Origin of the sequence: Chryseobacterium sp. Mn2064, assembly GCF_049319685.1 — a bacterium.
In the GTDB taxonomy this organism is placed as follows: domain Bacteria; phylum Bacteroidota; class Bacteroidia; order Flavobacteriales; family Weeksellaceae; genus Chryseobacterium.
The window spans coordinates 288,358-346,028 of the sequence record NZ_JBMOUE010000001.1 but is presented as its reverse complement, the minus strand read 5'-3'; the positions used below and the strand labels follow the sequence as shown (position 1 = coordinate 346,028).

Sequence of the window (57,671 nt, the reverse complement as noted above, 5' to 3'; positions counted from 1 at the left end):
CAACCTTGCCTCAAAGTCTGTGGACTGACAAAACCTGAGCAGATTCAAGAGCTTATTGCCCTGAAAGTTGATTTTCTGGGATTCATTTTCTATGAGAAATCTCCCAGGTATGTATTGAATCATCTGACTTTAGAAGATATTTCAGAAATCAAGCATCATGGTAAAACAGGCGTTTTTGTAAATGAAAAAGCAGATAAAATTGCAGAAATTGCTCATCAGGCAAAACTGAACTTTATTCAGCTTCATGGTGATGAAACAAACGATTTTATTTTTGAAGTAAAAGAAAAACTACAGCCTGACATTAAAATCATCAAAGTAATTAGAATCGGAGACAATACTTTTGAGAACCGGAATAAAATTGCAGAGATTTTCAATATAAAAAACAGCGATATTCCCCAACCTGCAAGCTATTATTTATTTGATACAGACAGCAAAGCCTTTGGCGGGACAGGAAAACAGTTCGATTGGACATTGCTGAACGAATTTGACATTCCACTTCCCTACTTTCTGAGCGGTGGAATTTCGGAAGAAAATATTGAAAACATAACCTTGCTGAAACAAAAGCCTTTCGCTTTAGATATCAATTCAAAATTTGAAATAGAGCCTGGAAATAAAAATATTAGCAGAATAGAGCAATTTAAAACTTTATACCAGCAGAATATATAACCTACAAAAACACACAATGATGAATATACATTTGCTAAAAAAGACATTTTACAAAACATTATTTCCACCCAAATTTGGAAATGAAAAAATTCAGACGCTCTATCACTTTGTTTCACAAAATGACAGCAATATAGGACACTGGGAAATCGGAGGACTGTTATCTGATTTTATTGCTATTATTAAAGATTTCAAAGAAGCGGACATTCAGTATTTTTTTGAAAGAATCAGATTGTGGAATAGCTATTATCTTGTTATTATTTCAGATAAATTTTTGGAGCCTCATGTCAAAGCAAATGTAAAATATGATTTAGGTTTAATTTATACAAAAATATTTCTGCTCTATGAAGACACAGATCCTTATTATCTGATTGATAATCTGGAAATTGCCATCACCATGTATCACTCCAAAATAGACAAGGCAACCTTAATTGATTTGACCCATAAAATTGAGCTCATGCATTATAAAAAGCTCATTACCAAACAACAATATGATCACCATCTCACTTTTATTAATAGTTTAAACCAATGAAGCATCAGATAAAACAGACAAAAGCTCTCACAAAAAATGAAATTGAACAGATTCTTCAACTTTGGGAAATTCCAGCCTGGAAGAACATGAACGCTCACGATTTTCATCACTTCTTCAAAGACTCTGAGTTTCACTTTCTGACGGATACCCATGAACATCTATTGGCCGTTATTCGTCTAAATTTTGATTTTACACTGGAGATCATGGGCAAAAAACTGGCATTTGCAGAAGCTGTTGGACTTGTTGCCGCCCAAAAGAAAAAAGGATACGGAAACCGATTGGTTCAGCATTTTACGGAATATGTTATTAAAAGAAATATAGAAACCATAGGATTCTGCCACCACGAGCTCCGCCCGTTTTATGAGAAATGTGAAATTGAAATATTATATGACAAAGCCAAAGCAATCAAAGAAAATGTAGATTCAGAATGGATCAACGCTGAAGATGATGATATTTTAATCTTCAATGTTTCCGAAGAAAGAAAAAAACTGCTCAATCAGTTGAGTGCTCAGAATAATGCTTATTTAATGACTAAAGAATAAAGAAATGAATTATAAAAACCCCGATGAAAACGGATACTATGGCGAATTTGGCGGTGCTTTTGTGCCGGAAATGCTCTATCCTAATGTAGAAGAACTGCAAAAAAACTATCTTGAAATCATAGCATCTGAAGATTTTCAGAGCGAATATCAGGATCTCCTTACAAATTATGTAGGCCGCGCAACACCTTTATATTTTGCTAAAAATCTAAGTCAGAAATATGGCACACAAATTTATTTAAAAAGAGAAGATCTTAATCATACCGGAGCCCATAAAATCAATAACGCTTTGGGACAGGTTCTTTTAGCCAAACGTCTTGGAAAAACCAGAATCATTGCAGAAACCGGAGCCGGACAGCACGGAGTAGCCACAGCTACAGCCTGTGCATTACTTGGGTTGGAATGTATTGTCTATATGGGCGAAATTGATATCCAGAGACAGGCTCCCAATGTTGCCCGAATGAAAATGCTTGGTGCAGAAGTTGTAGCCGCTACTTCAGGTTCAAAAACGTTAAAAGATGCTGTAAATGAAGCTTTAAGAGACTGGATCAATAACCCCATTACCACTCATTACGTGATTGGAAGTGTAGTGGGCCCTCATCCCTTCCCGGATCTTGTGGCAAGATTTCAAAGCATTATTTCAAAAGAGATCAAAGAGCAGCTTCAGGAAAAAATCGGAAGACCAAATCCTGACTACGTAATTGCCTGCGTAGGTGGTGGAAGTAACGCTGCAGGAACATTCTATCATTTTGTAGAAGAACCTGAAGTGAAAATTATCGCTGCTGAAGCCGGAGGTTTGGGAGTAGATTCGGGGAAAACGGCAGCCACTACTTTCTTAGGAACCCTTGGAGTACTTCATGGTAGCAAAAGTCTTGTTATGCAGACAGCGGATGGACAGGTTATTGAACCCCACTCTATTTCTGCAGGGTTGGATTATCCGGGAATCGGACCTTTTCACGCTCATCTTTTTAAAGAAAAAAGAGCAGAATTTTTCAGTATTAATGATGATGAAGCTTTGAAATGTGCTTTTGAACTTACCAAACTGGAAGGAATCATTCCTGCATTGGAAAGCTCTCATGCACTGGCGGTATTAGATAAAAAGAAATTCCAGGAAGATGATATTGTGGTGATCTGCCTGAGCGGACGTGGAGATAAGGATATGGAAACGTATTTGAAAAACCTGTAAAAAGTCGGATATAAAATGTACAATGTATTTCAAACCTTATACTCTCTACATTTTCCTTTAATACAATAAAAAATGAAAAAACTAAATATATATTTCACAGCAGGAGTTCCACAACTGGAAGATACTGCGGATATTATACAACTGATTCAGGATTCCGGGGCGGATATGATAGAAATCGGGATGCCTTATTCAGACCCGGTGGCAGACGGACCTGTTATTCAAAAAGCTCACGAACAGGCGCTACAGAACGGAATGACTATTGAAAAACTTTTTTCACAGTTAAAGACCATCAAAGATACAATCAGAATTCCTGTTATTTTAATGGGGTATATCAATCCGGTCTTAAGCTTTGGATTCGAAAGATTCTGCCAGGAATGCTCAGAAAGTGGCGTTTCGGGATTAATCCTTCCTGATCTTCCGCCTATTGAGTTTGAGAAAAATTATCAGCAGATCTTACAAAAATACCATCTTAATTTTACCTTTTTGGTCACTCCGGAAACTTCCGATGAACGAATCGTATACCTTGATTCTTTAAGCTCTGGTTTTCTATATGCTGTAAGTTCCTCATCTACAACAGGAAATGACAATGCTGTTCTGAAAAACGAAAACTATCTCAACAGATTAGCCACCCTTCCTCTTAAAAATCCGGTAATGATTGGTTTTGGAATCAAATCTAAAAATGATTTTGAAAATGTAACGGAAAAAGCGGACGGAGGAATTATTGGAACTGCTTTTGTAAATATTCTACTGCAGGATAAAGACTGGAGGAAAAGTGCTATAGATTTTATCCATTCCATAAAAGCGTAAAAATCACTAAATTTGTATATCAAAAATTGAAATGAATACAAATCAGAATAAAGCAGTAGAATTTGAAGATTTAGGAATCAAAGAATATCAGCCCGCCTGGGAATATCAGGAAAAACTGATGAAAGATATCATTGATACCAAAATAAAAAACCGCGATCTGCCTGCCGAAGAGCATATCACAACTCCCAACCATTTCCTTTTGGTGGAACATCCACACGTGTACACCTTAGGAAAAAGCGGACATGAAGAAAATATGCTTGCCGGAATCGACAAACTGAAAGAACTGGAAGCAACCTATGTAAAAACCAACCGTGGCGGAGATATTACCTATCACGGATATGGTCAGATTGTAGGATATCCTGTTCTGGATCTTGAAAACTTCTTTACAGATATTCATCTTTATATGAGAAACCTGGAAGAGGTGATCATCCGAACCATTGCTGAGTACGGCCTTAAAGGAGAGCGCTCTCAGGGAGAAACCGGGGTTTGGCTGGATGTAGGCAAACCTTATGCAAGAAAAATATGCGCAATGGGAGTAAAAGCTTCACGATGGGTAACTTTGCATGGCTTTGCTTTGAATGTGAATACCGATATGAGGTATTTCGAGTATATTATTCCTTGCGGGATTAAAGATAAGCAGGTAACCTCTTTAAAGAGAGAGCTTGAAAGAGATCTGACACCAGAGGAAATGGAAGACATTAAAACAAAGATCAGAAAACATTTTGCTGACGTTTTCCAGGCCGAATTGATCTACAAATAATATTTATATACATTCCCTATACATGAAAACAGATTGTATAGGGAAATTTTTATCTATTCGCCCTATTTTCAACTTTTTTACGGCTCATAGAAATAGAGTAATAACAGTAAACTCTTTTCCCTATTCCTTTGTGATATCAAAAACAAATAGGATATATCTTGATAAGCTTTTGTAAAAAAAACACAAGAAAGCAGAATACAAAAAATACTGATTTCAAATGTTGGAATTGGTCTTTTTTTTGAAAATTCCTTTTAAATATTGATTCCAACATCTCTGCTGATTATCAGTTCTGCAAGAATATCAAATTTTTATAAAAAAATATTTGCACATATTTCAAATTTTCATACTTTTATTATCACAAAATAGTGAACTATTATTCATGGTTCATTAAAAAACACCACAACCAACAAACTATGAGAATTATGAAAAAATTCATCTTATCCATGATGGTATCAATGACGATACTTTCATTCAATTCCTGCGCAGATTCAAATGCCAACCAGGATCAAAATCTAACCTCTAATGAGTCTTCACAAATTGTGATGAAAGATTTCGGAAGAACTGTTCCGGTAGGAATAGACAAAGAAAATGGAAAGTACAGAGTTTCATTTATGGTTTCGGCCCAGCCTTATGAAATTAAGGATACCGAAGAAAATGCAACCTATATTTCTATGATCAGACAGGCCGTGAAAGAAGAATCTCCGGTTCACATTTTCCTTAAAGGTAATACTCCTGAAATTGCAAAAGTTGAAAAAGCAACGGAAGAAGATACCCGCTATTTCAGATCTATATTTAATAAAGAAGAAAAAGGAGATGCTGCAAAACTTACGAGTGTTATTCCTAATCTGGCTACCTTAAACAGTCTATTTGCACAGATCAAAAGCCAGGCATGTGGAACTTCTACCGCTTCTTCTCCTTGTATTACCTTCAGATATCCTGTGGACGGATGCTATGCAAGAGCTCACAAAATGAGACAAATTCTTCTGAATGCCGGATACGATTGTGAAAAGCAGTTCGTGTACGGAAATCTTAGAGCTTCTACCGGAACATGCTGCGTATCATGGGTATACCATGTTGCTATATTGGTAAGTTTCAAAAACGCTTCCGGAATTGTTGAAAAAAGGATTATAGATCCTTCATTATTCTCAAGCGGACCGGTAACAGATGCCGCATGGAGAGCTGCTTGTACCAATACATCTTGTGGTTCAGCTTCTGTTTCTTCATTTGCCAATACTGCTGGAAATGTATATTACAGAAGCCCGTCAGGTTCTCTATTATATGATAACAACTATGTGAACACCAATTGTGTACTGACTACATTCTCAGGACTTTCAGGATGTTCACCTTCTCCTGCACCAAGTGTAGGACACTGTGGATTTTAATTCTTTTTCATATAGCACCTGCAGTTTCAAAGCATTGCAGGTGCTTTTTTAACAAACTCTTGATCTTATGAAAGCCTGGTCTTATTTTTTATTACTGTTTTTTATGATTGTATCCTGCTCCGGCAACTCCAATTCTCAAAACCTTACCTGGTATAATAATTCTGTTATTTCCAATATTGAAAAGGATGCCGAAAAACCTGAAGAGTTTGAACGTGTGTCTATTGGAATCAGTGCACAGGTTTTTTATATTTCAAAAAAATCCTCGGATTATACCACCATTCTGGAAAAAGCCCGTCAGAGTCTTCAAAAAAATAAAGCCTTTAATATTGGTATTGAGAAAAACACCAATATTATCAGGCAGATCAATGAAATCAAATGATTTGCTGAATACTTTTCTTATTATCTGATGACAGAAATTCCGGCATCTACCTTTATTTCTGCTCCATGAATATAAGAGGCCTCATCTGAAGCAAGGAATAACACTGCATTCGCAATCTCTGATGGCTCTCCCTGTCTTTTTAACGGTATGGTAGAAATGATGTCCTGAACTGCGTGTTCAATCTGTTCAGCAGACAGACCGGTATTATTAAAAATATTGGTTTTAATATGTCCAGGACTTATTCCATTCACCCGAATTCCCTTTTCTGTAAGTTCTAAAGCAAAAGTTTTGATGAAAGACTGCACTGCGGATTTCGCTGCTGAGTATACTGAAAAACTGTGCATGGCAATATCGGTAGCTATTGAAGTATTGAAAATAACAGAACTGCCTGTTTTCATAAGGGGCACTATTTGCTGAACAGTAAAGTAAGGTCCTTTTGCCAACAGATTGAAAAGTTCGTCGAAATGGTTTTCGTCTACATGTTCAATAGGAGCAAATCTTCCATAACCGGCATTTACAAAAAGAACATCAATTTGTTCTGCATGCTTTTTTACTTCTTCCTGTAAACGCATCAGATCTTTCATATTTCCTGCGTCTGATACAATTCCAGAGGCATTTTCTCCTAAATTACTCAAAGCATTTTTTACCGTAGTTTCACTTCTCCCTGTAATGATTACTTTTCCTCCTTCCTGTATAAATTGCTGTGCAGTGGCAAAGCCCATTCCGTTGGTTCCTCCGGTAATCAGAGCTATTTTGTTTTTAAATCTTTGCATTGTTTTAAGTTTAAATTTCGTTAGCAAAGATTGGAAATTCAACATTCCGAAAAAATCCGAATCTTGTGGAGTTTTCTATTGCTTTCCTAGCTTTACTACTTTACCCAAATTCATCAGAGAAGGAGTGCAGAAAGATATAATTCCTATGATAAAAATGGTGAAACCTAAAATGACAAAGACAGAACCTATCCCGATTAAATCTGCAATAAAGCCTGTACATACCAATCCAAGCATCGTAGGTAATACTTCTATACTGAAATACATGGCAAAAACACGCCCCAACATCCCGGAATGAACTTCTTCCTGTACGGTAGCGGTAAACCCTGAACTGTAAAATGAAGCTGCAATTCCTCCAACACCTGTTAGTATCACGAAAAACACAAATTTGTCTGAAGATAGTAATCCTGAACATAAAAAGGCAAGACCAATTAAAAGATGCGAAATATTGACAATAATAACCTTGCGTACCGAGGGCTTCCAAATTCCCAAGACAGCGCCTCCAAGCAATGCTCCAATTCCCCAGGTGCTTTCTATAACGCTCATCTCAAATTTTCCTCCGTGAAAGTTCTCTATGGTCATCAATGGAAATAGCACTGAAATCGGCATAATGCAAAATCCAGCAATAATAGAATATAGAAAAAGAAAGCTTAATCCTTTATTTCTGATGACTTCCATGAATCCAATTTTCATATCCTCTCCTATCATTTTAATGCTAGATGGACTCTTCTTTTCCGGCCGTGGTGAAGGAATATAAATAAAAAATAAAGAAAAGATAGCCAAGATTGCTCCTGCAATATCCAACAATAACACGTTTCCAATTGACAAAATACCGATCGCCAAAGCCCCAAGCGCAGGACCAGCAATATTTGATACGGATTTTATAATCTGGCTGATCCCTGCAATACGCAACAATTCGTCCTTTGGAACCAGTAACGGTATTGTAGCCTGCATTGCCGGCATATGAAACGCTGAACCTGCAGAACGCAATCCCAGTATGATATACACCAACTCAATATTTTCATATCCCATGTAAAAACTTACAGACATTACTAATGTACAAACCGCTACAAAACCATCTGCCAAAATCATTGTTTTTTTACGATCCCAACGATCCACATATACTCCGGCAAAAGGGCCTATCAAAGCCTGAGGTAACAAACCGGCAATAGCTGCAAAGACTAGAATCTCGGCTGAACCTGTCTTTAAACTCAACCAGATAATGATGGCAAAACCCACTGCCGAACTGCTTATCAAGGAAAAGAACTGGCCAATCCATAAGATCGTTATTCTTTTCTTCCATGAACTCATCATACTCATTTATTTGTTGCAAAGGTAAATCAAAAAACAATAAAACAACTAAAAAGTTGTTTAAATAATCAAAAGCTCGCAATAATATTTTTTAAAATTAAATTGCACACAATTTAAAAAGTTGTATATTTGCATTGTTATTATGACCATTAAAAATTTAAGATGGGTTTTTAATAATCACTAAGTAGTTTAATTTAAAAACAACAATAAAATGTCATTAATAGAAAATCTAAACTGGAGACATGCTGTAAAAGCTTATGATCCCACCAAAAAAATTTCACAAGAAGATCTGAATACAATTTTAGAGTCAGCAAGACTTGCCCCTACTTCATCCGGGCTTCAGCCTTTCCGTATTATTGTAGTGGAAAATCAGGAATTGAAAGAAAAAATGGTGGCAGGAGCTTTAAACCCTGAGGTGATGAGAGATTCTTCCCACGTACTTGTTTTTGCAGCATGGGACAGCTATTCTAATGAAAAAATTGACAAAGTTTACGATTATCATACCGATGTAAGAGAGCTTCCAAGAGGTCGTTTTGATAGTTATACGGATAAAATCAAAGAAATGTACGGAGCACAAACTCCTGAAGAACATTTTGCACATACTGCACGCCAGACTTATATTGCTTTGGGAATTGCCCTAGCACAAGCTGCGGAGCTTAAAATTGACAGTACTCCTGCGGAAGGATTCAGTAATCAGATTGTAGATGAAGTACTGGGATTAAAAGAATTAGGATTAAAAAGCGTAAGCCTTTTATACCTTGGATATCGTGATGAAGCCAATGACTGGCTATCTTCTATGAAAAAAGTCCGAGTTCCAATGGATGAATTTATCATAAAAAAGTAATACCTTCATCGAATCTTTCGTACCCAAACTTATGGAAAATCCAAAAACACCCAAATTAGAAAACCAGATCTGCTTTCCTTTATATGTGATTGCTAAAGAGATTACAGGGCTTTACCGTCCTTTTCTTGATGAGCTTGATCTTACCTACCCTCAGTATCTCGTCATGATGGTTCTTTGGGAAGGTGATGGACTTGCCGTAACGCATATTGGTGAAAAACTGTTTCTGGACAGCGGAACTTTAACCCCTCTTCTTAAAAGACTGGAGGCAAAAGGGCTGATCATAAGAAAAAGAAAAAAGGAAGACGAAAGAGTGGTTGAAGTATTTTTAGATGAAGCTGGTCAGCAGTTGCGTCAAAAGGCTTGTGAAATTCCTGGAAAAATTCACCAGAAAATTGATATACAGCCGGAAGAATTGTTGCAGCTTAAAGAAACAGTATTAAAAATCTTAAACAAAATAGAAAAATAAATGAAAACATTATATACAACTCAGGTTACTGCCCAAGGAGGTAGAAATGGTCATGTAAAAAGTGAAAACGGAGTTTTGGACCTTGAAGTAAGAATGCCAAAAGGATTAGGGGGCGCCAATGATGATTTTGCTAATCCTGAAATGCTTTTCGCAGCGGGATATTCTGCTTGTTTTGACAGTGCTTTGAACCGAGTAATCAGTTTATCTAAAGTAAAAACGGGAGAAACAACCGTTACGGCTCAGGTAAGCATTGGGCAACTTGAGAATGGAGGTTTTGGTTTGGCTGCGGAACTGGATGTCAATATTCCGGGAGTTTCTCTTGAAGAAGCACAGGCTTTAACTGAAAAAGCTCACCAGATCTGTCCTTACTCTAATGCGACCAGAAATAATATTGAGGTGAAACTTTCAGTAACCAATAACGATTAATCCAATTTTTTTAAGCATAGTTATAGCGAAGGGAGCTGTTTTTTTGGAAACAGCTCCTTTTTATTTCCTAACTACAGATGACACGGATGGACACAGATGATTGAGGATATTTTAAAAAGTTAATTTTTATATTTGTTCCCATCCCAATTAAAAGCAATCTAACCTTACATAATTACAATTTATAATGGAGATAATTACAGATATCATTTGCCAGGTTTATGCAGGACAGAAATCAAAAAGAGTTATCGATTTAGTCTTGGATACATTTATTCCCGGTTATGAAAAATTAGATCCAGATTACACCTATCCAGAGGGCAACAAGGATTATATTTTTAAAACAGAGTATGAAATGATCAATTATTTCATAGAAACACCTTCCATCAACCAAACATTTTACTGGAATAAGTATTATGATAATCCAAACAAAATAATGGTAGGGGCAAACATCACTGATGATGATCAACTTATTATCAGCCTAACCGTTAATGGAAATCTAGAAACTGAAAAAAAGTATTTCAGTTTGCTCAAAGAAGTTTTACAATCTGATATTGGAGTTGTTTCTTATATTAATCCTGCAGACTATAATGGAAAGGATTTTATTCTAAAATATAAATAGAATGTTTTTACCTTATCTTTTTGTCGAATCGCTTTTCTGGTAAGCATCTACTTTTCTGTAAGAATTATTTTTCTCTTTTCCTTTTTTATCGGAAATCAGGATACCGAAAAGATGATCAATTTCATGCTGAAAAATAACGGCTGTAAATCCTTCAACTATTTCTGAATATTTCTGGCCTTTCAGATCTACATATTCCAACTGAATGACTTTGCTTCTGTAGAACTGATCTCTGAAATCCGGGATAGAAAGATCGCCTTCCGGACCAAGATTCTGCAAATCTGATCTCCAAACAATGACCGGATTAATAAAATATTCCAAGGGAAGCCCTTCTTTGTCAAAACGCTGTACCCAGATAATTTTTCGGTTGATTCCTACCTGAGGAGCTGCGATTCCTACTCCACCATCTGTTGATAGAAGTGATTCTTTCATCCTTTTCACCAAAATGGCAGTATTGGAATCAAGTGGATCTATTTCTGAAGAAAGACTCAACAATGTCTTATGCTGATGAGCGTCTGTCGTCTGATAAATTGGCAATGCTGTATTGATATTTCCCTGATTGATAATACCAACCTCATTGGATGTCAGTTTCTGAGCATTGAGAAATGTAGCAAAAAGAATAATCAAAACGGATAATTTCTTCATATTGAATAGATATGATGCAAAGGTAAAGATTATGATATCAAATTCATTAATGACAGTAAGTTATTCTGCTTTGAAAAATGGTAGAACTTACTATATTAAAATAGGCTCGGGCCGGGCTAAAGCCCGGCCCGAGCCTGTTTTATACTTCATCTTTATAAATATCTGATGATCAAAACATTCAAATTAAAAAGTCTTCGTCATATCTGCTGGAATAATCAGATTAAAATCGGTTGGAATATAGTCTTTTGCCGGAATTTTTAATTCTAAATCTTCTGCTTCAAATACAGAGATTACAGCCATTTTCAGATTCGGATTTTTCTGTTTGATGTACCAGTAAATTCCTCCAAATTCTTTACTATGATAGTTTCCATTGTAATGAATGAAAGTTCTTCCTTGTTTAAAATTTTTAAGAATCGACTCCGCCATTGTTGCATCTTTTGTTGCCTGTGCAGAAATAAAGTTCATCACTTTTGTTCCTTCAGCGTGATCGCCCATCATTTTTTTCATCTCCGGATAGCCTGGTGTATCCAGAGTTACTTTAATGGGCAATTGAGCAATATATGTTTTTTCTTTATCGCTAAGTTTATTCAAAGATTCCAATCCTTCTTTTGAGGTCTGAGAAGCATATCTTCTCGGAATATTGGTTGCTACAAAACTCAGTTTTTTATCTTTCGCAAAATCTACGAGCGGCTTATAATCTGTTGGATAATTGTTCCATAAACGGGCAGAGTCTTTAAATGTTTTGGCATCAAATTTTCCGTTCAGATATTGATCCAACTGAGGCTGATTATCTCTTTCGAACATTTCTGCTCCTAAAATAAGCTGACCATTTTTCTTTTGATACAAAGCTTCGGTAATTTTAAGCTGCAGCCAATGATTAATAGAACTGTTATGGTTTTCACCAAAAAAGACAACATCATATTCAGCCAGTTCTTTCACCAGTTTATCGGTCTTAACTTCCTTTCCTTTTTTATCATAAAACTGGTATGCTTTAAAATCCTGTGCACTTAATGAACAGAAACCTGCCAGCAAAATCGCTATGAATATATTTTTCATTTTAATTATTTAGACACAAATTACATAAATATTTTGGCACTATTATCATTGCAACAGCCAATTCAAAATCTTTGATATCATCCTGTTACAATAAAAAAGACCGCTTTGAATTTTATAAACAAAACGGTCTTATTCAAATCATCTAATTATTATTGCTCTAATGCAGCAACAAGATCTTTCCACTCCTGAAGTTCAGGAATTCCCGGTTTTCTTTTCCCGAAGAACTGAACAATAAAGTCACCTTCTTTATTGAATACTTCAATAGCTGTAACTTCTCCGTCTTCAGTTGGTTTTTTAACGATCCATGCTTCTGCGATTTTCGTTACATCTAAATGCAGGTTAAAATCTGGGTCCATTACATTAAACCACTGTTGGTGCCAAAGCGTTTTTTTCACATTTCCTGTGTGAATCTGAATCATCCCTCTGTTTCCTACAAAAACCATGATGGGTGTATTTTTTTCAGAAGCATCTTCAAGGATGTTTACCACTTTTGCGTTATCGATTTTCTTAGTAAAGCCTTCCGGAGCCAGTCTTAATGCCTGTGTTCTGCTTACTCCGAATTTTCTTGTCATCATAAAGAAATCGTGGGTATCTTTTAGCTCAGTCCAAGCTTTTTTGAATCCTTCAACGTCAATTTCAGCATCTGCTTTTTCAGCCTGCTTTGGAGCTACAGCTTCAAAAGTAAGTACCTGGTTCTGGTCATCTGCTTTGAATTTTTCAACAATAGCATTGAAAGCTTCATTGTTGCTGTCTTTAGTCAGGTAAATTTTATGTAGAGCCAATCCATCTTTTCCGAAGAACTGCAGGCTTTTTTTGTCTCCTTCTACTACCGCAAAAGCAAATTTCCAGTGGTTAAGGAAAATTCTCAAGTCAATATCTTCTCCTACGAAAAGTTGTGCGTGAGGGCTGCTGAAGTCTCCATTCAGATATGTTCCTTTTCTTTCATGAACACATTCATCATTACGGGTAAGCGCCATTACTTTGCCTAATGTCTCAGCTTCAGTAAGGATACCTTGGAAATCCGGGTTCAGAACAGTTACTTCTTCACCTATGTTTGTTGCCAGCAATTCTGCTTCACTTACGCCTAATTGTTCTGCAGCATTTCTTATTCTTATATGTGGATTTTCTGCTTTCAGAGCTTCCCATTTTTCCTTTAAATCATTAACTAGTGTGCTCATTATTTTACTTTTTTATGGTTAAAACTGTATAAATTCTATGTATTGTTTCGTTTCCTGTTTTGCTTTTGATATTTTCCTCTTTTTCAGAAATTTTCATTCTTTTGAAATGAGTTTGGGAGATAAGCTCTTCCATTTCACTGTTATTATAGAGTGTAAAATCGTACTCCGTGAAAGGAAGTTTTTCCATGAAATCTCTTTGTCCGAAAGTGAGAACGAAAGTACCGTCATCTTTTAAAACTCTGTAAATTTCATTTAAAAATTCAACTGGTTTTTCCCAGAAATAGACGGTATTGACTGTAAATATTTTGTCGAATGTCTCGTCTTCAAAAGGAATTTCTGTACCATTATACAGAATAAAATCTGCCTGATTTTTGAATTCTTCATTCAGTTTTCTGGCTTCATTGTACATGGTTTCTGAAATGTCAATTCCTGTATATTTCAGGTTTTTAGCAAGGCTTATTATATTTTTAAGGTGTCCTGCATTGCCGTGTCCTATTTCAAGGATGCTTTCTTCATCTTCTATCAGTAAGGTTCTGATACTTTCCAGCGTCATCCCGATGTTGGTGGCATTCATCATTTCACCGATTTCAATGCCTTTTTCCCCCTGAGGATTGGCAAGGTTTTGAGCAAGGATTTTTAATTCTTCTTTTTCCATGGTTATCCAAAAATGATCATTGGGTTATTAGTAATAGGGTGTCCACAGATGGTGCAGGGAAAGTTATAGGCTTCGCTTATATTGTCTGCTGTAAAGACTTCCTGCGGGGTTCCATACGCGGAAACTCTACCGGATTTCATTAATAAAATTTTGTCTGCAAACTGTGCAGCAAGATTCAGATCGTGTAAAACGACAATTGCACTATTGGCTTTTTGGATAAATTTTCTGATAATTTCCAACGCTTTGTACTGGTGCTTGATATCCAGATTGTTCAAAGGTTCATCCAGAAAAACCAGCTTATGAGCAACATCATTTTCAAGCTGTGCCATTACTCTTGAAAGGTGTACACGTTGTTTTTCACCTCCTGAAAGGGTGTTGTATTCTCTTTCTTTAAGATGAAAAATATCTGTTTCGTACATCATATTATTCATGGCCTCAAGGTCTTCTTTTCCCGGCTGGGCATCGAAATAGGGATATCTTCCCATCATGACCACATCTTTTACTTCAAGTGGAATATCGTTGCTGTTGTGCTGAGAAAATTTGGCTTTATGCTTTGAGAGTTCTTTTACATCCCAGTCCTGAATGGGCTTATCTTTAAATAAAACATTCTGTTTTCCCGTCTTTACTTCATTGGCCAGAACACTCAAAAGGCTTGACTTTCCTGCACCGTTGGGACCTACAATCGCTAAAAATTCACCATATTCTAAAGAGACATCTACTCCATCCAGAATACGGAATTCTTTATGTTTATAATTAATCTGATGTGCTTTGATCATTACAGTGACTTTTTAAATTTAACCAGAATAGCAATAAAAATAGGGCCACCCATTAAAGCGGTCAGAATTCCGATCGGTAATTCTGAAGGTTCTACAATACTTCTACTGAATGTATCTGCCGTTAATAGCAAAATACTTCCACATACGGCTGATAAAGGCAGAATAAAGGTATAATTGGATTTGAATAAAAGTCTTAAAATATAAGGTACAATAAGACCTACAAAACCAATAGTTCCTGAAAATGCCACACAGCTTCCCACCATCAATGCTACAATGATAATGATCTGCTTCTTCAGTCTTTCTACATTAATTCCTAAATGCTGAGCATCTTTTTCACCCAACATCATGGCATTCAGAGCTTTTCCTTTTGGAAGCAGAATGATATAAGCAATCGCTAAAACAATGGCTAGAATGATATTCTTCGTCCATGTAGCGGCAGCAAGGCTTCCTAGGTTCCAGAAAGTTAAATCTCTAAGCTGTTCGTCTTTTGAAATATAGATCAGAAAACCTGTAATAGAGAAACCGATGGCGGTAATGGCAACTCCCGTAAGCAGCATCATTACAACGTTGGTTTTTCCTCCGGCAGTAGAAATTCTGTATACCAGCATCATTGATAGAAAGGATCCTATAAAAGCAGAAATTCCTACCAGTGAAAATTGTACCGCTTCAGGAAGATATTCTTTGAAATGTCCTCCTAAAACAATCGCAATTGCAGCTAATAGTGTTGCTCCTGATGTAAGTCCTATTAAATCTCCTGTTGCCAAAGGGTTCTTGAAAAGTCCCTGAAGACTTGTTCCTGAAACGGCCAACATACTTCCTATTAAGATAGCCATGATAATTCTGGCTGCCCGTACATCCCAAACTACATATTTATCACTTAATGATAATCCGGAATCTCCCTGTATTACTTTTCCTAAAACTTCAAATGCAGATTTACCACCGAAATCGTAAACACCTGTATTAATAGACCATACTGCTATAAAGGCAAGCAGTATGGTACTTATTGTCATGTAAAAGTATAATTTACTTTGTGCTTTCAACTAATAATTTGTTTAATCCTACTGCTGCTTCTCCTAGTCTTGGTCCGAAACCTGATATTAAACCTCCGTCCATTGCGATGATTTTCTTATTCTTACCTGCATTGGTCTGGGAAACTCCCGGCATTTTAAGAGCGCCTTCGTTTCCACCAGCTCCCTGCAGACCAGATTCGAAGAAGAATAATACATCTGGGTTAGCTTTTACTACAGCTTCAGGGGTTAATGGTTTGAAATCTTCAAAATCATTTACTGCATTTTCTCCCCCTGCAAGGTTGATCAATGCTGCCATTGGCGTATTTTTACCAGAAACCATCAGCATATTTCCTCTGGCGTAGATGAATAATACTTTAGGTTTTTTAGCAATGGGCTGAATTTGCTTAAGATCAGCATCGATCTTATCATTCAGTTTTTGATAGTCTGTATTTCCGATCGCTTTTGCGACTTGTTCAATAAGCTTTTTGGTACCGTCTACAGTATATTCCTGCTTGAAAACATCTACTTTAATTCCTGAAGATTTAATTTTTCCCAATAGTTCAGGATTCAGATCTTTATCTGAAGCTAACACTAAAGTTGGGCTTACTGCCATGATAGGTTCTATTGTAATTGATCTTACATGTCCTAAGTTTTTGGCTGTAGATTTTAATGATTCAGGGTATGTGCTGGTAACATCTGTTCCTACGATTTCTTTTTCGTGGCCTAGAGCGCTTACAATTTCTGTAATACCTCCGTTTAATGTTACAATTTTATTGTTGCTTTTCGGAGCTTCAGAAGTTGCTTCCGTTGTATTTTCTTTCGTTGTTCCCTCTGTTTTTTTGCATGAGTATACTGCAATAAGAACAGAAGCTGCAAGGATGAATTTTTTCATGATATACTATTATTGATTTCTTAAATTGATATTAAAATAGAGGTTTATATTCAAACTGTGGGAATCCACGTTCACCTTTCTCACTCGTAAGTCGTGTAAATCTCAGTTTAAAGTAATATCCTTCCGGATCCTTAATCACATAGAAAACATTTCCTTTCACCTGATATCCATCCGGTCCAACTTCTCTCCAGTTTCCACCAATTACTCGCTGATCATTGTAAACAAACTTCGTTTTATCAACATCGGAAAGCTTAAAGTTAGTAAATGCTTCTGCTCCTGTTGTTGTTCCTGTTGCTTTCACTTCATAAGCTCCAGCTCCACCAAGGTTATTAACCATTGTAAAGTCTGCATAGATATAACTTCCTGCTCCTGCAATTGAATTAACAAATACTGAGAAACAAATATCCCAATTTTTCTTCTCCGGCTGTACAGTAACTGCTGTATTATTTTTCAAGCTATAGAAACTATAATTGTAAGCTGCATTTTTATTGATAACCACCTCTTTATGATTGGTAGCATTAAGTTCTGCATATTTTACTTTATAAGCATCTCCCTGTCTTACCACCTGTACTTTCATCCAACCTCTGGCATCACCTCCTGTAGTAACTGTACCTAAAGGAACTGATCCTGTAAAAATACCTTTACCCATATTGACCAAATAAATAGGATTATCAGCTTCATTTGCTTTAATTCCGTCTATTGCGGTGTAACCAGATGGAAAGTTTCCGGTAACATCATCTATATAAATGGTATTAGCCGGATTAAAGTTAGCTACCTGTACCTGATTCATTAAGGCAGTAACGTCTGATTCCTTCACCAAGTCTATGTTGGTTGCATTGGTAATTTTCCCCGCGCCCATTGCAATGGATGGATTCAGAATTACTTTAAATTCACTTCCTGAATAAAAACCAAGGTCCCAATCTGTTCTTTTCGTAACCATCTGAGTATTGGTTCCCAGATCGAACCACACCTGATTAGGCTGACTAGGTCCTCCTACAGCAGGATCAACTACATTACCATCTGTTTTAGGTATTGCTATGGGATCTTCATTATCATTGATGCAAGACTGAGCTATAAATGATACACCTATTAAAAGATAAATCAGTATTTTTTTCATTTTTTTAATTTTAGAAGTTATAACTTACTCTGGCAAAATAACTTCTGCCATAGAACAAATTAGAATTTGGATCTCCGGCACCGTGAGCCGTACCAGGTATTGTGGTATCATTCACCGATGATACATCAAAGATATTTTTAACCCCCGCGCTCACTTCAAGATGTCTGTTGAAGAAAGGCTGTGACACCACAAAATCCATCATATTAAAGTCTCCTCTTTTACCTACTTCATAATAAGGATTGGCAAGATCCGGAACGAGAACATAAACCTGTTGCGCTCCTACATATCTGTAGAATAATGAGAAGTTTGTATTGATTTTCGGCAAAGTATAGCTCCCTGCAATTTTTCCTTCAAAGGTGTAGAAGAAATCAGTAGGTGAAGTTATTGTTCCTGAAGATAATTCTTTTGAAATTCCATAATAAGAAGCATTGGCAGCTAAAGTAAACTGGTCTTTCTGAGCATTGAAATTGGCTTCCAATATATAGGATTTGAACTTATCTGTGTTGATATATTGATATTTTAAAGGCTGTAAATTAATAATTGATTCTTCAATTCTGTTTTTCACCTTCATATAAGTAAAGCTTGTTCCTACTTTTAGATTCCATCCTGAAGAGGTATTGATTTTTCTGTCTGCGTTTAATGAAGCGGTAAATCCTTCTTCCGGTTTTAAGTTTTCATTTCCACGGATATCATGATTGCTGTCTACAAAATAAGTATACAATTCGTCAAAATTGGGAAATCTATTGGCACTTCCTACCACCAAACGGATATTAGTGGATTCATTCGCTTTTCCTCTTACCGTTAAGGAATAGTTATGCTGTGTATCAAATTTATCACTTACTGCAAGACGGTATCCCGGACGAACGGATAACCATTTCGTAGCATTCCATTCTGCAGAAATGAAATTGGCATAGTTAAATATTTTTCTTTTAACATTGTTTCCGGCAAAGCTTCCTGCAATAGATCCTGCATAGCCCGATGTATGATCTAACTCATATCCTAACTGGAAATCAATTTTATCATTATTCAGGAAATTACTGAAAACGCCTCTTGAATAGATAACATCTGCTTTATTATACGACTGGTACTCGTTTTTATCACCTCTTACCTGACGGTTGGGAATATCATACGTGAAATCTCTGTATTTTCTATCCTGGGTCTGGTAGGAAAAATCTCCGGTATAGTTGATAGATCCCAGTTTTGTCTGTATATTAAGCTGGTTCAAATATCTTCTGGTAAGATAATCACGGTCTGTGGAAACATACGTTCTATTTCCCTCTCCTAAATACAATTCCCCAACAATAGGGCTGTATAAATTAAGTTTTTCATCTACAAAACCAAACTTATAGAAAATAGACGTTTTATTTTTGGAGTATCTTACAATACCATCCACATTCAAAACATCTTTAGGCTGCCATAGATATCCTCTTTTTTTGTCCTGTCCAAAATATTTATATCCTTCCTGAGTTCCTTTGAATCCCTGAAAGTCGTTATGGTTAATATTAGCTCCTACATACCAGTGCTCATCAATATTATACCCTATGTTTAATGTTTGTATGTGCCTTCCTTCTCCTTTTTTATATAAATTATACTCTTTTCCTACGGTTTCTTCCTGTACAGAAGCATTCAGAGTCAGTTTTTTATTACTGTTTTTCTTTGTTATAATATTAATAACCCCTGCTACCGCGTTGCTACCATAATCTACTCCCATAGATCCTCTTACGATTTCAATACGGTCAACATTATTGATATTAAGTTTGGTAAGGTCTATATTATTTCCTAAACCAATATCTCCAACTACTGGAATATTATCGATAAGAATTTTAGTATACTCTCCACCAAGCCCCAAAAGACTTGCTGTTGAATTTCCCGAATTACGGTCTGAAGTGATAAGAACATTTAAACTTTGATTCAGAACGTCGGCTACATTGGTAGCAGCCATCCTTTTAATTTGTTCTGCATCAATAACTTCAACTTTATAGATCGATTTATTTATAGATTGTTGAGTATATTGTCCGGTTACGACAACTTCTTCTATTTTCTTCTGATTAAGAGAATCTTTTTCTTGTGCATTCATCCAAAAGGCAATGGATAATGATAGAACGGAAAGCACCTTCTTCTTCATAGAGTAAAAATTTTGGCAAATATAATGCTTTATTTAGAATAGTTAAAAATTAATACTTATTTTTGTGGAATAATTCTAAATAAAAATAACGTCATGAGATTAAAACTACTTTTAGGAACATTAATGTTTACGGCTTTCACAGCAAATGCACAAGTATCGTCTATAAACGAAAATTTTAATTCATTTACTACAGGAACAGGTTCATTGCCTCAAAATGGATGGAGTACAGTAATTCCGGCCTCATCCAATCCAAGCAACCCGAGCTGGGTACCGATGCTTACTGTTGAGCCGGCAGCTGGAAATAATTTCGTTCAAGCTTACTCGTTCTTTGCAGGAAGTAAAGCTTTTTATCTGATCACTCCACAAATTGTTGCTCCAACCGGAACTCAGACTTTATCATTCAGTTCAGCACTTATCGGAGGAACTCCAGGAGGAACTGGGACTCTTGAAGTAGGTCTTGTAGCGAGCCCTACCGATATGTCTACCTTCACTCCTATTGGAACGGTTGTTAATCTTACTTCAAGTACAGATGCAACGACAACATTTAACGTACAACAATCTACCTATCAGTATATTGCATTCAAGTTTACAGCATCTACTGTTCACGTAGCATTGCGTCTGGATGATGTGGTATTAACTTCTGCTTCTACATTAGGGGTAACAGATAACGCTAAAAAGAAAGATAACGTTCAGTTTGCTGTTAATTCAGAAAATTCTGCATTAGAGTTTGTTTCAGCGAAGGCTCCAAAAAGCATTCAGATCTACTCTACTACAGGACAAAAAGCTACTGAAGGAAAAGTTAACGGACAAAGATTTGATATCAGTACGCTTCAAACAGGAGTATATTATGTTCTTATTGAAACAGCTGAAGGATCTGTTATACAATCTAAGTTTATTAAAAAGTAAAATTTATTAGACTATTATATGCCTTTATAGATCCGGCTGGAAAATTCCAGCCGGATCTTTTTATAGGGTAAATATAAAACTATTAAGGCTTGGATTTAAAGTATATATAAATCTTCATAGCTTAAAAAAGCTCTTTGTTTTCAGGCATACATCCATGTAGAAACTCAATCTTCTCTAAGAAACCAGATAAAAATCATGTTTTTATTTAGAATCATTAAAAATAATTATATACTTTTGTAGAATAATTCTAAATAAGGATTTAAAAAATAAAATATGAAAACAAAACTATTTTTGGCTTCGATGTTTGCTCTTACAGCTCAACAGACTGTTATAGCGCAAACTGATGCATTAGGGTATACACAAGTAAATATGACTATGGGAAGCGGATACCAAAACCGTGTATTTGTTAATCTGGCAGATGGTAACATGGTATCTCAGCCGGCCAATAGCTGGGATGTGGCTTTTTATAGAAATTCAAACTATGCTTTTGGATCAAGAATCAACGATGCAAAGGAGATTAAAGTGTATACAGCTTCATCCAATATTTCAGACTGGGATAATATCAGTATAAGTAATGAATCTTCGTGGGGAGCTCCTCTTTATAACCCAGATCAGACCACTGACTGGAGCCAGGGAGCCTTCGAACAGGGACCAATCACAGACCCTTTCCTACCTTCTACAGGATGGGGAGTGTACAATACTACCAGTCACCATATTGATGGAAAAGCTATTTTTGTTTTAAAATATCCTTCAGGAACGTATATTAAATTTGCTATTCAGGATGCCTTTGGAGGGTATACTTTCAAGTATTCAAAATGGAACGGAAGTTCATGGAGCGCTACTGAAACCCGCACTATTGCGAATGGAACAGACGATGCTTATTTCAACTATTTTTCTTTCGACACTGGAGCAAAAGTTCCTAATATGGAACCATCCAAAACAACATGGGATCTGATGTTTACAAAATACTTCACGTTCTATATGGGAATACAGATGTATCCACTTTCGGGAGCCATCCAAAGTCCTAATATCAAAGTGGCAAAAGTACAGCCTGAAACAAAAGAAACGGCAACTTATTCTGTTCCTGCCGACGCAAACTTTTCATCTGCTATCACTACGGTAGGACACTCATGGAAAGGTATCGGAAATGTGTATAGTGATGTTGTTTACTATATTAAAAAAGGCAATGATTATTACAGATTATATTTCACAACCAACGGAGGTGCGACTACAGGAGATATGTATTTCAAGTATAAAAAAATCACTGAAACCCTAGGCATTACCGAGGTTGGTAAAAAAGCATCTTTCGGAATTTACCCTAACCCTACCACAGCAGATAAAAAAGTAACTATTCTATTTGATGCTAAAGAAAAAGCAAGCAACAAAGGGAGTGTAGAAGTGTATGATCTTACCGGAAAACAAGTATACACTGCAGAATTATCGAATCAGGCAGGGTTCTACAAGCAGGATTTAAACCTGTCTCACCTTACCTCAGGGAATTACCTTGTAAAAATCACTTACGGAGGCAACTCGGAAACGAAAAAGCTCATCGTGAAATAAATATTTTTTTTAATACTTTCTATTTTTTCTAATAAAAAGGCGGTTTCAGATTATTGAAACCGCCTTTTATATATTCAGAATAATAAAGATTCACAATAACCGTTTCGAATCCTTATCCTATCATTTAAGATTATCCTAGTATATTTTAAATCCTTTATAAACTTCAATGGAACTTTCCATCATTTTGGAAGAATCTTTTCGGAAGTCCAAAAGGTGATCCTGACCGTTATGGAGGTTATGATGATCCACACTTTCCCACAACTCGATAAGGAAAAAAGTGCCTTTGTTATCTTTATCTTCAATAAGATCATACTGTAGGCAACCTTCTTCTTTTCTTGTTTCTTTCACCAGTTTCTGAAAAAGCTCTACTGCTTCCATCAGATAATTTTCATTAAACTTAAAAAGTGCAATGATATGTAAATTCATGTTCTAATATTTAGTAGTGTAAAAGTAAAATATTTTCAAAACCAAATATCTTTTTCATGCCTTTATTTTTTAATACTTGATGTATTTTTCAGTTAAAAACTGATTTATAAATAGTTATAGAACTCATCACAATAACCAATGTCCCAATAATCACAAACATCTTCTTCACCGGAAGTTTAGCAGTAAGCATTGCAGAAAAGGGAGCGGTAATGATTCCTCCAATCAAAAGTCCTAAAATAATATTCCAATGTTGAATTCCCAGGGTAAAGAAGAAGGTAACCGCAGCAGTAATAGTCAGGATAAACTTAGCGATAGTAGAACTTCCGACAGCAAATCTTGGCGTAAATGCATTTTTAATTAAAGTTCCGGTTACCAACGGTCCCCAGCCTCCTCCAGCAAATGAATCTATAAAACCTCCAATGACACCAAGTCGCGTAAGGTTGGTTTTCCTTTTCAATGCTTTACTCTGTTTTCCCTTAAAAGCATTGGAAAGTATCTGTATTCCAAGATACAGGGTGTAAAATGCAATTAAAGTTTTTGTGATTTTGGCATAATATTCTCCAAAATACGTAAGGGAAACAGCTCCGATTATAGCTCCAATTACTCCGGGAATTGCCAGTTTCTTTACTAAACTCTTACTTACATTTTTAAGTTTAATATGACTTATACTTCCGGCTGCTGTAGTAAAACTTTCTGCAGAATGAATACTTGCACTCACAATATGCGGAGGAATATTAAGCAGCATCAGCGTAGTAGTACAGATTACTCCGTATCCCATTCCCATAGATCCGGCCACAATTTCTGCAAATACCCCAACCAAAAGCATCCAGTAGAAAATATAATGATCCTTTGCCAGGATATTCAGAAGCTCATCAAGATACCCTAATTCATACATAGAGAAAACAGCAATCCCTAAAATTGCAGCAGTAATAAAAAGTACATTAAGCCTTACCTGAATCTTTCTTGAAATTACCATAAATAATCTATCGTTTCGGTGTATTTTTCTTCAGCTAAAATCAAACGACTTACCTCTGAAGCATTGCAAATATCTGATAAAATAATTATCCTACCAAAAAGATAGACTATTAATTCAAAAAAAAGGATCGGGTCAGTCGACCAGATCCATTAAAGTTTTTTTCTCTAAAATATTCAAAGAAGCGTCCCGGACTTCAATTAAAACATCATGCAGTCCACAGTGATCTTCATTACAATCTTCACATTTTTCATAAAAATTGAGACTTACGCAGGGAAGCATGGCTATAGGACCGTTTACAAGACGAATAATCTTAGCAAGTTTTACATTTTCAGGATTTTCTTTAAAAAAATATCCTCCTCCTTTCCCTTTTTTACTGTCAAGGATTTCCGCTTTTTTAAGTTCAAGCAGAATGTTTTCCAAAAACTTTAAAGGAATCTTTTTGTGTTCCGCAATTTCGGAAATAAGAACAGGCCCTTCATTTCTCTTTTCTACAAGATATGAAAGTGCCTTAAACGCATATTGAGATTTTTTTGAAAGCATTACAGCAAAAATAAGAAAATTGTTTAATATTTGAAAAAAGGAGTATTTGTTGGGAAATAAGGGTTCTAAAAATAGCTTTTTCAGTCTTCTTAGTTACTTAACGATTCCTCTATTTTGCCTTTTTCCTATTAAATCATTAAGTTTGTGCTATGTTCAGTAAACAAGAAGCACAACAGCTAAAAAAAGACTTTTGGACAGCTTTTGGGAAATCTTTTCCAAGGAAATGGATTCTCTATGATACCAAAGTCAAAGATATGGCATTCAAATTTTCGGTAGATAATAAAAAAGCAGAAGTTTCATTAGATATCGAAATGAAAGATGAAATCTTCAGAAATGCTTATTACGAAAAGATCTGGTCACTGGAAGATATTCTCAAAGATTTCATCGGAGAATTTCACAAAGAAGAGCATTTCAGTCTGGATAATGGCAAAGTAATTAGCAGAATATGGATAGAAAAACCTGGAGTTTCTGTATTTAATAAAAATACATGGCAGGAAATTTTTGAATTCTTCTATGATAAAATGAATGGCTTTGAAATGTTTTATTATGAATATGAAGATTTTATAAAAGACATTTAATATTCAGAAATGTACATTCAATTAAAAGATTTCAAAATTCTATTTACTCTAGATCCTGAATTGAAAATACTTCAGATCACAAAATTGAATAATACCTGCGTAAAGCAGAATCTCCATAAGTTCTACAACGGTAAACAAAGCTAACTTACAAAAAACAATACTACTCTGCCCTAAGCGGAGTAGTATTGATAAAAATCAAATATTTAAACAACTTATTTTCAAAACATTTCAACGCAAAACCCAATACTATTTTTGAATTGGGTTTTTCCCTCTTTGGCAAAAATGTATTTCTCTCTGTGATAAACGTTTCACTTTGTGATTATATAAACGACATCCCTATTGAACAAACCGCAGTAATCTTTCATTTTGCAAAACCGAAGAATGATTTGGATGTAAATTCTAATATTTCAGAACTATCCATTTGTGAATTTCTACATCCGACGGAATACTGAGTTTCTTTCGGAGTCTGTACTTTCTATGCTGAACGGCGCTTATGGTAACAAAATTATATTCCGCAATATCTTTGGTTGTAAAACCTAGAAAAATCATCACACACAGCTTGATTTCTGTAGTCAATAACTTAGGTTCCAAATGCTCTAATTTTCCATAATAATCCGGATAGACTTCTTTGAAACGGATTAACAGTTGAGGGCTGTTGCTCCTTGCAAGCGCAATAATTTCATCAAAAGAATCATTAACTTTTTGCTGAAGTTTCTGATTTTCTTCCTCTTTTATAGATATGATACCTTCCCTTTCTTCTATCATTTCTAAAGCTTTTTTTCTTTCTTTTCTATATGTTTTTAACGCAAAAAAGACAATAGTGATTAATACCAGAACAAAGAAAGCTATAAGTACTTTTTGAGTAGAAGAAAATTTTTGTCGGGTTATTTTTTCATTCTTAGCTATAATATCTTTGATAGCCATTTCGGAATTTTTAGATTGTAACAGTCTTATACTATCTTTAAATATGTTCCTCTTTTCAGAATAGAGAACTGCTTTTTCTAAATTTCCCATTTCCTTATAACAATGAAAAAGTCCTACTAAGGCCTCTTCCTGCAAAGGGGCTTCTTTTGTTTTACGTGCTAAAATTTCATTTTTCACATAAAAATCAATAGCTTTCCTAAATTCTTTTTTCTCTTCATAATATTTTGCCCATTGATTATAGAGAGCAGCTTTTGCAAAATCCGTATCCGCTTTCTTTTCAGATTTTTCCAAATAAAATCTTGCAGAATCGAGATTTTTAGAATATACATTATGATATCTGGCAAGCTCTGTCAGTATATAAGAAGTAGGCTTCACAGATAAAGCTTTCCGCAAATAAAAAATTTGTTTTCCCTTATTATTCAGATGCGAATACAAACCATATAAATTACTATAAATGAGATGTCTGTAAAAAATTCTCTCATCATTATTTTCTATTTTTCCAGCAAAAATTAAAGCTTTATCATATTGAAGGCAAGCATTATGATAGGACGATCCGAATTCTGAATAACATAAACCTGTTCCTAAATGGATACTTGTTCTGATCATATTATCCTGAAAATTGGAATTCTCGACTAATTTATCAGCGTAATTGAGAGATCTTAATGCTTCCTGATAGTCCCTAACATTGTATTGCATATTTCCCAATCTTGTATAGCCATAAATTTCACCTTTCAGATAATTTATTTCTTTTGAATCTTGAATAACCTGCCTGCTTACTATAATGATTTCTTCAAATTTCCGCTGTTCTCTCAACCGATAATACTCTTTGGTCATCAGAGAATCAATTTCTTTTGAAGAATATTGGGCAAACAGAAAACTTGGAAGAAATAAAAAGATAAAGATTTTCTGCATATTTATTTAAATAAAAACAAAATAGCCCAAATTAATCTTGTACTTCAAAACAATCAGATTGTTTTGAAGTACAAGATATTTACTCTTTAAAAAAACATTTAACATGTGGATGTACTATCTGTAGAAAATACAGATTTAGCAATCATAAAGTTTTTTTATCTTAATAATATTTTTATGTTTACAAATACTTACTATAGCCCTCCTAAGAACTCAAATACATAAGACATAGATAGCTGTGAAGAAATTCTTAGTTCTCCATTGGTTGGGTTTAAATTTAAAGCAACATTTCCTTGTATACCTCCGGGTATGGTAATGTTTGTATCAGTCATTGTTACAGTTTTCACAGCTCCGTCTGCTCCTCTGATCTCGTTTCTGACAAATTTTATTGGGTTTGCCGATCCTAGTCCTACGATATCAATATCACCATAGTGATAATCAGTTGCATCACTATTATTCAACTCATTACTCCCATCAATATGGCACACGAAGGATACTCTAACTATCGTATTGTTTAGAGGCAGAGTGGTCACCAAAGTATTAGTTCCCCCTGGTCTGAATCCTCCTGATACAGAAGGTACTCCCTTGGGCGCAATGATCACTTTGCCGGTAGCACGGTCAATCATTAATGGGGTCACAGTTGTTCCTGTATTAGCAGGAATATTAGCGGTTACACTTTGAGACAATCTCATAGTTCCTTCAATATCCAAAGTGGTGGAAGGCGAATTTGTTCCAATCCCAAATTTTCCATCACCTGTTATTCTTGCTTTTTCTGTGCCTAATGCATTACTTCCTGCGCTTGTAACAAATCTTATAGGGGTGGCAGTGGCAGTAGCATGCGTACCAATAACAAGACTGGTTGAGCCTCCTACAGTAAATATCTGAGCGTCGGCTCCAGAAAATTGCTGAACACTTAATTGAGCGCTATTTCCCCCATTTAATAATAGACTTGCAGAGCCAGAAGTTGCCAAATTTGTCTGACTCAACGCTCCACTGGAATTCCAGGTTGTTCTCTGGTCACTTCCAACAAAATTCATATTCTTGCTATTAAGATTGAGTGTTCGGGTTGTTCCTGCTCCGGTTAGAGAACCATCTGAATTGTAAATATTAACAGGCGCATCGATCAATTTTTGCCATAAAGCACCGTCAAAATAATAATATCCAATAGAGGTGATGTTTGCTCTCTGGGAGGCAGCAGTACCTGTAGAAACGTCTGTAATATAAACCAATGCACCTTTTTGGTCTACACCATATAAAGTATTCCCTTTGTTAGTAAGTTCTAATCTGGTAAGACGCGGGGCCTGCAATCCTGTAATATCGGTAGTTAAAAGAACTCCACCTGCATCTTTTTTACCGTTCACATCCAATGTGGATTTTGGTGTTGAAGTATTAATACCTACACTACCTTGCTGAGCGTGTGATATTGTGAATGATCCTAATAAAAGGACTCCTGTAATTATATTATTTTTCATTTTCGTCATATTTAAAAGTAAAGTAATTGAAACCTGCATTCTGAAATGAGGCTTGTAAGATTGTGTTTCTGAAAATTTAAATAAAAACAGGAGGAGCCCTTCCTAAAATAGAATCTAAAAGTAATATTTGGCTGTCGCCTGGATAAAAGTAATTGAATTTTGTTTTTGCTTCAATATATTGCTGTGCCACCTCATATAAAGGAATGTTTGAGATAGAATGTTTAGACTGAAAATTCTGAAAAGAAATAACAGCACCATTAGCCCCTTGATATATTACAAGAAAAACATCAGGAACGGAAGGATCTTCTATTAATATATTATTATACTTATTACCTTCATCACTTCTTTTTGAAGTACCCGTTTCCTTCTTTTCTGTTTTTTTAGCAACCGATTGTTCAATTTTTTTATGAGAAGGTTCAGTAAGACGGATAATTCTATCATTTTCTAGTTCCGCTATACTCGTAATAGTTGTATTGGAGGCAATATAGATTTCTGCCTGGTAAATCCCTTCTGAAATCTGTTTATGTTCAGATTGATAAACATGGGCATCCTCACAAATATAAATTGAAGCATCATTGTTAAAATAAATTTGCGAAGAAAAAAAAGAAAAGTAAAAGCAAAATAAAATAACATAAAGTCTCCTAACCGAAAACCTTTGATAAGATTTATTTTTTTTTACGCTACTAATCATTTGTTATTTTAAAGCACAAACGTAAAAAAAAGGTATTAAATTGTAAAAAAAAGCAGGTACTAAAGAGATACTACTTTCACGTAAAACACTGATTACATGCAGATTAAATTACACGATATATAAATAATGTACTGCCTTCATACATTAAGCATAAATCCATGTCAATGTTCTAATGCTAATTAGTTCTCTCCATCCAACCTGTTTAATTTTGTAATAACGAGTCATAATAATTGAAGAATTAGCACCTTATTTTTGGCATTTTGAAGTATTGATTTCTGTATTTATCCATGTTCACAAATAATATATTTATAATTTTCTCATTTACATTAATCATAACTTATTTTATCATAATCAACGTAACCATTATTCAAAAATTTAATTCATTTTCGAAAATATGCAGTATTTTCTTCTTATTGTGCTTTTAATTTTAAGAATACCTAATTACTGTTAGGATTAAGATAAAAAAGAAACTTATCTTTGCTATACCACTTAAACTAATAAATGAAACTAACTAACGTGATTAAAAATGAGAAAAGTGTACAAAAACATTTTTGGAGAAGTTATCTCCAAAAGCAATGCTGTGAAGCTAAACGAGTATCATCTGTATTATTATGACGAAAATACAGAGGTATTAAAAGAAATTGAATTCATCAGTGAAGACAATATATACAACATCAATTATTTTCTAAATGATAATGATGATGAGGAACAAATACTGGATTATCTAAAAGAAAAATCCGACTTTTTTGACATTGAAAAAAGAGAAACAGGTGAAGGATACATTATTTCTACCAATAAACTCTACTCTTTGTCTGTAGATGACCATCCTTTGATTTCCAAAACCGTTTTTACCCTAGATGATCCTGAAAATTTCATCTGTTCTCAGGTCATCGATAACGAAACAGAAGAGCCACAATTTGAGAAAACCGTAAAATGCTGGTATACCACAGATGAAAACGGAGAAAAATACGCAGCCATAGAATGCAGCTATCAGGAAGACGGAAAACTGGAACTTGCCATTGATAAAACTTCGGATCCTGAAAATGAACAAAACTGGGACCATTATGATGATGAAACCTTCCAGGAACTACAGGATAAATTCGTTACAGATATCAGCTATTATAAAACTGCAGCACTGCTGCCCAAGGAAGCTTATCAGCAATAAATAAACTCCTTTTAATCACTCAATCACAATCTATTACTATGGAAGAAAATCCTATTTTCTTTGCGGACGGGAACGATCCGGAAATGATAAAAGCCTATCAAAAAGCACAGGAAACCTTTAAATATTTCTGGCGTGAACAGTCATGGGAATACAGAAGAATTATCCCAGGGCTGAATGTTGCCTGTGTGAAAACACTTTTTGAAGAACATAATGAAGAAACCGGTGAAAATCTCGCTGAACATATGTGGATCAACGAAGTTTCTTTTGATGGTGATTATATAAAAGGATATCTCATCAACGAGCCTAATAGCCTTAAAAATATAAAGGTAGGTGATTACGTAGAGATTCCTTTGAAACATCTTACAGATTGGCTTTTCGCCATCACTCCAAGTACACCCAAACCTAAAGGACTAGCCAAGCTGTTTTCTTCTTCATCCTCTGCACTTCCAAAAGCTTATGGAGGATTTACGATTCAGAAGATGCGCGCAGATATGTCTGCAGCAGAAAGAAAAAACCATGATAATGCATGGCAGCTTGATTTTGGAGATTACAATGATATTCATGTGGTTCATAAACAGAAAGAAAGTCCGGAAAACCTCATCGAACATCCTATGAGCAGAAATATGAAAGATGAATTTGTCAAATTCTTACAGCAATATCCTGAAGAAATCATCAATATCGACGAAAATGGATTAACGCTTCTACACCGAGAAACCATCGCGGGAAACCTTACCACTGTACAGGCTGCCTTGAATGCCGGAGCAGATAAAAACATCCGATCTGTAAAAGGTAAAACAGCTTTAGATTATGCGAAAGCATTCAAATGGGAACATATCATCCCGGTTTTAGAAGATTAAAAGATAATTAATCAATAAAAAAAGAGAAACGTGAGGTTTCTCTTTTTTATTTTTAATGGTTTGATTGAATAATATTTTCCACCAATCCATTTTCAATAGGGTTTCCTCCGCCATTATTATAGAAGTCGAGAGGAATAATTCCCAAACGTTTTTGTCCCGAATAATTGGTGTATTGCTTCAACCATGGATTCATCGCAGGATCTACCCCTATTCCACCCCAGGCATATTGATAAGGGGTATGATGAAACGCTCCAAAAGCAATACTATTAAAACTTAGATACAAAATAGACTCATTTTCGGAGCCTTTTTTCATTGCTTTTTCAAGATTTTCCTGTACGAATTTCACTTTTTTGTGCGTGTCATAACTTTGATAATTATCTTCTATATAGAACTTCTGCCCCAATGCATTTTTAGTTTCAAAGCTTTTATCATCTTCCCACGGCCCAAATCTCACCCCAACTTTATTCTTATCTATTCCTGAATTTCCCGTATTCAGATCAAACCTGTAAAAAAATACAATTTTACCTCTTACCTGCCCCAGTTCAGGAATCGAATTCCCCTGATAATAAAGGCCGTTATACTTTTTAAGATAATAAATAAAGTTTTCAGAAATATCCTGACCGCTTTTTTCATTGTTCACACCCATCAAAATGGTTTCGGAAGGATGATCTCTCAGAAATTGCTGACTGGCATTCAACACTTCCCCAAAGGTAACATCACACGAAATAATTCCATGATACAGACTCAAAGGATCTGAGGAATTGGAAGCATTCACCAATCGGATATCCAGAAAACGAATTCCATCTTCAAGCTGCTGGTGAATATCATAATTCTGACAACGGGCTCCAAAAGCGGCTGAGGAAATTTTATAAGTCCCGGAATCATGCGTTCCCGGAATACTCAATGCCCTCAGTGAAGTACTTTGGTTTACTTTAGCCATCCATTCTGATGCATTAAAATTCATATAAAACTCGGTGACTCCCGAAACAGAAATATTACATTTGAAAGTGACATTCTGATCCGTTTCTAAGATATAGATTCCTGAAACTTTTTTCAGATTCTTGCTTCCAATCCACCAATTATTCTCCAATTTTGAATTATGTCCCTGCCCGATTTGGATGTCGCGCAATTCACAATGTCTGTTATGATAATCAAAAGACAAGGTACAAGTAAAAGCAAAATTTAATTTCCCCGGCATTGCATCATTAGAACTGCAGCCAATGGCATTACCGCCTGAAATCTTACTTTTAAACCAGTTGGCAACAGAATCACTGCCATGTCTTCCTGCCTGAACATCAATCTCCCAGGTATTTCCCGATTTCTGAATGATATCCGCTGTATTTTCCCAAGGTTCTCCTGAAGAAATACTATGATCGGTTATAACGATCCGTACATTACTGACTCCTTCCATCATATGAAGGAGAAACCTGTTGTGTTGTTTTGTTGGCATAATCGTATGATTTTGTGATATTTATTTACACTTACTCTTACAAAACTATAGAGAAACCCGATGTAGAACTAGCGTAGAAATACGGATTTTAGAGAATAGGTATTTATAAATAATACACAAGAAATCAAAGAATTCAGTGGGTTCCGATGGTGATTCTATTTAAGAGCAAATTCATGTACCCTCTCTATTTATTATATTTAGCATTACTGAAGCAGTGATCAAACTGCGATAAGATAATATATGCTTATCTAGAATTTAATGTATCTTGTAACAAAATAAGACAACAAAGTGTCTTATTATTAAAAACATATGAGAAAATCAATACTATTATTCCTTGTTTTCTGGGTGATGATCTCATGCCGTTCCATCCATCCGTCAAATCATGCTCATTCTTCAATTCATGATTCATTGGATGTTGCGATAGATGCAATTTACCGTCAGGGAATATTCAATGGATTTGCGGTTTCTATTGTTGATGAAAAAGGGACTTTATATCAAAAAGGATTTGGATTTTCAAATGTAAAAGAAAAGAAACCTTATATGGAGCAGACCATTCAAAATATAGCCTCCATTTCCAAAACACTGGTAGGAATTGCCCTTTTAAAAGCCCAGGAACTCGGCAAGCTGAATCTTGATGATCCGGTTCAACAATATCTTCCTTTTAAAATACACCATCCTAATTTTCCTCAAACTCCTATTACAATCCGACAGCTGGCTACTCATACTTCGTCTATTCTTGATAATGAATTTTATTTAACAAAGAACTATTTCCTGAAACCTGACCAAAATCTGCAAGGGGTAAAGCTTAATTTTGATGATGAACAGATTTTCAACCCTTCTGATTCTCTTATTTCTATGGCTGAATATTTAGAGAATGTACTTTCCGAAAACGGCAAATGGAATAAAGGAAGTTTTTCTACTTATCAACCCGGAACCTTATATGAATACTCCAATACAGGAACTGCCTTGGCTGCTTTTGTGATTGAAAAAGCAACGGGTAAATCTTTTGATGATTTTACCAAAGAATATATTCTGAACCCTTTACAGATGAAGGATTCGGGATGGTCATTTAAAGATGTTAACTTTTCAAAGTTCTCCCAACTGTATGAGAATCCAGATACCCCTCTTCCCTACTATCAATCGGCAACCTATCCTGATGGTAGCTTTATCACTAATATTAATGATTTAAGCAAATATTTGGCTGAGCTTATTAAAGGATACAATGGAAAAGGAACCCTACTTTCTCCCAAAAGCTATAAAGAGTATTTTACTCCTCAGCTTAAGGCTTCCAATTTTACAGAAAGAAATGACAAAAATCCTTACAGTGAATCTTATAACGTAAGTATATTCATGGGCTTTGGTTATACGGGATATATTGGCCATACGGGAGGAGACCCCGGCGTAATGTCTATTCTTTTCTTTGATCCTAAAAATAATCTGGGAAGAATTATGATTTTCAACACCAACTTTTCGGATAAAAAGGGAAATGATGCTTTCTATGGAATCTGGAATGTATTGGAGACTTATCAGTCCAACTTAAAAAAATTACGATAATTAAAATGGCACTTCCTAAAAAGACTTCACGAACAATAACAGCTCATCAAATTGAATATACCTGGATGGCATCGGGTAATGATGATATTATTTATCTTATTATTGCTTTAAAAAAGAATTCCGGACAAAAATTAATAGCCCTTTTTGATTATGTGACGATAGTTGAAGGTAAAAAAACCGAAATACAAATCACTCCAATTATAGTGCGAAAAATAATTGAATATGGAATTATGAAAGGATGGAAAGCAGATCAGAAAGGCAAAGATGTAAAGCTTGGCGTAATGAATGATCAACTCCTTTAACAAGGAAACAAAAAAGAGAAGCAAAGGCTTCTCTTTTTATTTATCCAAATTTTTTCTTTCTCAACCAGAAGAACAATCCTCCAATCAAACCGATAATCACCAGTGGTAGCAATAAATTCAGCCACTGCCAGTTGGTTTTCTCTTCGGTAATTCTGTGTCTGTCGAGAAGTCTTTCTTCAATGTTTCGGTTTCTCAACTCCATCAGGTTGCTGTCATCCAAAAGATAATCTAAAGCATTTCTAAGGAACTGTTCGTTTCCAAACTGCTCGTTAGTCAATAGATCTACGCCTAACGGAAGTGGTTTTCCTTTGATCACTTTGTTTCTTCCCACGTCTCCGTCGGCAATAACGATCATTTTATTTTCCGGACTTGATGTTTTGAATCCAGGATAAGATTTTCTTTCAATTCTTGAGGCATAAGCAGAATTAAACTTTCCTTCCAACGCTACTGCAAAGATTTTTGGAGTACTTGGTTTTTCCATTTGTCCAAGACTGTCTACGCTGGCAATTTCTTTCAGATCTACATAATTTGGCACCTGCTTCAACAAAGTTCTTTCACTCGATTCGAAAAGGACTTTTGTTTTGATATTTTTTCTTCCGCCTAATGTATCAATAGAAGTTGGGAATTCAAATTTTACAGGATTAATATTTTTAGTGATCGGATTATTGTTTTCAGCAATCCCCAACGGATAATACGGCCAAGGTAAACTTGTATATTGTGGATTTCCGCTTACCTCCCCTGTAACCAATCTTAAAAGGGCAAACTTTTTCACATCTTTTACCAAAGCAGGATTGATTCTTACTCCATAATTGAAAAAGAAGTCGGTCATATTAAGATCAACTGGGAACGGCATTACCTTTTTCGCTCTTGTTAAAGTATCCATCTCGGCATTCACGGCATCAATCATCCAAAGAGTTTTACCACCGTTCATGATGTACTGGTCAAGAATTACTTTTTCATTATCTGTAAAAGCTTTTCTAGGTTTTGCAATAACTAAAGCACTCATTTGCTTCAATAATGGAATATCTGCTAATGAAAGTTCGGTTTGATTTTTAGGAATAATAGGACCGGCATCATAATTTTCCATCGCAAGATGCATGAATCCCTGGAACTCATCCGGGCTCAGTTCATCATGATTGACCAAAATTCCTATTTTCTTTTTCTTATCAGCGGCAATATTTTTAATGTTGGAAATCAAGTTGTATTCCAATCCTTCAATTGATCTTGTAAGTTGCTGATCTGCATCTATACCCGCCTGTTGAACAACCAACGGAATAGAAACGCCATCATTTCCATGCTTGATCACTGCATACGGGAAAAGGGTAATCTGAGAGATCTTTCCATCTTTCACATCCGGAAGGATTGAAGGCTGCATTCCCATCGCCATCAAAGTATCCTGAGACATTTTTGTCTTGATAGGATCGATGAATTTAAAATCAATTTTAGGGTTGATCTTTCTGAACTCTTCCAGCATAAATTTGGTTTCACTTTGAAGCTGTTTAAAACTTGCCGGGAAGTCACCTTCAAGGTATACATCCACTGTAAGCGGCTTTTTAACAGATTCCAGTACCTTTATTGTACTTTCAGAAAGGGTATATCTTTTTTCTTTTGTTAAGTCTAATCTGATTCCTGAATATACCAGAATAACAACTAAGGGAATAATGACAAATAAGAAAATTCCCAGTGGAGATTTAGCATTGATCTTCTTCATAATTCTACTTCTTTTTGTTAATAAAATGATTGGACAATACTAATGAAGCACCAATAACCAGTATAAAATAGGCCACGTCTTTAAAGTCGATAAGACCTCTTGTAAAGCCTAAGAAATGCTGGTAAAAACCTATGTTCTGAAGAATGAAATCTGCTCCCCCTAATAATTTATAACTCGCCAGCTGCTCGATTCCAAAATACATAATGAAACACATGAAAACGCCAAGCAGATAAGCCATAATCTGATTCTGAGATAAAGAAGAGGCCAGAATTCCCACTCCTGCAAATGCTGCAATAAGAATAATCAGCCCGATATAACTTCCAAAGGTCATACCCAGATCAATATTTCCTGCAGGAACTCCCAGCACATATACTGTATAAAGGTAAATTAAAGAAGGAATAAGGCACAAAACACCTACAATCCAAACGGAAAGAAATTTTCCTGTTATCAGGTCTGAAACTTTTAAAGGTTGTGAGAAAAGCCAGTTCAGGGTTCCCGTCTGCTGTTCTTCGGCAAAAGTTTTCATGGAAAGTGCCGGAATGATAAACATCAACAGCCATGGTACCAATACAAAATAGCTTTGCATGGAAGCCATTCCGATCTCAAAAATATTAGAATCGTTGTCGAAAAAGAACAGAAAAAGAGTGGTAATCAGACTGAAAGCGGCAATGATCACCCATGCGCTCCAGTTTCCGAAATAACTCCAAAGTTCTTTCTTTAAAATTGCAATCATAGTTTTTTTTAGTAAAGTGTAGAAAAGATGGATATCCTACTCCACAATTATTTGTTTTTTTTATTTTTATTAACGAGTTTCACTGTCATCATAATCAGAAATACAAGAACGAAAAATCCTGTAATTAATTGCCACCAGTAATCAATTACCATAGATTTTAAGATCACTGTAAATACGACCAGAAAAAGAATAAAGGTCGCAATTTCGTTCGCCTGTCTCAGTTTGATATTGGCAATGGGTAATATATCTCCGTTTAAAACCTTTAACTGAAGTACTTTTTTCCAGCACCAGTAGTGGTAAATGGCTAATCCGATAAGGAAAGTCAGTTTCAGATGAAACCAGCCCATCTTCATCAGTCCAGGATTTAAAAAGATCATGACCAATCCACAGACTGCCATGATGACTCCCGCCGGAACGGTAATGATATTCCACAGCCTTCTGGCCATAAAAGTATATTGTTCTCTCAGAATTTTCTTTTTTTCTTCAGAAAATTCATCGGTATCTTTATAATAAACGAAGATTCTCACGAGATAAAAAATCCCCGCAAAATAGCTTACCATGAAGATAATATGTAAAGCCTTGATGATGGTATACAGCATCCTAAAAATTTGTTTGCAAAGATAGTTTATTTCGGAAAAAAAGAGAATTTAATCTAAAATCTTTAGCTTAAAATAATAAAGATTATGGATTTTTTAAAATTTGAAAATAATTTTCATATCCACATTAAAATTGAAACGAAGATTGGAGCCCTGCTGATTTAAATGATAGTCAAAAGGAAGACCATCTCTAGGAGCATCAATTTCTTCCCTTCCTGCCATATTAGTATAAGAAATATTTTTCTGTCTGATGCCAAAGCCAATTTTAGGCATAAAGCCAAACCATGAAGATTCTTTATGAAGCAAAATACTGTAGTTGATATTTAATCCATACTTGGTTCTTTTATAATCTGCTGAACTAAAAGAATAATAAACATCATTTTCGTCATAATAGGTACCTGAAACATTTTTTCCTGTTTGATTTACATAGAAAGCTTCTGCTGATACAAAATGTTTTAATCTCGATTGAGGAGCCAGGCTATAAAAAACTTCCGGTTTAATTTCAAAAATTCTGTTTTTCCCTTCGAAATTTCCAATATTTACGGGAGTTATTTTGCCGGTTCCATATGCCAATTCACCTCCAATCCACCATCTTTCATTTATTTTCCGCATATAACCTACATTATAACGTTGATCACGAAAAGGAGCAAAAGCACTTACGGTAAGTATTGATTTGTAATCATTAGATTGAGCATACACTGTTTTAAAAAAGCTAAGAAAAGCTAAAAGAAGTAATTTTTTTTTCACAAAACGGCTATTAGTATTAGTGTTTCAAATATATTATATTACCATCTATTTAGCAATAATATTTTTTCAACTATTTCAATTCAATTACCAAAACAAACACCAATAATCAATTTTTAATTGACATATTTTTAATATATTTTAGTTTTTATTGATCATCATACTATTCCATACTCCTAGATAAACCAATGATGTTCGTTTTTAAAAAATTCGAGTCCGGTCTGCTCTTTCTCCATGATTGTTACTGTGATCATGAATATTTTTTCATAAAAAAAACAGGATTTCTCATATTTAAAGAAATCCTGTTTTTATGTTATAAATGTAGATCTTTTTTATCTTAAGAGATCACTCCTAATTCCTTTCCTACTTTTTCAAAAGCAGCAATGGCTTTATCCAAATGCTCTCTTGTATGACCGGCAGAAAGCTGTACTCTGATTCTTGCTTTTCCTTTTGGAACTACCGGATAGAAGAATCCGATAACATAAATTCCCTCATCCATCAGCTTTTCAGCCATTTTCTGAGAAAGTGGAGCGTCGTAAAGCATTACTGGAACAATAGCCGCATCACCATCAGGAATATCGAAGCCTTTCGCTTTCATTTCCGTTCTGAAATACTCTGCATTTTCCATTACTTTATCACGAAGTGAAGTATCATCAGAGATCATATCCAATACTTTCAAAGCAGCTCCTACGATACCTGGAGCCAGAGAGTTGGAGAACAAATAAGGTCTCGAACGCTGTCTCAACATATCGATAATCTCTTTCTTACCGGAAGTAAATCCACCTAAAGCTCCTCCCAAAGCTTTTCCTAATGTTGAAGTGATGATATCCACTCTTCCCATTACCTCATTTGCTTCGTGAGTTCCACGGCCTGTTTTTCCGATAAACCCTGTCGCGTGAGAATCGTCAACCATTACTAAAGCATCATATTTATCAGCAAGGTCGCAAACTCCTTTCAGGTTGGCAACAATTCCGTCCATAGAGAAAACTCCGTCTGTAACGATAATTTTGAAACGGTGATTTTTTTCAGAAGCCGCAATTAACTGAGCTTCCAGATCAGCCATATCATTATTTTTATATCTGTATCTCGCAGCCTTACAAAGACGAACTCCGTCAATAATAGAAGCGTGATTCAATTCATCTGAAATAATAGCATCTTCATCTGTGAACAAAGGTTCAAAAACTCCACCATTGGCATCAAAAGCGGCAGCATAAAGGATAGTATCTTCAAGACCTAAGAAATCTGCAATTTTTTTCTCCAGATCTTTGTGAATATCCTGTGTTCCGCAGATAAAACGTACCGATGACATACCATATCCGTGAGATTGGATCATCTCCTGAGAAGCTTTCATTACTTCCGGATGGTTGGATAATCCCAGATAATTGTTGGCACAGAAGTTCAATAGTTTTTTTCCATTGGCTTCTATTTCTGCACTCTGCTGAGAAGTGATGATTCTTTCTCTTTTGTAAAGTCCGTCATTCTCAATATTCTGAAGTTCATTCTGTAAATGCTGAAGGTATTTTTCAGAGATCATTTTAGTAATTTTTTAGATGTGCTAATTTACTAAAAAGGCCGTAAAATAAAACCTTTTATACACTTAATTCTAAAAATTTGGGTATAAAATCAGTTTTAACATTATTAGTCTACAATTTTAGTAGGATAATATTTATATTTGCTTAAAATTTGAAAGTATGAGATTAGAACCGGTACAGAAAGTAAAGATGATAAGTTCAGAAACCTTTATTAAAAGTCATATGAAACCAAGGCTACCTATCATTCTTGACGATTTTGTAAGTGCGAAAAGTCCTGCTTTTAAAAAATGGAATTATGAGTATTTTAAAGATATTGCAGGCGAGCAGAAAGTTAATATTTACGGAAGCGAAATAGAATCTTTAGACAGAGTAGCCAGCAAGCCTATCGGGCAAAGTACTTTTTCCGAATATCTTGATCTGATTACTTCTGCTCCTACAGAACACCGCCTTTTCCTATTCAATTTGTTGAGTATAAAACCGGAACTTAAAAACGATATTTATTATAATGATGTAACGAAAGGAAAAATTTTAAAATGGCTTCCTTTCATGTTTTTTGGAGGGGAAGGCTCTATCACAAGAAATCATATTGACATTGATATGTCTCATGTTTTTATCACTCAGTTTCAAGGTATCAAAAGAATTTGGCTTTTTCCCTGGGAACAATCGGACTTGCTTTACAAACTTCCTTATAATTTCCACAGCATCACCAATGTTAAAGAGCCGGATTACGAAGAATTTCCCGGGTTGAAATATATAAATGGCTATGAAGCTATCATTGAACCTGGAGAAACGCTTTACATTCCTTCCGGCTGGTGGCATTATATCCAGTATGAAACCGAAGGATATTCTGTTTCCATACGGGCACTTCCCTCAAGCTGGCTGGAAAAATGGAGAGGTTTCAAGAATCTCGTGATGATCCGAAGTTTCGACAATGTTATGCGGAATATATTGGGGCAGAAATGGTTTGATTTTAAAGTAGGAAAAGCCAAAAGAAAGGCCAACAGAGCTATAAAAAGACAAAGAAGCTTTCAGATCTGAAAGCTTCTTTTGGTTGTTGTTTATTTTCAAAATTATCTGGTAGACTTTTTTAATACTTGATAAACTTAATATTCTTTTCATCAACCGTAAAGATATACCCTCCCGGAACCAGTTCTGAGATTCCAATCGCTTTTCCTGGCTGATAGGTTCCTTTTGTCACTAATTTTCCATCTAAAGCATGAATAGTGAAATCTACCGATCTGTTCATTCCTTTTAAGTACAATTCATTCTTTGCAGGATTAGGATACAGGCCAAAATTTTCTTTTTCAACGGAAGAAACACTTAATGTATTATCCTGAGTAACGGTAGAATTTTTTTCAAGAATCTGGTATTCATAGTTAAACTGAACACTTGCAATAGGGAAAGACACGTTTTCCTGAAAGTATTGGTTATTTGAAGTGTTATTCAGCACCAAATATGCCGTTTGACCAGCAGTTCCCGTTACTTTTATTGGTAAAGGCATTTCAAAGAAGCTTACTGTTGTGCTGCTTTGTGTCTGAGAAACCTTAAATAAAGTCTGATTTCCCGACTGCTGCCATTTTATAGTATAAATAGGATATCCTTCTCCTGTTACCCAATCGTTAAAAAATTCTGTAAAATCTTTTCCTGTAGACTGAAGCAACGAAGCGTTAAAATCTGAAGTTCTTACATAGTTGTAAGCCAAAGCAGGTCTGGCATGATAATCTTTAAGTGCCTGATAAAAAACGGCATCTCCTAAAATCCATTTCAACATTCTTAAAACATATCCGCCTTTTGCATAAGTAAGTCGGCTGTCAAAGATTCTGTTGATATTGGAAAGCCCAGAATCAGGAACATAGACACTTCCGGATGTACTGCTTGTGATATAATTGATTTGACCTAGTAGATAGTTCATAAAGTCTACATTAGGCATCAGAAGTTTTTCATTGGCTACATGCTCTCCAAAAGTGGCAAAACCTTCATTCAGCCAGATATCATTCCATGCACCACAGGTTACTTTGTCACCAAACCATTGGTGGGTAAGCTCATGGGCAATCAGAATTTTACTCCAACCTCCCATTGAAGACATGGTCTGATGCTCCATTCCTCCACCATACATGAATTCCATGTGGCCGTATTTTTCATTACGGAAAGGGTATTCTCCAAAATAGGTTTCAAAAGTATTCATAACCTGTTTCGTCCATTGAATATTACTCATGCTCGTTGCATCAGAATTCGTAGACGGGTATACATAGTTAACAAATGGAAACGGAGGGTTCCCAATAGTATCTGTCAGCTTCACGAAATTGGTAATAGATAATGCAATCAGATAAGCTGGAGTTGGATACATGGTTCTCCAGAAGGTAAGTTTTGTGCTTCCTGTAGGAAATGTTTCGGACATCAGTTTTCCATTGGCAGCTACACTATAATTCTGTGGAGTGGTAATTTTAAAATCAAACCTTTCTATTTTATCATTTAAGCTTTGCTTAGTCGGAAACCAATCCTGGGCACCATAAGGCTCATTTAAAGTAGAAAGAACAGGAGTTCCGCTCTGAAGCGCTGTTTTAAAGGCATCATTAGTTGTAGAAGGCGCTCCGGAATAGTAGATCGTCAGAGAGTCTAAGGTATTCGCAGGAATAGAAGCGGGAAAATCAATTTTCAGTTCTTTTGAAGGCAACTGCTGAAAACTGGTGATATTGGTTCCGTGATATTTCACCTGAGAAACTGTCAGCGTATTGGAAAGATCAAAATAAATGCTTCCCATATTCTGATTGGGTTTAAAATGTGAGGTAACCGAACCGGAAATATTATACACTGCCGGATTAAGGGTAACATCCATTCTTTGGTACTGCAGGTCGTAATTCAGTGTATTGGCATTCACGTTACCAACATTCATTTTTTGGGTGAAAGATTTTTTCTCCTTTTCTATCAACCCTTTCATATCCGTATTTTGATTCTGTTTCTGTGCATAGAAATGCTGCGATATCAAAAACAAAATCCCCAGAAGGTACAATTTTCTCATTCTTGCAAATATTTTAATCAAAGATAAAAAAAACCTTTTAATCAATGATTAAAAGGCTGTTATAATATATAAAATAAAACATAATTAAAGATCCAGTGCAGGTTCGAGAATTTTCTCCATTCTCTTTTTAACCATATCCACCGATCCCGAATAATTGTTTACCATTAAAGAGAACACTAAAGTTCTTCCTGTATTTGTTTTCAGATAACCTGCTAATGTTTTCACTTTGTTCAGTGTTCCTGTTTTAGCAAAAACCTGTCCGTTCCCTCCTACATTGAACATTCTTTTCAATGTACCGGATTGTCCTCCGATTGGCAAAGAAGTCAGGTAAGACTGGTAATATTTTTCTCCCATCAAAGACGTCAGGAATTTCACCTGAGAAATAGGAGTTACATTGTTACTTCTTGAAAGACCGCTTCCATCCATGTAAGTAAGCCCCATCATATCAAAACCGGCATTTTTCAAATGGTCTGTAACCACTACTCTTCCAGATTCTGAAGTCTGATCACCCATTTTCTGAAATCCTACCGTTCTCAGTAAGGCTTCTGCCAAAGAGTTATCACTGTGTTGATTTGTATAATAGATAATGTCGCCTAAAGTCGGGGACTTGTAAGCGGCAAGCATTTTTCTGTTTTCTGGGGAAGCATCTGTCATTTTCGGAGTTACTTTTCCGGTTACAGGAATTCCGCTTTTTACAAGACTTGTTCTGAAAGAATTGGCCAGATAAGCCGGTGCATCAGGCAGTTTTGTTGTTAAAGCGCCGTCTCCTTCATATTTTTCAGCATATACCATTTGGTGAGCATATGGAGATACGTAGAAAAATTTCTTATCGGTAGAGAAACCTGCTTTTTTAACGATCAGTTTTTCATTGGCCGGGTTTATTCCTCGGGTTGTTCCTGCAGGCAGGTAGTAATTATTGTTTTCCAACCATACAACATTTTCCGGAAGCATTGAAATATTGCCTTTGAAAAGCGCTGTCTGAATGATAATATCACCATTTACCTTTTTGATTCCCTCTCTGGAAATTCCTCCTATGAAATCTGAAATAATGTCTCTGTAAGATGAAGCACCTGCTTTATTGGTTCCTAAAGAAGGATCTCCACTTCCTATCACATAAAGATTTCCGTTTAAAACTCCATTTTCATCAACAGTTCCTGAATATTCCAGCTGAGTCATCCAACGGTAGTTTTCTCCCAACAGATTCATTGCTGTTTCTGTAGTCAGTAACTTTGTGGTAGAAGCCGGAACAAGAGGTGTATTTTCATTATACGAAGAGATTACTTTCTTCGTTTTCGGATCGTACACAACAAATCCCCAGGTTGCATTTTTCAACACCGGGTCTGCTATCATTGTGTTTACATTAATATCTACGAGCTCTTTTGCAGACAAAACGGTTTTTTCCACCATCGAACTAATAGGTGAAGGTAGATTTAAACTGCTTTTCTGGTTATCATAATTCTGAGAATAAAGAACGGTAGAAACGGTAGATTGTGCCAGGAAAAGACCAGAAGCCAACACCGCTGCGCTTGAAATATATTTTCTGAAATTTACCATGTATTTTCTTTTTGTTCTATAGGTTTGGACTGTATAAAAAATGATAGGTTAAATCATTACATTAAAAAGCCAAACACTTAATCAACGATCAAAAGTAGAAATTATTGTCATACAACGGACCATGGCAGTCTTATAAAAGAGTGTAAAGTTTGTTAAAAATTGTTAAAAATCCACGAAAACGCTTTTTTTAATGCTTTGATAAGCAGTGATTTCATCAAATTCTTTTAGACTTATTAAAACCATGCTCTTGAATTTCTCATAGTTTTTCCCCCTCGGAAGCTTGAGTAAAATCTGGAATTGATAGAGATTGTTCAGCCTTGCAATCTGAGCTCTTTCCGGTCCCAAAACACATTCTTCGGGAAGATATTTTCTCAGGATAGATCCCAGAAACTGAGAAGCGCGGTCTACTTTATCATCTCTGATGTGCTTCATCTCGATCATAATCAGCTTGGTAAAAGGCGGATAATGGAATTTTTGACGTTCCGTAAGGATGTATTTATAAATTTTAGCAGGATTATTCATTTTGATCAGCTGAAATACAGAATGTTCAGGATTATAAGTCTGAATCAGGATTTTTCCTTTACCGGAAACTCTTCCAGCCCTTCCTGAAACCTGGGTAATCAGTTGATAAGCTCTTTCTTCGGCTCTGAAGTCCTGTACATATAATAAGGAATCGGCTTTGGGAATAGCCACCAGTTCAATATGGTCAAAATCCAGTCCTTTGGAAATCATCTGAGTTCCCACCACAATATCGGTTTCACCTTCTTCAATCTTCTCATAAAGTTTTTCGTAGGCGAATTTCTTGCGCATGGAATCAATATCCATCCTGTCCACTTCATTTTCAGGAAATAATTTAGAAACTTCTTCGTGAATCTGCTCTACACCGACTCCTCTTTCATTAAGGTTTTCGGAATAACATTTCGGACAGGTTTTCGGTTTGGAAGCTCTTTGCCCACAATAATGGCACTTCATTTCATTCGCTGCTTTATGATAAGTCATTACCACATCACAATTGGAGCAGTAATTAACATAGCCACAACTTTCACATTCTATTACATTAGAATACCCACGACGGTTATGCAACACAATGGCCTGATTTTTTTCGTCTACGGTTTTCTTGATCTCGTCAATCAGCTGTAAAGAGAAGTTTCCGGACACTTTTTTAGATTCCTGAGCTTCTTTGAAATTGATGAGTTCATATTCCGGAAGGTTTACGTTTCCAAATCTTTCGGTCAGGAAAACGTATTTCATTTTATCTTTTCTGGCCCGATAATAACTTTCCACGGAAGGTGTTGCAGAACCTAAAATAACCCCGGCATTATAAAATCCACCCAAAACAAGTGCTGCATCTTTTGCATTAAAGTAAGGCGTAACCTCTCTCGGTCTGTAAGCAGAATCGTGTTCTTCATCCACGACAATAAGTCCAAGGTTCTGGTATGGTAAAAACAAAGCATTTCGGGTTGCAATCAAAATGCGGATATCGTTTTGTCTGATTCTTCTCCATACTTCCACTCTTTCAAAATCGGTCAGTTTTTGATGATAAAAACCTAATTGTTTACCGTATTTCTTTTCTAATCTTTGAGTGATCTGCTTGGTAAGAGATATCTCAGGAAGTAAGAAAAGAACGTTTTTGCCCTCCTGAATGCATTCTTCAATCTTTTCTAAATAAATATGCGTTTTCCCGGAAGAAGTAACTCCATGGAGTAAAACATTTTTACCTTCTTCAAAAGCTTCATCAATTTCAGATTTAGCAATTTTCTGCTGTTCCGACAGTTCTTCCAGCTCTTCTATTTCTCCTTCATAGCTTTCTATCCTGTCTTTCTGCATATAATATTCCTCTACAAGGCCTTTATCTGCAAGAGCTCTAAAATGAGAACTTCCGAAGTAACCATCTTCAAATAAATCTGCTTTTTTAATAGGAGTATCCGGATGCTCGGTCTGTTTTTCAGTAATCAGAAGGAAAAGATCTTTCTGCTTCGGAGCTTTATTTAATTTTAAAAGAATTTCAGTAAGGTTCTGATTTTTCAATACCTCATCATGAATTCTGACATAGGCTACTTCTTTGGCTTTGTATTTTTCAGCAATTTTCTCATCAATCTCAATATATTGAAGATCAATAAGAGAGTTGATGGTCTTTATAATTTCTTTTTTGGGAATAAATGCTTCAATATCGGTCAGGTTGATCAGCTGTCTTACTTCCAGCGCCTGAATCAGATACATTTCATTGACATCGAGATTTTCAAAATCAATGACGGCACCCGGTTTCAATTTCAGATAGGTTTCACTTTCCAGCTTTAAAGAAGAAGGAAAGGAAAATCTGTAGATCTCGCCAAGATTGCACAAATAATAATCTGAAAGCCAGTTCCAGAAGCTGATCTGTTCTTCCGGAAGAATTGGTTTATCATCCAAAATACTGATCACCTCTTTTGCAACGAAATTATCCGGTGCATTATCATGAAGCTCGAATACAATTCCTGTATAGATTTTTTTTCCGCCAAATGGTACCAGAACCCGCATTCCAGGTTGAATTTCAGTGATCAGTTCTTCCGGAACTTTGTAAGTGAAAGATCCTTTTAAATTCAGTGGTAAAACAATTTGGGCGTACTGCAAGGGAAATATTTAAAGTGTAAAATTAGATTTTTCTTTACAGAATTGCAATAATTTATATTTTTATTGTTTCTTTATCAATTGAGATTTTCAACTAAGACCTTATACCCATGAAAAAACTAGTATTCCTGTTTTCCTTATTTTTCTTACTAACGATTCACGCTCAGGAAAAAGTTCTGATCAAGAAAACTGAAATAACCATTCCTATTGGAAAAAAGCTCATTCTTAAACCTCAGATTGAAGAAAATAAAATCATCGGTTTTGAAGTTACTGAAGAACAAAACATTATTGATAAGCCGGATATGATGGGCATTCTGAAAAACTTCGAAAAAGATACGGCAATAGATAATAGTATTGATTTTACTTTTTGCGAGGCTAAAATGATGAACAATTCTTATTTCATCCTGAAAACCATCCAAAAAACAGGGAAAAAGATGACTTTTAAAGCTAAAATAAGGATAAAGGGGTCACCTTTATATTCTTCAACCTCCATTATGCCAATTGGAAGCAACAGCCTTTCTTTTGAACAATGGCAAAATAATCTTGATTCAATCTTCCTGTATGATTTCGAATTAAAATAAAAGCTGGGTCATCTCATACCAAAACGCAGAGGTAAAAAATCCTACAATAATACTGACTCCAATAATCAGGTTGGTCAATTTTGTATTGAGCCTAAACTGTTCTGCAATAATACTTGAAGTCACCAAAGTAGGCATTGCTGCTTCAAAAATGGTAATTTTAGCCACATCTCCTTTTATTCCGAATAATAAAGCCAGACCGAGAACAATTGCGGGAGCCAAAATCAGTTTGTAAAGCATGGACATTGACATTTGTGGAATCAATTTTTTCCAGCCATTAAACTTAAGCTGTAATCCTACTGAAAATAAAGCCAAAGGGCTTACGGTTGCTGCTAATTTATCAAAAAACGGCTCTGCAACAGTAAAATCTATAAACTGAGAGAGAACTAAGGCAGATATACAGCCAATTAAAGGAGGAAATGTAATCAATCTTTTAAGGATAAACATAGCACTCACTTTCCCTGATTTGCTTCCACCTTTTACTGCGGCAATAATACCCAATGTGGAAAGGGTAAAAAACATAGTCTGATCACAAATAATGGCAATACTTAAAAGCCCTTCTCCATAAAATGCACTGATAAGGGGAAATCCGATGAAAGAAGTATTACTATATCCGCTTGCCAGCTCTAAAGTACTTCTGGAACGCCTTGAATATCCCTTACTTTTACTGTAAACCATCATAAAGAAGAAACAGAACACCGAAATTAAGAATGTAGCCATAATAGGAAACAGCATTTCCAGGGTCCAATGTACTTTGGGCAGGTATTTGAATGAAACTGCCGGAAGAGCAAGATAAAGAATCCAGGTATTGATACCTTTATGGGCATCTGGGTGGATAGATTTTGTTGCTTTGAATATCATTCCTGCAATAATGCACACTGCAATCAGAACAAAATTTACCATAACGTTAAAGAAATATGATGCAAAGTTACGGCTGATTTTTGAGTTGGAACGGTAAAATTTATATTTTTTTAAGTAAGATTTCTAATGTAACTCCTATAGGATTTATTTCAATATTTTCAGGAATTGAACTGGCTGGATTTCCAAAGTATATTTTAATCCCTCATTACATCCCAAAGGCTTAGAATATCAATTTTCTCTAAAGGTTTTGAAAGGGTAATTTTTTTTGAAGTTCCGGGTAAAAGGTCAAAGAAGTTGTCACTGAAATGAGTGTCTCCAATCAAATAAACATCTTTAGCCAGAACATCGGTTGAAATTTCAATTTCTGTTGGTGATATTTTCGTGATGTTAATCTCTGGTTTTAAAAGTTTTAATTCTTTAGGTTTTTTAAAAAAGAAAAGCTTCTCCAATTTTGTATCTTTTTCAGTGCTCATCTTTAAAACGACTGTAGACAGATCAAATGGAGCCAACTCCGACTTGTTGAGATTTCGTATTTTTTTGGTTATATCTGCTTCTATATGATCCGTTTGAAGTGCTTTCCAAAGTGTTTTTCCCTTGAAATCCAATAGTTCAAATTTAATATCTGCTTTTAACTCTTTCATCAGATCACTGATCAGATATACTTCATAATTTTGACTATTTTCTGCTACAGATATCACTACAGGTTCAAAACTTCTCTTGGCCTGGTAGTGAAAAGCTTTCCAGTTTCCAAGATAATCGATGGATGACCAGGAAACTACAGGCCAGCAGTCATTAAGCTGCCAATACAGCGTTCCCATGTTATAAGGTTTTGCACGGCGGTGGGCCTCAATAGCGATCTGCATTCCTCTCGCCTGCAACAATTGTGACACATAATTGTATTGAACAAAATCTGTAGGCACTTTATAATCACGTTTTAGATATTCATTGATGATATCCCATCCTCTGGCATGCTTTTCATGGGCTTTAATGGTTGGATTCTGCAAACTAAGATCTGGAGTTCCGGAAAACATTGATTTTGTTGTTTCAAGGCTTGGGGTTCCCTGGAAACCGTATTCAGACATGAAGCGTCCTACTTTTTCATTGTAAATCTCAAAAGGCTGCTCACCCCACCAAACTCCCCAATAATGTGAGTCTCCTTCTGTAAGGCTTTCTTTATGTCCCCATCCTATTGACGGTGAACTCGGCCAATATATATTTTTAGCAGATTTCAGATTTTCAGACAACGCCTTGGGAATGACATCATGGAAAAGCTTTTTGTAATCTTTCCACACCTGTAAAGAGTCATTTTTCGAATATTTGAACTGCTTCTGGTATCCCCAGTTGACAATTGCTTCATCAATTTCGTTATTTCCACACCATAAAGCAATGGATGGATGATTTTGAAGTCTGTTGACCTGATCTTTTACTTCTTCTTTTACATTATTTAAAAATTCTTCATCTGCCGGATAAAAGCTTCCTGCAAACATAAAATCCTGCCACACCAAAATTCCGTTTTCATCACAGGCTTTATAGAATTCATCGTCTTCATAAATTCCGCCACCCCAGATTCGGATCATATTCATATTGGCATCTTTGGCATCTTTAATGAGTTTCTGGTATTTTTCTTTTGTAATTCTTGGAGAGAAACTATCAGCAGGAATCCAATTGGTTCCCTTGATGTACAATGGCTGTCCATTCACTTTAAAATAGAATGATTTTCCCTTCTCATCTTTCTCCTGAACCAACTCTACAGTTCTTAATCCGATCCTGATATTTTTATGATCGATATTTTTATCATTCCTGGAAAGATTCACTTCAAACTGATGAAGATAGGCATCTCCTCTTCCATTGGGATTCCATAGCTTCATCCCACTAATATCGTAAGGAACCTTTATGGTATTAAGCCCTTTTTTCAGGGTAATTTCTTTATGGGTTTTATTAAGATCCAATACGTATTTACCTTCTTTCTTCGCATCAATTTCTATTTCAAAATGGAAATCGTTAAAGGCTTCAGCAGAACTATTCTGAATATCTTTAACCGTAAGAATTTTAGCATTATTCCAAAATTCAAGTTTGACATCTTTCCAGATTCCGGCGGTTACCAATCGTGGTCCCCAATCCCAACCAAACTGATATTGGGCTTTTCTTACAAAACTTCTTGGAGATTCCGGCATCGTAAACGGAACTTTTTTCGCTAATTCTTTACCTCTGTTTACTGCTGAGATAAACTTAATTTTTAAGGTATTGTTTCCAGTCTTCAAAAATGGTTTTGCCGAAATATTCCATTTTCTGAACATATTATCGGTTTTCTTCAGCAGCTTGCCATTAAGGTAAATTTCTGAAAATGTATCCAGTCCGTTAAACACCAAATCTACATTCTCATTTGCCAGTTCCTGAGGAGAAACAGTAAATGTAGTCTGATAATCCCAATCTTCATTTTCGACCCACTGTACTTTTTTTTCATTGTCATCTTTAAAAGGATCCGGAATAACTTTATTCTGCATTAAATCCAGATGAACTGTACCAGGCACGGAGGCTGTGAGCCAGTTTTGATCTTTACTGTTTTTGAAAGTCCACTTTTCAGAGGAGAGGTTTCTTTCCGAAGTTTGGGCAAAAAGGATATTCTGAACGAGAAGGAGAGCAAAAAGAAAAGATTTATTCATCAATAATTTTGTTTACAATTCTGTGGATTCCGTCTTTAATTAAAGGGGTGTTGAAGTTAATGAGAAGACCGAGTTTAATATTGGTTAGCTTTAAATAAGTTAAAACCTGCGAATAAAAAATTGGATGAATGTCCAAAACAGATTTTATTTCAATAATAACTTTATCTTCTACAATTAAATCAATTCTATAAGCGTTTTTGATTAATTCATTTTTATATTTTAAAGGAAGTGCCAATTGACTTTCAACCTTAAAACCCAGTTCTTTTAATTCATAAGCTAAAGCAACTTCGTAAGCATTTTCCAGTAAACCAACGCCTAGGTTTCTATGAACTTCTAAAGCAGCCCCTATAATTTTATAGGATAATTCATTTTCTGTCATTTGTGTTTTGTTTGTCGTTAATTTTAACGCAAAGATTATATTTTTATGTTTTTATTATAAGAGGCAAAGCATAGCGAACAAGTCGCTTAAGCTTGATATGCATATGCTTTATACAATCAATTTATTGATTAATCTTTGCTCCTTAAAAATTTGATTTACTTCTATTAAACTTTGTGTTTAAATAATTAAACCTACTAATAAAAAATTGGATGGATTTCCAAAACAAATTTTATCTCAATATAAAGCAAGTTTCTAAATATTTTTGTAGTTAATTTTAACGCAAAGATTATATTTTCCATGTTTTATTGTAAGAGGCAAAGAATAGCGAACAAGTCGCTTAAGCTTGAGGAAAATATTCTTTATATGATCTATTTATTGATTATTCTTTGCTCCTTACTATTTTAATTTCTGTTCATAATCTTTGCGTTAAAAAATTATTTATTCTTCAGGGCAACTACCTCAGCAGGATTAGCAAAAGCCCCACCATCAGTAATTGCTGAGGAATGGAAATAGCTTGCCTTAGTAAATGCTCTCAATTCTTCAATGTTTGAAGAACGAAGGCCTCCACCTACAAGGATTTCTATTCTGCCATCAGACCATTCAACCAGTTTTTTCAAATTCTCTTTTCCCTCAGATACATTCGGTTTCTGACCTGAAGTAAGAATTGTTTTAAAACCACATTCTATTACTTTCTCTAAGGAATCTTCCAATGTCTGGGCACGATCAAAAGCCCTATGAAAAGTACATGGAAGAGGTGCTGCCAATTCTACCAGGGTTTTGTTTTGCTCTAAATTTACAGCATCATTTTCATCCAAAATCCCAAATACAAAACCATCTACCTGTAAGGTTTTTAAATGAAGTAAATCATTTTTCATTTGCTCAAACTCAGATTCTGAATAGGTAAAATCTCCTCCTCTTGGACGAATCATCACAAAAATAGGGATGTTTATTTTCTCTCTAAGCTGTTGGGTCACTTTGAAGTCTGGGGTTGTTCCTCCTTCGCTTAACCCATCACATAATTCTATTCTGTCTGCTCCGTTTTCGAAAGCTATGATTGCTGATTCGGGATTAAAGCAGGCTATTTCTATTTTTGACATTTTAATATTCTATACTTTATTTTACTTAGGCTCTTCCTGCAGAACATCTGCAATTACGAAAGAACCGTTTTCTTTGATTACTTTTATAACGGACGGATATTTAGCTTTAAAATTGTTATCTGTGAGAACTACATTGAAAATATATTCGTGTTCTGAAGACGATTTTAATTCACACCTTTCCACTTCAATATGATTCCAATCCTGTGCGGAAATGAGAAATCCTATACCGATTCCTGCTTTTGAAACATCAAATTTCTTCTTCCATTTCTCTTCAAATTCTTTTTCTGTAAGACTTCCATCCACATCCAGATCTACATTCATTGCATCTGTCTTGTAGTCATAATAGTCTTTAGTCGTTATTTTCTGCATTGCTTTATCCAAATTCCCAAGATCTGCTTTGAAATAGTCTGTAATACTTTTTTCCAACCATTTTTTTGCTTCTTCCGATTCATTGGATTGAGGTTTTGATGTTCCTACATTTTCTTCTATCTTTTGTGGCTCAGCAACAGGTTGAGCTTCCTTCTTTTCTTCCTTGCAGGCAATAATCAAAAATAGGGACGCAATAATTGTTCTTTTCATATGATGTTTCTGTATGGTCTTGGAGTTTAATTATAGCTTCAATATTATATTTTCAATCTGTAATTTACTTCAAGGCAAATCCGGGTGTTTCAAGGCGATTTCCTTTCTGATCGTATACCGCAAAGTTGAAGCCGTCCTGAATGCAGTAAGAACCATATTCTCCTTTCTTATTTAAAGCAATAAAGCCTACTTGAATATCTTTGAGATTTTTGTTTCTTCTTTGGTTTATTTTAACAATTCTTTCAACCGCTTCTTTGCAAGCTTCCTGTGGAGTACGGCCTTGTCTCATCAATTCAACCACAAGATGTGTTCCTACTGTTCTTATCACTTCTTCGCCATGACCGGTTGCGGTTGCAGCTCCTACTTCGTTATCTACAAATAAACCGGCACCAATGATAGGTGAATCTCCCACTCTACCATGCATCTTGAACGCCATACCGCTGGTTGTACATGCCCCGGATAAATTTCCCTGCGCATCCAAAGCGATCATTCCAATCGTGTCATGATTTTCAATATTGGCAATAGGTTTATACTGACTGGTTTTCAGCCATTCTTTCCATTCTTTTTCAGATTCGGGAGTAAGAAGATTTTCTTTTTTAAAACCTTGCGAAATGGCAAACTGAAAGGCTCCATCTCCTACCAGCATTACGTGTGGTGTTTTTTCCATTACGGCTCTGGCAACGGAAATCGGATTTTTAATATTTTCCAAACAAGCTACAGAACCAATGTTATAATTTTCATCCATAATACAGGCGTCAAGGGTTACTCTTCCATCTCTGTCAGGACGTCCTCCATATCCTACACTTCTTTCTTTTGGATCTAATTCTACGAGACGAACTCCTTTTTCAACGGCATCCAAGGCTTTTCCTCCTTTTCCAAGGATGGTCCAGGCTTCTTCATTGGCTTTCAATCCAAAATTCCAGGTAGAAAGTACGATGGGTTTGTTGGCCACTTTATTGTGATCTGGTAATCCGGAAGCCATTACATCTAAAGGGTTTACAGCAAGGGCAAGAGACGCTGCCGCTGTTTTTTTTATAAAGTTTCGTCTACTTTGCATATCAGGTTGATTAGGGTCACAAATTAATGATTTTTCAGCGGGTAGAAAAGTAAAAAAAGACTGTAGAGATAGATCCACAGTCTTTTTTTCTTTTTTGAATTTAAAAACGAGATAAGTTTCCTATCAATGAGGCAGTTTATCTTTAAAATATCCATATACCCAAGTTCCACCTACAGCACTCAAAAGGGTGACGGAAACAGCTAATGCTCCCGTACCAATTTGCGCAAAAAGTGGCCCGGGACAGGCACCGGTAATCGCCCAGCCAAAACCGAATATCAATCCGCCATAAATCTGACCTTTGTTGAATTTTTTAGGAATCAAAGTAATAGGATCGCCAGAAATTGTTTTGATATTGAATTTTTTAATGATTCCTACTGAAATCATTCCTACCAATACAGCACTTCCAATAATTCCGTACATATGAAAAGACTGTAAACGGAACATCTCCTGAATCCTGAACCAGCTGATCACTTCAGCCTTCACAAAAATAATTCCGAAGATAATTCCTGCGACAAGATATTTTAATTGATGGTACCATTTATTTTGAGGATTCTCTTCATTGATACAAATAGTATCTATATCAGAATTAAATTCATCTCTTTCTTTTATCATTTCTCGATTGGTTTTAAAATTAGATTTATAGGGAAAGAATGACAGGTAATATGAGGTTGGCCATTAAAAACCCTCCTATCATAAAGCATATAGTCGCTACCAATGAGGGCCACTGCAGATTAGAAAGTCCCATTATGGCATGACCGCTTGTACAGCCTCCTGCATAACGCGTTCCAAAGCCTACCAAAAAGCCACCCACAACCATTATTATAAATCCCCGGAGTGTAAAAAGACTTTCGAAACTCATGAACTGCGTTGGAACAAGGTTGCTGTAATCTGTAATTCCATAACCAGCCAGTTCATTTTTAAGATGAGGATTAACTATAATTTCTGAGGGATTAAGTAAAAAATTAGATGCAATAATTCCCCCTAAGAAAATTCCGAAGACAAAAAGCAGATTCCAGGTTTCTTTTTTCCAGTTATAAGCAAAGAAACTGATATTGGCAGGTAAACAAGCTGCACAGATATGTCTGAGCGAAGAGCTAATCCCAAAGGATTTATTTCCCATTAATAGCAAAGCGGGAACGGTAAGGCCGATCAACGGACCGGCAATATACCATGGCCATGGTTCTTTTACGAGTTCTAACATGTTCTATTTTATTGTACTTAAAATATAGTCCAGCAAACAAAATGATATTTTGTTGAGTCTACAGCTACTTTTGTTACATAAGGAGAACTTCCCTTTTAGAAAAAGGGGAATTGAAAATCATTCATGAAATGAAAATAATTTATAACTAAATGTTTATCAGAAGTTTAATTTTATTTCTTCCCAATTTTAGTTGTCCTTCTTCTTCCAGCTGTTTGAGAAGCCTGGATACTACGACTCTGGCTGTTCCCAGTTCATTAGCAAGCTGCTCGTGGGTTGTATTGAGGGTGTCGGAATGGGTAAGTTCGGATTTTTTTTGAAGAAGAATAAGCAATCTTTCATCTACTTTTTTGAAAGCAATGGCGTTAATAATGTCCAGAAGTTCTTCAAAACGTTTATGGTAAAGCCTGAAAATATAATCCAGCCATTCGGGATATTCTTTGATGAATAAGGAAACTTTATCCACGGGGAGAAAAAGAATTTCTGCATCTTCTTCTATTTCAGCTTTCACAATACTTTTTTCATGATGCATTCCGCCAAGAAAAGACATAATGCAGCTTTCTCCCGCTTTGATGTAATACAGTAGAATTTCACGGCCGTCTTCTTCTGTTCGGATCACTTTAAGCATTCCTTTCATTACAATAGGAATGGAACGTATAGAAGCATTTTCGTCTAGAATAATATCTCCTTCATGATAGTTCTTCGTGGTTCCATACTGATATAGTTTTTCAACAAGATCGGGTGAAGAAGAAAACTCTGAAAAAAGAACGGAATCCTGCATTATATAAAGTATATTCTACTAATTTACGCCAATTTCATCAACAAACAACCATGCTTTGGAATCTGCCCCCGGGTTTTCTGCCGGAATGATACCTGCATTTTCAATCATTATTTTGATATATTTTGCATTCTGCATTCCTACATTCAATTTAATCTTTCCTTGAGCGGTTTGAATTTCTTCTTTTCCAACCTCTTTAATCTGCTTAAAATCTTTATTATCATCAGAAACAAAAATTTTGGCTGATTTGGCAAGATGAATCCAGCTTCCTTTATTTTCCAAGGTATTAAAATATACTTCTGTAAAAGCTGTTTTTTGTCCGAAATCTATTGTAGCGACCACGTCTTTTCCCTGAAAGCCTAACCATGTTTTGCCAAGTTGCTTACCGTTTCCAATAATACCATCTACTAGGGTAAAAGCTCCGCCAAAAGAATAATTTTCGCTTGGCTGTTCTTCTAAAGTTATATTTTTTCCGGTCGCTTTTGAAATAATAAACAGTTGTGAAGAGACTGCACTTTTAAGCTTACCATCTTCAAAATAAGCTGATTTTATCGTTAAAGAATTAGGAATCGGAACGGGCGATTTATAGATATTTGAATTGATCGTTGGAGTGGTTCCGTCTAAAGTATATCTGATCCCGTTTGAGTTTTGTGAAGTTGACAGCTCATAAGCAATGCCATGAGAAGCCGGAACTACCTTTCCGGAGATGTTGTAAATGCTCTTTGCATAGTTCACATTCATTTTATCAAGAACTTTGAACTGGTTGATCACCCTGTTTTCAAATTCTTTATAGTTTTTAGAATCCGATGTTCCCCATCCGACTTCAGAAAGAGCGAATAATCTAGGAAAAATCATATACTGTACCTGCTTAAAATCCAGAATATACTCAGTCCATAAGTTAGCCTGAACTCCCATGATGTATTTTGCCTGTTCTTCATTCAACTCTGATGGAATAGGATTGTAAGAATATACTTTCTCCAACGGGGTAAACCCTCCAAAAGCATTCGGCTCCGATTGTGGATCTCCCTGATAATGATCAAAATAGCAGTATGCACCAGGAGTCATTACCGCAACATGTTTTGACTTTGCCGCTTCAATACCTCCATTTACACCTGTCCAGCTCATTACAGCGGCGTTGGGTGCCAATCCTCCTTCCAGAATTTCATCCCAACCGATGATTTTTCTTCCTTTACTGTTGACGTATTTTTCAATTCTATGGATGAAATAGCTTTGCAGACCATGTTCATCTTTTAAATTATTTGTTTTGATCAGTTCCTGACAATGTGCGCATTCTTTCCATCGGGTTTTCGGGCATTCGTCACCACCGATATGGATGTATTGTGAAGGAAATAACTGAATGACTTCATCCAGAACATTTTCAAGAAACTTGAATGTTTCTTCTTTAGGACAAAACACATCATCAAAAACGCCCCATTTTGTAGCGGATTCAAAAGGTCCTTTGGTACAGGCCAGTTCTGGGTAAGCTGATAATGCGGCTAAAGCATGTCCCGGCATTTCGATCTCCGGAACTACAGTAATATGT

At 35.6% G+C, this 57,671-nt stretch carries 57 protein-coding genes (2 of these 57 only partly in view); 21 read left to right on the top strand and 36 right to left on the bottom strand.

The features are described 5' to 3' along the window. The 8 genes from ACL9RH_RS01550 to ACL9RH_RS01515 form a co-directional block, all read left to right on the top strand. A protein-coding gene (locus ACL9RH_RS01550; protein ID WP_422692644.1) for a phosphoribosylanthranilate isomerase crosses the window boundary here: on the top strand, positions 1 to 666 show its 3' portion. 9 nt of this gene lie to the left of the window's left edge; only the last 666 of its 675 coding nucleotides appear in the window; the start codon falls outside the window, past its left edge; its stop codon occupies positions 664 to 666. A 16-nt stretch (positions 667 to 682) separates the two neighbouring features. Then, complete coding sequence (locus ACL9RH_RS01545; protein WP_422691568.1) at positions 683 to 1,195, top strand: hypothetical protein; 513 nt, start codon at positions 683 to 685, stop codon at positions 1,193 to 1,195. Next, complete coding sequence (locus ACL9RH_RS01540; RefSeq protein ID WP_422691567.1) at positions 1,192 to 1,737, top strand: GNAT family N-acetyltransferase; 546 nt, start codon at positions 1,192 to 1,194, stop codon at positions 1,735 to 1,737. Before ACL9RH_RS01545 ends, ACL9RH_RS01540 begins: the two co-directional genes overlap by 4 nt. A 4-nt stretch (positions 1,738 to 1,741) precedes the next feature. Next, positions 1,742 to 2,920: a tryptophan synthase subunit beta gene (gene trpB, locus ACL9RH_RS01535; protein ID WP_422691566.1), complete on the top strand. Its 1,179-nt coding sequence runs from the start codon at positions 1,742 to 1,744 to the stop codon at positions 2,918 to 2,920. A 72-nt stretch (positions 2,921 to 2,992) separates the two neighbouring features. Then, positions 2,993 to 3,727: a tryptophan synthase subunit alpha gene (gene trpA, locus ACL9RH_RS01530; RefSeq protein WP_422691565.1), complete on the top strand. Its 735-nt coding sequence runs from the start codon at positions 2,993 to 2,995 to the stop codon at positions 3,725 to 3,727. Positions 3,728 to 3,758: 31 nt separating this feature from the next. Then, positions 3,759 to 4,487, top strand: coding sequence for a lipoyl(octanoyl) transferase LipB (gene lipB, locus ACL9RH_RS01525; RefSeq protein ID WP_422691564.1), 729 nt, complete (start codon positions 3,759 to 3,761; stop codon positions 4,485 to 4,487). A gap of 422 nt (positions 4,488 to 4,909) precedes the next feature. Next, positions 4,910 to 5,869 carry a protein-glutamine glutaminase gene (locus tag ACL9RH_RS01520; RefSeq protein WP_422691563.1) on the top strand — a complete coding sequence of 320 codons (960 nt, stop codon included), beginning with the start codon at positions 4,910 to 4,912 and terminating at the stop codon, positions 5,867 to 5,869. Between the two features lie 67 nt (positions 5,870 to 5,936). After that, the gene (locus ACL9RH_RS01515) at positions 5,937 to 6,248 is read left to right on the top strand and encodes a hypothetical protein (protein WP_422691562.1); all 312 of its coding nucleotides are present in this window, start codon (positions 5,937 to 5,939) and stop codon (positions 6,246 to 6,248) included. A 20-nt stretch (positions 6,249 to 6,268) separates the two neighbouring features. On the opposite strand, the gene ACL9RH_RS01510 is transcribed toward ACL9RH_RS01515, so the two are convergent. Next, on the bottom strand, positions 6,269 to 7,021 hold the full coding sequence (locus ACL9RH_RS01510) for an SDR family oxidoreductase (RefSeq protein ID WP_422691561.1): 753 nt from the start codon (positions 7,019 to 7,021) through the stop codon (positions 6,269 to 6,271). Between the two features lie 75 nt (positions 7,022 to 7,096). Next, a complete protein-coding gene (locus ACL9RH_RS01505) occupies positions 7,097 to 8,332 on the bottom strand; it encodes an MFS transporter (protein ID WP_422691560.1) in 1,236 nt (411 codons plus the stop codon). A 208-nt stretch (positions 8,333 to 8,540) separates the two neighbouring features. Here ACL9RH_RS01505 and ACL9RH_RS01500 point away from each other — a divergent pair, with 208 nt between their 5' ends. The 4 genes from ACL9RH_RS01500 to ACL9RH_RS01485 all read left to right on the top strand — a co-directional run bounded on the left by ACL9RH_RS01500 (position 8,541) and on the right by ACL9RH_RS01485 (position 10,681). After that, positions 8,541 to 9,173 (top strand): NAD(P)H-dependent oxidoreductase, encoded by a 633-nt coding sequence (locus ACL9RH_RS01500; RefSeq protein WP_422691559.1) that lies wholly within the window; start codon positions 8,541 to 8,543, stop codon positions 9,171 to 9,173. Between the two features lie 31 nt (positions 9,174 to 9,204). After that, positions 9,205 to 9,639: a MarR family winged helix-turn-helix transcriptional regulator gene (locus tag ACL9RH_RS01495; RefSeq protein ID WP_422691558.1), complete on the top strand. Its 435-nt coding sequence runs from the start codon at positions 9,205 to 9,207 to the stop codon at positions 9,637 to 9,639. Further along, the gene (locus ACL9RH_RS01490) at positions 9,640 to 10,065 is read left to right on the top strand and encodes an organic hydroperoxide resistance protein (protein WP_422691557.1); all 426 of its coding nucleotides are present in this window, start codon (positions 9,640 to 9,642) and stop codon (positions 10,063 to 10,065) included. 184 nt (positions 10,066 to 10,249) lie between these two features. Further along, the gene (locus ACL9RH_RS01485) at positions 10,250 to 10,681 is read left to right on the top strand and encodes a hypothetical protein (protein WP_422691556.1); all 432 of its coding nucleotides are present in this window, start codon (positions 10,250 to 10,252) and stop codon (positions 10,679 to 10,681) included. A gap of 12 nt (positions 10,682 to 10,693) precedes the next feature. On the opposite strand, the gene ACL9RH_RS01480 is transcribed toward ACL9RH_RS01485, so the two are convergent. The 9 genes from ACL9RH_RS01480 to ACL9RH_RS01440 all read right to left on the bottom strand — a co-directional run bounded on the left by ACL9RH_RS01480 (position 10,694) and on the right by ACL9RH_RS01440 (position 20,132). Beyond that, the gene (locus tag ACL9RH_RS01480; RefSeq protein ID WP_422691555.1) at positions 10,694 to 11,323 is read right to left on the bottom strand and encodes a peptide deformylase; all 630 of its coding nucleotides are present in this window, start codon (positions 11,321 to 11,323) and stop codon (positions 10,694 to 10,696) included. A 183-nt stretch (positions 11,324 to 11,506) separates the two neighbouring features. Next, complete coding sequence (locus ACL9RH_RS01475; RefSeq protein WP_422691554.1) at positions 11,507 to 12,379, bottom strand: ChaN family lipoprotein; 873 nt, start codon at positions 12,377 to 12,379, stop codon at positions 11,507 to 11,509. Positions 12,380 to 12,528: 149 nt separating this feature from the next. Then, positions 12,529 to 13,557 (bottom strand): hemin-degrading factor, encoded by a 1,029-nt coding sequence (locus tag ACL9RH_RS01470; protein WP_422691553.1) that lies wholly within the window; start codon positions 13,555 to 13,557, stop codon positions 12,529 to 12,531. Between the two features lie 4 nt (positions 13,558 to 13,561). After that, positions 13,562 to 14,212 (bottom strand): class I SAM-dependent methyltransferase, encoded by a 651-nt coding sequence (locus tag ACL9RH_RS01465; RefSeq protein WP_422691552.1) that lies wholly within the window; start codon positions 14,210 to 14,212, stop codon positions 13,562 to 13,564. Between the two features lie 2 nt (positions 14,213 to 14,214). After that, complete coding sequence (locus tag ACL9RH_RS01460; RefSeq protein WP_422691551.1) at positions 14,215 to 14,988, bottom strand: heme ABC transporter ATP-binding protein; 774 nt, start codon at positions 14,986 to 14,988, stop codon at positions 14,215 to 14,217. Then, positions 14,988 to 16,028: a FecCD family ABC transporter permease gene (locus ACL9RH_RS01455; protein WP_422691550.1), complete on the bottom strand. Its 1,041-nt coding sequence runs from the start codon at positions 16,026 to 16,028 to the stop codon at positions 14,988 to 14,990. The genes ACL9RH_RS01460 and ACL9RH_RS01455 overlap by 1 nt, the downstream gene beginning before the upstream one ends. Further along, positions 16,012 to 16,890, bottom strand: coding sequence for a heme/hemin ABC transporter substrate-binding protein (locus tag ACL9RH_RS01450; protein ID WP_422691549.1), 879 nt, complete (start codon positions 16,888 to 16,890; stop codon positions 16,012 to 16,014). Before ACL9RH_RS01450 ends, ACL9RH_RS01455 begins: the two co-directional genes overlap by 17 nt. A 31-nt stretch (positions 16,891 to 16,921) precedes the next feature. Continuing rightward, a complete protein-coding gene (locus tag ACL9RH_RS01445; protein ID WP_422691548.1) occupies positions 16,922 to 18,007 on the bottom strand; it encodes an HmuY family protein in 1,086 nt (361 codons plus the stop codon). Between the two features lie 10 nt (positions 18,008 to 18,017). After that, on the bottom strand, positions 18,018 to 20,132 hold the full coding sequence (locus ACL9RH_RS01440) for a TonB-dependent receptor plug domain-containing protein (RefSeq protein WP_422691547.1): 2,115 nt from the start codon (positions 20,130 to 20,132) through the stop codon (positions 18,018 to 18,020). 93 nt (positions 20,133 to 20,225) lie between these two features. Between ACL9RH_RS01440 and ACL9RH_RS01435 the strand changes: the two genes are divergently transcribed. Further along, complete coding sequence (locus ACL9RH_RS01435) at positions 20,226 to 21,038, top strand: T9SS type A sorting domain-containing protein (RefSeq protein WP_422691546.1); 813 nt, start codon at positions 20,226 to 20,228, stop codon at positions 21,036 to 21,038. Positions 21,039 to 21,311: 273 nt separating this feature from the next. Next, the gene (locus ACL9RH_RS01430) at positions 21,312 to 22,598 is read left to right on the top strand and encodes a T9SS type A sorting domain-containing protein (protein ID WP_422691545.1); all 1,287 of its coding nucleotides are present in this window, start codon (positions 21,312 to 21,314) and stop codon (positions 22,596 to 22,598) included. 135 nt (positions 22,599 to 22,733) lie between these two features. Here the strand turns inward: ACL9RH_RS01430 and ACL9RH_RS01425 are convergent, their stop codons facing one another. The 3 genes from ACL9RH_RS01425 to ACL9RH_RS01415 form a co-directional block, all read right to left on the bottom strand. Beyond that, positions 22,734 to 23,024 (bottom strand): putative quinol monooxygenase, encoded by a 291-nt coding sequence (locus ACL9RH_RS01425; RefSeq protein WP_422691544.1) that lies wholly within the window; start codon positions 23,022 to 23,024, stop codon positions 22,734 to 22,736. 88 nt (positions 23,025 to 23,112) lie between these two features. After that, a complete protein-coding gene (locus ACL9RH_RS01420; RefSeq protein WP_422691543.1) occupies positions 23,113 to 24,000 on the bottom strand; it encodes a sulfite exporter TauE/SafE family protein in 888 nt (295 codons plus the stop codon). Positions 24,001 to 24,132: 132 nt separating this feature from the next. Then, a complete protein-coding gene (locus tag ACL9RH_RS01415; RefSeq protein WP_422691542.1) occupies positions 24,133 to 24,540 on the bottom strand; it encodes an RrF2 family transcriptional regulator in 408 nt (135 codons plus the stop codon). A 149-nt stretch (positions 24,541 to 24,689) separates the two neighbouring features. Here ACL9RH_RS01415 and ACL9RH_RS01410 point away from each other — a divergent pair, with 149 nt between their 5' ends. Continuing rightward, a complete protein-coding gene (locus tag ACL9RH_RS01410) occupies positions 24,690 to 25,118 on the top strand; it encodes a DUF4268 domain-containing protein (protein ID WP_422691541.1) in 429 nt (142 codons plus the stop codon). A gap of 399 nt (positions 25,119 to 25,517) precedes the next feature. Here the strand turns inward: ACL9RH_RS01410 and ACL9RH_RS01405 are convergent, their stop codons facing one another. The 3 genes from ACL9RH_RS01405 to ACL9RH_RS01395 all read right to left on the bottom strand — a co-directional run bounded on the left by ACL9RH_RS01405 (position 25,518) and on the right by ACL9RH_RS01395 (position 29,114). Further along, positions 25,518 to 26,954, bottom strand: a complete 1,437-nt coding sequence (locus ACL9RH_RS01405) for a tetratricopeptide repeat protein (RefSeq protein WP_422691540.1) — start codon at positions 26,952 to 26,954, stop codon at positions 25,518 to 25,520. A 191-nt stretch (positions 26,955 to 27,145) separates the two neighbouring features. Further along, positions 27,146 to 28,423: a hypothetical protein gene (locus ACL9RH_RS01400; RefSeq protein ID WP_422691539.1), complete on the bottom strand. Its 1,278-nt coding sequence runs from the start codon at positions 28,421 to 28,423 to the stop codon at positions 27,146 to 27,148. Between the two features lie 76 nt (positions 28,424 to 28,499). Next, positions 28,500 to 29,114, bottom strand: a complete 615-nt coding sequence (locus ACL9RH_RS01395; protein WP_422691538.1) for a hypothetical protein — start codon at positions 29,112 to 29,114, stop codon at positions 28,500 to 28,502. A 535-nt stretch (positions 29,115 to 29,649) separates the two neighbouring features. On the opposite strand from ACL9RH_RS01395, the gene ACL9RH_RS01390 reads away from it, so the two are divergent. Then, positions 29,650 to 30,279 carry a hypothetical protein gene (locus ACL9RH_RS01390; protein ID WP_422691537.1) on the top strand — a complete coding sequence of 210 codons (630 nt, stop codon included), beginning with the start codon at positions 29,650 to 29,652 and terminating at the stop codon, positions 30,277 to 30,279. A 38-nt stretch (positions 30,280 to 30,317) separates the two neighbouring features. Further along, positions 30,318 to 31,136, top strand: coding sequence for a DUF2314 domain-containing protein (locus ACL9RH_RS01385; protein ID WP_422691536.1), 819 nt, complete (start codon positions 30,318 to 30,320; stop codon positions 31,134 to 31,136). A gap of 52 nt (positions 31,137 to 31,188) precedes the next feature. Here the strand turns inward: ACL9RH_RS01385 and ACL9RH_RS01380 are convergent, their stop codons facing one another. Next, positions 31,189 to 32,586 (bottom strand): phosphatidylinositol-specific phospholipase C, encoded by a 1,398-nt coding sequence (locus tag ACL9RH_RS01380; protein WP_422691535.1) that lies wholly within the window; start codon positions 32,584 to 32,586, stop codon positions 31,189 to 31,191. Positions 32,587 to 32,895: 309 nt separating this feature from the next. Between ACL9RH_RS01380 and ACL9RH_RS01375 the strand changes: the two genes are divergently transcribed. Together ACL9RH_RS01375 and ACL9RH_RS01370 are read left to right on the top strand one after the other, a co-directional pair. Continuing rightward, complete coding sequence (locus ACL9RH_RS01375) at positions 32,896 to 34,140, top strand: serine hydrolase domain-containing protein (RefSeq protein WP_422691534.1); 1,245 nt, start codon at positions 32,896 to 32,898, stop codon at positions 34,138 to 34,140. 5 nt (positions 34,141 to 34,145) lie between these two features. Next, the gene (locus tag ACL9RH_RS01370; protein WP_422691533.1) at positions 34,146 to 34,442 is read left to right on the top strand and encodes a hypothetical protein; all 297 of its coding nucleotides are present in this window, start codon (positions 34,146 to 34,148) and stop codon (positions 34,440 to 34,442) included. A 40-nt stretch (positions 34,443 to 34,482) separates the two neighbouring features. Here ACL9RH_RS01370 and gldG read toward each other — a convergent pair whose 3' ends face one another. From gldG to kbl, 5 genes are all read right to left on the bottom strand, one after another. Beyond that, the gene (gene gldG, locus ACL9RH_RS01365) at positions 34,483 to 36,153 is read right to left on the bottom strand and encodes a gliding motility-associated ABC transporter substrate-binding protein GldG (RefSeq protein WP_422691532.1); all 1,671 of its coding nucleotides are present in this window, start codon (positions 36,151 to 36,153) and stop codon (positions 34,483 to 34,485) included. 4 nt (positions 36,154 to 36,157) lie between these two features. Next, entirely contained in the window at positions 36,158 to 36,886 is a 729-nt protein-coding gene (locus tag ACL9RH_RS01360) for an ABC transporter permease (protein WP_422691531.1), read from the bottom strand. A gap of 47 nt (positions 36,887 to 36,933) precedes the next feature. After that, complete coding sequence (locus ACL9RH_RS01355; RefSeq protein WP_422691530.1) at positions 36,934 to 37,485, bottom strand: CopD family protein; 552 nt, start codon at positions 37,483 to 37,485, stop codon at positions 36,934 to 36,936. 93 nt (positions 37,486 to 37,578) lie between these two features. After that, positions 37,579 to 38,229, bottom strand: coding sequence for a hypothetical protein (locus ACL9RH_RS01350; RefSeq protein WP_422691529.1), 651 nt, complete (start codon positions 38,227 to 38,229; stop codon positions 37,579 to 37,581). Between the two features lie 334 nt (positions 38,230 to 38,563). Next, entirely contained in the window at positions 38,564 to 39,760 is a 1,197-nt protein-coding gene (kbl, locus tag ACL9RH_RS01345) for a glycine C-acetyltransferase (RefSeq protein WP_422691528.1), read from the bottom strand. Between the two features lie 157 nt (positions 39,761 to 39,917). On the opposite strand from kbl, the gene ACL9RH_RS01340 reads away from it, so the two are divergent. Then, the gene (locus ACL9RH_RS01340; protein ID WP_422691527.1) at positions 39,918 to 40,796 is read left to right on the top strand and encodes a cupin-like domain-containing protein; all 879 of its coding nucleotides are present in this window, start codon (positions 39,918 to 39,920) and stop codon (positions 40,794 to 40,796) included. Positions 40,797 to 40,845: 49 nt separating this feature from the next. Here ACL9RH_RS01340 and ACL9RH_RS01335 read toward each other — a convergent pair whose 3' ends face one another. The 3 genes from ACL9RH_RS01335 to priA all read right to left on the bottom strand — a co-directional run bounded on the left by ACL9RH_RS01335 (position 40,846) and on the right by priA (position 46,941). After that, positions 40,846 to 42,777 (bottom strand): M1 family aminopeptidase, encoded by a 1,932-nt coding sequence (locus ACL9RH_RS01335; RefSeq protein WP_422691526.1) that lies wholly within the window; start codon positions 42,775 to 42,777, stop codon positions 40,846 to 40,848. Positions 42,778 to 42,861: 84 nt separating this feature from the next. Further along, entirely contained in the window at positions 42,862 to 44,331 is a 1,470-nt protein-coding gene (gene dacB, locus ACL9RH_RS01330; RefSeq protein WP_422691525.1) for a D-alanyl-D-alanine carboxypeptidase/D-alanyl-D-alanine endopeptidase, read from the bottom strand. Positions 44,332 to 44,493: 162 nt separating this feature from the next. Continuing rightward, the gene (gene priA / locus ACL9RH_RS01325; RefSeq protein WP_422691524.1) at positions 44,494 to 46,941 is read right to left on the bottom strand and encodes a replication restart helicase PriA; all 2,448 of its coding nucleotides are present in this window, start codon (positions 46,939 to 46,941) and stop codon (positions 44,494 to 44,496) included. Positions 46,942 to 47,048: 107 nt separating this feature from the next. Here priA and ACL9RH_RS01320 point away from each other — a divergent pair, with 107 nt between their 5' ends. Further along, positions 47,049 to 47,519: a hypothetical protein gene (locus tag ACL9RH_RS01320; RefSeq protein ID WP_422691522.1), complete on the top strand. Its 471-nt coding sequence runs from the start codon at positions 47,049 to 47,051 to the stop codon at positions 47,517 to 47,519. On the opposite strand, the gene ACL9RH_RS01315 is transcribed toward ACL9RH_RS01320, so the two are convergent. From ACL9RH_RS01315 to ACL9RH_RS01270, 10 genes are all read right to left on the bottom strand, one after another. Continuing rightward, positions 47,511 to 48,419: an AEC family transporter gene (locus ACL9RH_RS01315; RefSeq protein WP_422691521.1), complete on the bottom strand. Its 909-nt coding sequence runs from the start codon at positions 48,417 to 48,419 to the stop codon at positions 47,511 to 47,513. The two genes, ACL9RH_RS01320 and ACL9RH_RS01315, sit on opposite strands and share 9 nt — an antisense overlap. A 152-nt stretch (positions 48,420 to 48,571) precedes the next feature. Then, positions 48,572 to 51,040 carry a glycosyl hydrolase 2 galactose-binding domain-containing protein gene (locus ACL9RH_RS01310; RefSeq protein ID WP_422691520.1) on the bottom strand — a complete coding sequence of 823 codons (2,469 nt, stop codon included), beginning with the start codon at positions 51,038 to 51,040 and terminating at the stop codon, positions 48,572 to 48,574. Further along, complete coding sequence (locus ACL9RH_RS01305; protein ID WP_422691519.1) at positions 51,033 to 51,419, bottom strand: GxxExxY protein; 387 nt, start codon at positions 51,417 to 51,419, stop codon at positions 51,033 to 51,035. Before ACL9RH_RS01305 ends, ACL9RH_RS01310 begins: the two co-directional genes overlap by 8 nt. Before the next feature lie 434 nt (positions 51,420 to 51,853). Continuing rightward, positions 51,854 to 52,516 carry a copper homeostasis protein CutC gene (locus ACL9RH_RS01300; protein WP_422691518.1) on the bottom strand — a complete coding sequence of 221 codons (663 nt, stop codon included), beginning with the start codon at positions 52,514 to 52,516 and terminating at the stop codon, positions 51,854 to 51,856. A gap of 21 nt (positions 52,517 to 52,537) precedes the next feature. After that, a complete protein-coding gene (locus ACL9RH_RS01295; RefSeq protein ID WP_422691517.1) occupies positions 52,538 to 53,095 on the bottom strand; it encodes a hypothetical protein in 558 nt (185 codons plus the stop codon). A gap of 64 nt (positions 53,096 to 53,159) precedes the next feature. Then, complete coding sequence (locus ACL9RH_RS01290; protein WP_422691516.1) at positions 53,160 to 54,152, bottom strand: isoaspartyl peptidase/L-asparaginase family protein; 993 nt, start codon at positions 54,150 to 54,152, stop codon at positions 53,160 to 53,162. Between the two features lie 123 nt (positions 54,153 to 54,275). Beyond that, on the bottom strand, positions 54,276 to 54,764 hold the full coding sequence (locus tag ACL9RH_RS01285; protein WP_422691515.1) for a DUF6691 family protein: 489 nt from the start codon (positions 54,762 to 54,764) through the stop codon (positions 54,276 to 54,278). A gap of 25 nt (positions 54,765 to 54,789) precedes the next feature. Beyond that, positions 54,790 to 55,353 (bottom strand): YeeE/YedE family protein, encoded by a 564-nt coding sequence (locus ACL9RH_RS01280; RefSeq protein ID WP_422691514.1) that lies wholly within the window; start codon positions 55,351 to 55,353, stop codon positions 54,790 to 54,792. A 145-nt stretch (positions 55,354 to 55,498) separates the two neighbouring features. Then, positions 55,499 to 56,131: a Crp/Fnr family transcriptional regulator gene (locus ACL9RH_RS01275; RefSeq protein WP_422691513.1), complete on the bottom strand. Its 633-nt coding sequence runs from the start codon at positions 56,129 to 56,131 to the stop codon at positions 55,499 to 55,501. A gap of 18 nt (positions 56,132 to 56,149) precedes the next feature. Further along, positions 56,150 to 57,671, bottom strand: partial view of a family 20 glycosylhydrolase gene (locus ACL9RH_RS01270; protein ID WP_422691512.1) — the 3' portion only. It continues 728 nt past the right edge of the window; the window shows 1,522 of its 2,250 coding nt (coding positions 729-2,250); its start codon lies beyond the right edge, outside the window; it ends in the stop codon at positions 56,150 to 56,152.

Bases quoted from the DNA above. Each gene is read 5' to 3' on its own strand.
- trpB (WP_422691566.1), top strand. From the start codon at position 1,742: ATGAATTATAAAAACCCCGATGAAAACGGATACTATGGCGAATTTGGC.
- ACL9RH_RS01440 (WP_422691547.1), bottom strand. From the start codon at position 20,132: ATGAAGAAGAAGGTGCTTTCCGTTCTATCATTATCCATTGCCTTTTGG.
- ACL9RH_RS01380 (WP_422691535.1), bottom strand. From the start codon at position 32,586: ATGCCAACAAAACAACACAACAGGTTTCTCCTTCATATGATGGAAGGA.
- ACL9RH_RS01370 (WP_422691533.1), top strand. From the start codon at position 34,146: ATGGCACTTCCTAAAAAGACTTCACGAACAATAACAGCTCATCAAATT.
- ACL9RH_RS01460 (WP_422691551.1), bottom strand. From the start codon at position 14,988: ATGATCAAAGCACATCAGATTAATTATAAACATAAAGAATTCCGTATT.
- ACL9RH_RS01385 (WP_422691536.1), top strand. From the start codon at position 30,318: ATGGAAGAAAATCCTATTTTCTTTGCGGACGGGAACGATCCGGAAATG.
- ACL9RH_RS01515 (WP_422691562.1), top strand. From the start codon at position 5,937: ATGAAAGCCTGGTCTTATTTTTTATTACTGTTTTTTATGATTGTATCC.
- ACL9RH_RS01355 (WP_422691530.1), bottom strand. From the start codon at position 37,485: ATGCTGTATACCATCATCAAGGCTTTACATATTATCTTCATGGTAAGC.
- ACL9RH_RS01280 (WP_422691514.1), bottom strand. From the start codon at position 55,353: ATGTTAGAACTCGTAAAAGAACCATGGCCATGGTATATTGCCGGTCCG.
- ACL9RH_RS01395 (WP_422691538.1), bottom strand. From the start codon at position 29,114: ATGATTAGTAGCGTAAAAAAAAATAAATCTTATCAAAGGTTTTCGGTT.
- trpA (WP_422691565.1), top strand. From the start codon at position 2,993: ATGAAAAAACTAAATATATATTTCACAGCAGGAGTTCCACAACTGGAA.
- ACL9RH_RS01310 (WP_422691520.1), bottom strand. From the start codon at position 51,040: ATGAATAAATCTTTTCTTTTTGCTCTCCTTCTCGTTCAGAATATCCTT.
- dacB (WP_422691525.1), bottom strand. From the start codon at position 44,331: ATGGTAAATTTCAGAAAATATATTTCAAGCGCAGCGGTGTTGGCTTCT.
- ACL9RH_RS01425 (WP_422691544.1), bottom strand. From the start codon at position 23,024: ATGAATTTACATATCATTGCACTTTTTAAGTTTAATGAAAATTATCTG.
- ACL9RH_RS01505 (WP_422691560.1), bottom strand. From the start codon at position 8,332: ATGATGAGTTCATGGAAGAAAAGAATAACGATCTTATGGATTGGCCAG.
- ACL9RH_RS01420 (WP_422691543.1), bottom strand. From the start codon at position 24,000: ATGGTAATTTCAAGAAAGATTCAGGTAAGGCTTAATGTACTTTTTATT.
- ACL9RH_RS01510 (WP_422691561.1), bottom strand. From the start codon at position 7,021: ATGCAAAGATTTAAAAACAAAATAGCTCTGATTACCGGAGGAACCAAC.
- ACL9RH_RS01375 (WP_422691534.1), top strand. From the start codon at position 32,896: ATGAGAAAATCAATACTATTATTCCTTGTTTTCTGGGTGATGATCTCA.
- ACL9RH_RS01465 (WP_422691552.1), bottom strand. From the start codon at position 14,212: ATGGAAAAAGAAGAATTAAAAATCCTTGCTCAAAACCTTGCCAATCCT.
- ACL9RH_RS01285 (WP_422691515.1), bottom strand. From the start codon at position 54,764: ATGATAAAAGAAAGAGATGAATTTAATTCTGATATAGATACTATTTGT.
- ACL9RH_RS01315 (WP_422691521.1), bottom strand. From the start codon at position 48,419: ATGGTAAATTTTGTTCTGATTGCAGTGTGCATTATTGCAGGAATGATA.
- ACL9RH_RS01475 (WP_422691554.1), bottom strand. From the start codon at position 12,379: ATGAAAAATATATTCATAGCGATTTTGCTGGCAGGTTTCTGTTCATTA.
- ACL9RH_RS01485 (WP_422691556.1), top strand. From the start codon at position 10,250: ATGGAGATAATTACAGATATCATTTGCCAGGTTTATGCAGGACAGAAA.
- ACL9RH_RS01295 (WP_422691517.1), bottom strand. From the start codon at position 53,095: ATGAAAAGAACAATTATTGCGTCCCTATTTTTGATTATTGCCTGCAAG.
- ACL9RH_RS01520 (WP_422691563.1), top strand. From the start codon at position 4,910: ATGAAAAAATTCATCTTATCCATGATGGTATCAATGACGATACTTTCA.
- ACL9RH_RS01435 (WP_422691546.1), top strand. From the start codon at position 20,226: ATGAGATTAAAACTACTTTTAGGAACATTAATGTTTACGGCTTTCACA.
- ACL9RH_RS01500 (WP_422691559.1), top strand. From the start codon at position 8,541: ATGTCATTAATAGAAAATCTAAACTGGAGACATGCTGTAAAAGCTTAT.
- ACL9RH_RS01445 (WP_422691548.1), bottom strand. From the start codon at position 18,007: ATGAAAAAAATACTGATTTATCTTTTAATAGGTGTATCATTTATAGCT.
- ACL9RH_RS01540 (WP_422691567.1), top strand. From the start codon at position 1,192: ATGAAGCATCAGATAAAACAGACAAAAGCTCTCACAAAAAATGAAATT.
- ACL9RH_RS01410 (WP_422691541.1), top strand. From the start codon at position 24,690: ATGTTCAGTAAACAAGAAGCACAACAGCTAAAAAAAGACTTTTGGACA.
- ACL9RH_RS01450 (WP_422691549.1), bottom strand. From the start codon at position 16,890: ATGAAAAAATTCATCCTTGCAGCTTCTGTTCTTATTGCAGTATACTCA.
- ACL9RH_RS01360 (WP_422691531.1), bottom strand. From the start codon at position 36,886: ATGATTGCAATTTTAAAGAAAGAACTTTGGAGTTATTTCGGAAACTGG.
- ACL9RH_RS01430 (WP_422691545.1), top strand. From the start codon at position 21,312: ATGAAAACAAAACTATTTTTGGCTTCGATGTTTGCTCTTACAGCTCAA.
- kbl (WP_422691528.1), bottom strand. From the start codon at position 39,760: ATGATCTCTGAAAAATACCTTCAGCATTTACAGAATGAACTTCAGAAT.
- ACL9RH_RS01545 (WP_422691568.1), top strand. From the start codon at position 683: ATGATGAATATACATTTGCTAAAAAAGACATTTTACAAAACATTATTT.
- gldG (WP_422691532.1), bottom strand. From the start codon at position 36,153: ATGAAGAAGATCAATGCTAAATCTCCACTGGGAATTTTCTTATTTGTC.
- ACL9RH_RS01415 (WP_422691542.1), bottom strand. From the start codon at position 24,540: ATGCTTTCAAAAAAATCTCAATATGCGTTTAAGGCACTTTCATATCTT.
- ACL9RH_RS01300 (WP_422691518.1), bottom strand. From the start codon at position 52,516: ATGTCAAAAATAGAAATAGCCTGCTTTAATCCCGAATCAGCAATCATA.
- ACL9RH_RS01405 (WP_422691540.1), bottom strand. From the start codon at position 26,954: ATGCAGAAAATCTTTATCTTTTTATTTCTTCCAAGTTTTCTGTTTGCC.
- ACL9RH_RS01400 (WP_422691539.1), bottom strand. From the start codon at position 28,423: ATGAAAAATAATATAATTACAGGAGTCCTTTTATTAGGATCATTCACA.
- ACL9RH_RS01290 (WP_422691516.1), bottom strand. From the start codon at position 54,152: ATGCAAAGTAGACGAAACTTTATAAAAAAAACAGCGGCAGCGTCTCTT.
- ACL9RH_RS01320 (WP_422691522.1), top strand. From the start codon at position 47,049: ATGAAAAAACTAGTATTCCTGTTTTCCTTATTTTTCTTACTAACGATT.
- ACL9RH_RS01490 (WP_422691557.1), top strand. From the start codon at position 9,640: ATGAAAACATTATATACAACTCAGGTTACTGCCCAAGGAGGTAGAAAT.
- ACL9RH_RS01340 (WP_422691527.1), top strand. From the start codon at position 39,918: ATGAGATTAGAACCGGTACAGAAAGTAAAGATGATAAGTTCAGAAACC.
- ACL9RH_RS01470 (WP_422691553.1), bottom strand. From the start codon at position 13,557: ATGAGCACACTAGTTAATGATTTAAAGGAAAAATGGGAAGCTCTGAAA.
- ACL9RH_RS01480 (WP_422691555.1), bottom strand. From the start codon at position 11,323: ATGAAGAAATTATCCGTTTTGATTATTCTTTTTGCTACATTTCTCAAT.
- ACL9RH_RS01335 (WP_422691526.1), bottom strand. From the start codon at position 42,777: ATGAGAAAATTGTACCTTCTGGGGATTTTGTTTTTGATATCGCAGCAT.
- ACL9RH_RS01275 (WP_422691513.1), bottom strand. From the start codon at position 56,131: ATGCAGGATTCCGTTCTTTTTTCAGAGTTTTCTTCTTCACCCGATCTT.
- ACL9RH_RS01495 (WP_422691558.1), top strand. From the start codon at position 9,205: ATGGAAAATCCAAAAACACCCAAATTAGAAAACCAGATCTGCTTTCCT.
- ACL9RH_RS01305 (WP_422691519.1), bottom strand. From the start codon at position 51,419: ATGACAGAAAATGAATTATCCTATAAAATTATAGGGGCTGCTTTAGAA.
- lipB (WP_422691564.1), top strand. From the start codon at position 3,759: ATGAATACAAATCAGAATAAAGCAGTAGAATTTGAAGATTTAGGAATC.